Raw genomic sequence first — 56,622 nt, 5'->3', positions numbered from 1 at the left:
TCATCGGCCCGGAAGAGCGGTTCGCCGAGGTCGCGGAGTCGCTGGATGGGCCGACGATACAACGGTTCTCCGAAAAGGCCCGGGAGCACGGCGTCTTCGTCCACACGGGGAGTTTCTTCGAGCGGATTCCGAACAGCGACCGGGTGTACAACACGTCGGCGCTCATCGGCCCGAGCGGCGAGGTGCTCGACACCTACCGGAAGGTCCACCTGTTCGACATCGAACTCGACGGGAGCGTCGAACACCGCGAGTCCGACCACGTCGCGCCCGGCGACCAGACGGTGACGGTTGACACCGACCTCGCGACGTTCGGCCTCTCTATCTGTTACGACCTCCGGTTTCCGGGACTCTACCGGACGATGGCGCAGTCCGGTGCGAACGTCCTTCTCGTCCCCGCGGCGTTCACGATGCACACCGGAAAAGACCACTGGGAACCGCTCCTTCGCGCCCGCGCTATCGAGAATCAGGCGTACGTCATCGCGCCCGGTCAAATTGGTGACAAGCCGTCGTGGGTCGAGACCTACGGCCGCACGCTCGTCGTCGACCCGTGGGGGAACGTGATTTCGAAGGCGCGGGACCGCGAGGAAGTCGTCACGGCGACCATCGACCTGTCGCATCTGGACGATATCCGCCACGACATGCAGACGCTCCAGCACGCGCGTCCGGACGTGTACGAGCGGTCGGACGAGGTGAGTAGGGGAAGCGAATGAGCGACGCGGTAACGAGAGTCTGAAACGTCTTGTTCAGCGAGTTCTTCCGAGTCCACAACAGCCGAAATGACGAGCCAGTAAGTGCGACCCCGGCGAGTATGAAGTCGAGTGTGGCGGACGGAGGAACCATGTCATAATGAGTGAGCATGTTATTGTCGACCTTTTGAGGATTTGTAACAGCGGTTGAAGTGGCTCCACTACGCTCAGGTCGTGTTTCGTGACATCAGTCGAGATAGCTCCATCGAGAACTCCGTTCCTGTGAGGTCAGTCAATCAAATCTTTCGGTGCAACAGCGCCGTGATCGAGCAGTTCCCCGTCGAAGGTGACCATGGTCGCATCAACGTCGTTCGCTAATGCTGGAAGCACACAATCTATTGTATAGAGCAGATTGTCTCGCTGTAATTCATACGCCGCAATCTGGTCGCTGATTTCGGGCGCGTAGATGTCCACACTACCGTAGATATCCGACAACACCGACTCGACGCGGGACTGCTCAACGCGCTTCTTCTTCGTCATTACTGACCGAATTTCCATGAGATTCAGAATGGAGGTACAGAACTCGTGGTTTTCATTGAGTAACTGTGTCGCAATCTCACCACGACCCGGTTCATCAGTCAAGCTAGCAATAAAGACATTGTATCGAGGAAGACCTTCATTCTCGGCTTCGTTCGTCACGTACCGCTTCAACGGAATCAACTTCAACATCTGCAAGTCGACCTGAAAGTAGGTCGCCGAGTCGAGCCTGAGGCTCGTCATCTTCGGGCGATTCGTCGGTCCAATTCGGCGGCGTTGCGTAGCTACCCATTGCCGGTAATTGCAGACGTGCCTGTAAATCGCTTTCTCTATTCAGAATTGCACTCCGCTAAATGCACTAAGACAGGTATCGGTTTGCTGAACACCCTCCACCGGGGTCACACAATTCTGTCAGGTACTAATGAGTTCGACAGCGCCGTCGGGCCGAATACAGACGCACAGACGCCCGGCCCGATCAGCTCCCGCCGAGGACGCGCTTGAACAGCGTGAACGTGAGCAGGGTGAAAAACAGCCCGTTCAACATCCCCTGACTCGCCGCGAGCACGCGCGCCGCCGGCCCGAGCGGGTTGACGTCGCCGTAGCCGACCGTACTAAAGCTGATGTAGCTGTAGTAGACGTTATCGAAGAGAACTTCCATCGTCGTCTTGTCGACGGCGGCGGGGTCGAAGACGCTCCCCGCCTGCGTCAGGAACGGCCCGCCGAGGGCGTAACACAGCCCGAACAGCGCCGGGAGGAGGAACGTGAACGCCGCGATTCGGGGGAGTCGGTTGCCGTAGCCACAGGTGACCTGCATGAGCGTGTTCAGCCCCACACTGGCGACCTTCTTGCCGCGAGCCCACGTGTTCAGCGAATACTCGTTGAGAATAATATCGAAGTTCTTCTCGCGGTTGTAGTAGTAGCGCTTGAACTCGAACTCGCGGCTCGCGGGGGTGTCACCGACGGCGTTGGCGCTGGCCTGCGCTTTGCGGTACGTTTCTTCGATGATATCGGGCGTCAGTTCGACGGCGAACTGGCCGGTCGCGCCGTTACCGACGAAGTCGTGGATGGTCCAGTCGTTGCGTTCGAGATAGCCGTGGTGGTCGCTGAAGTCGAAGCGGTCGAACTCGGTGAGACAGAAGCGGAAGTGGTCCAGAAGCTGGTGTTCGTTACCGTCGCCCTCCAGCGTCAGGTCGCCGATGGTCGCGCGGGTGAGGTCGTACGGCGTCGGCTCGCCGGAACCCTGCGAAATCGTGCCGCCGTCGAGCGTCGCGTCGGTGAAGTCGAGGTAGGTGTCGCGGTCGCCGACGAGCACGCGGAAGCGGGCCGTCTCGAAGTCCGACTGCCGGAAGTCCGCGCGGTCGCGGAACGTCGTCTCCCAGAACGACGCGCTCGTGAAGTTCGCGGCCTCGAACTCCGCGCCGGCTTCGAAAGTCGCCTCGTTGAACGAGGCGTTGGCTTCGAGGTGCTGTAGTTCGCCCTCGAAAAATGTCCCGCGAAAGGACGCCGGACCGTGGAAGGTGGCGGTCTTGAACGTCACGTCCTCTTCGAACCGCGCCTCGCCGAACCGGGCGTTCGATTGGAACTCGACCGCCTCGAAGGAGGCGTCGGAGCCGAACGTCGCCTCCTCGGCGACGACGGCGTCGCGGAACTCGCTCTCGTCGAAGTTCGCTTGCCCGCCGAACGACGCCAAAGAGAGGTCGAACGCGCCGTCGACGCGGAGGCGGTAGCAGTCGGTGCGGGCGGTGAACGTCGCGCGGTCGAAGTTGACTCCGCCCTTGAACACGGCGTCCTTGAAGTCCGAATAGCGGAATCGTGCGAGTTTGTAGTCGGCTTCACCCTCGAACGTCGCACCCTCGAACGTCACGTCGTCGTGGGTCGTCCGGCTCCCGCCGTTGAACTCGACGCCGCGGAACTCGGCCAACTGCATGAACCGGGCGTCGGCGAAGCTCGCGTCGTCGCCGAACCGCGCCTCGTCGAAGTCGGCCATCTCGTCGAAGCGGACGCCGTTGAACCGCGCGTCGCCCTCGAACTCGACGTGTTCGAAGTCCGAGCCGGCGGTGAATCGCGCGCCCTCGAACGTCACGTAGTTGAAGATGGCCTGTCTGAAGCTCGCGTCGTCGCGAAACGTCGCGTCCGCGAAAGTGATGTTGTCGTCGAGGACGTGACTGCTCCCGCTGGTCTCGGCGTCGCGGAAGCGCGCCGTGCCGTGGAACGTCGCGTCCGCGAAGCTCGTGTCGTCCTGGAACGCCGTCTCGTCGCATCGGACCTCGCCGCGGAAGGTCGCCCCGGAGAAGCGAACGTCCTGTTCGAACGTCGCCTCGTCGGCCGTCATCGCGCCGGTCACGGTGACCTCCCGGGCGTCCACGTCGCCGGTGACGACCGCCTCGTCGAGTTTGAGGCGGTCGACCGTCGCCTCGCGGAGAATCAACCCCTGGTCGAGGCGGCCGTGAGTGAGGTCCAAGCCCTCGATATCTGCGTGCTGGAAGTTCAAGACGTGGTTCGTCGCGCCGTTGATGTCCTGATAGGTGAGCGAAAGGTGCGGGAGGTCCGCGCCGACGTACTCGTTGACGCGGGTGTCGGGCGACTGGAGGTTCGCCCGGAGTTCGTCGACGATGTCGTCGCCGGTCACGTCGAGCGAGGCGCGCTCGTCGCGACTCATGTGGAACACGCAGAACTCGCTTTCGGGGTGGGACTCGTGCGGGCACTCCCACGTCGTCTGGAGGTGGGCGTCGGTCTGAACCGACGGGTCGAACGTGTACCGGCACGACGAAGAGGACATCAGCGCCGGCGTGGACTCATTTCTCGACATGGCTGGGGAGAGGCGGGCGGGTACGCTGTGGACAGCGGGTGTGGCGGGAGCCGCGAGTGAGACGGGCGGGTCGGGGTCGGCGAGCGCGCTCGGGCGACGAGGCGACGCTCGAACGCGCGGACAGTCGTATGTGAAACATTGTTTGGTGTGTTGATATATATCTTCGGACCGCCGCCGGCGTCAGTCGAATATCTCGCGGCGCTCGGACGCCGAGAGCTCGGCGTGAATCGCGTTGGGCGAGCAGTGTTCGCACTCGCGGGCGGGGTTGGTGCTCTGCTCGAAGGTCCAAAGCGGCCACCCGAAGAGGAAGAAGGCCTCCATCTGGTGGCGCTCGATGATGGCCTCGGCGGGCTTGCCGCAGTTCGGACACCACTCGTCGCCGTCGGCCGGCTCTTGGAACGTCACCTTCCGGCGGCCGAACCCGGCGTTCGAGTAGGCCTCGCTTCTGGACATCTCGACGAGGTCCTCGGCGGGGTAGGGGTCGGCGTCGACCGCGTTGTCGAAGCCGGTGTCGGTCTCGACGCTCGACGCGAGATACGGCCCGACGCTGACGGTGTTGTCGTAGCCGACGAAGTGAACCGAGACCGCCGCGCCCCGGCCCTCGACCCGCACCTCGTGGCCGTGGCCGACGAGGTAGAGCTCCACGTCGGAGGTGACCTCCGTGAGGTCGATGTCGTGGGCCATGCCGACCGCGTAGACGCCGGTATCGGGGTCGGTTGCGCTCCCCGACTGCTTCCAGCCGAAGGTGGACACGTCGTAGTCGTCGGGGGCGGCGACGGGCGTCGCGTCGCCCGCGTAGACGTTCTCCGCGCCGGGTGCGGAGACCGCGCCGTCGGCGGCGTCCGCGGCGATGAACACGTCTTCGGCGTCGCCGAGACGGACGTCGCCGCCGACCGACTGGACGTAGCCGTCTTCGAGACTGCCACGAATCTCGGTCTCGACGGCCGCGTCGCCGACGGCCGCGTCGTCGGTCACCGACGCGTGAGTGAAGACGTACTCGGCGTTCTGCACGGTGAGGTCGCCGGCGACGCTCGCGCCGCCGACGAACACGTCCGCGGGGTCGCAGAGCTCGACCGGGGGTCGTTCGGAGCCGTTGAGCGTCACGTCGCCGTCGTAGGTGGTGGCGTTTCGGGTCATCGTTGGGTCTGTCGTTCGGGAGTTATCGCTGAGCCGCTCGTCTGGGTGTCATCGTCGTCTCGGTGTACAGCGCGAGGTCGTACTCCGGATAGGTGTGGTACGTCTCGTAGCCGCCGTCGGCGACGCGGATAGTAGTCCACGCCTCCGGGCCGAACCGGTAGGCGACCGTCGCCTCCTCCGGGCCGGGGAAGGCGTCGAGCGGCCGACCCTCCACGACCGTTCGGGCGTCGAGTCGGTCGCTCTCGAAGCTGAACTCGCGTTCCGCGCCGACGGACAGCGGCGTCCGGTGCGTCCGCTCGTGCGGCAACGGCTTGCACGAACACAGCTCGTGGAAGCCGAGCGCCGGCAGGCCGACGTAGTGGGACTCGCCGATGACGGTGAGGACCGCGGGTTCGCCCGCGAGCGTCGCCGGGGCGACCGCCTTCACGTCCACGGTCGTTAGGTCCGGCGCGTCGGCGCTGTAGCCGAAGTACAGCTCCGTCAGTGTCTCGGCCGGCGGCGACGAGTCGGTTTCGGCGGGCGGTTCGGTGGGAGCGGATGGCTGGGAGGGCATGGGTGGTCAGGTATCGACGAGGATGTCGTAGTTCGGGTGGAAGATGGAGTTCTCGCGGACGCCGCGGTAGTGCGGGACCGCGTGCCACTCGACTGCGCCGTAGTGCTCCTCGCGGGCGCGGACGTATCGGGTCGCGCCGTCGCCGGCGAGTCGGGGGCGGTCGCCGGGCGCGAGCACGTAGAACTGCTCGACGCGTTCGGTCTCGCCGTCGTCGTCGAGGTCCTCGCGCACCCAGTAGGAAAGCTCTTGGGTGAAGCCCGCGGCCCCGACGGTGTTGACGAACGCCTTGTGGTGTTCGGGGTAGGCGTCGGGCGAGTAGCCCCACGTCACCGCGACGCCGTCCTCGGAGAGGTGGGTCCGGACGGAGCGGTAGAACTCGGTCGAGTAGAGCGTGAGCAGGTCGTCGTCGGTCGCGCCGGGAATATCGAGCAACACGAGGTCGTACGTCTCGTTCGTCTCTTGGAGGTAGCGGTAGCCGTCGGCGACCGTCGTGTTCAGCCGGTCGTACTCGTAGGCGTCGTCGTGCCAGCGTCCGAAGAACGGGTCCGTCTTCGCGTCGCGCATGAACTCGCCGTCGAGGTCGACGTGGTCGACGGTGACGCCGTACTCCCGCAGGTGGTCGATTGCGATCCAGTCACCGCCGCCGACGACGAGCACCTTCGTCTCGGGGCCGGGTTCGACCAGCGACATCGGCACGTCGACCAGCCCCTGATGGTAGCTGTCGGCCCAACTCTCGCAGAGTTGGACGGCCGCGCCGAGGCGGAGGCACTGCTCGGTCCGCCCGTCGAAGTACGGATTCGGGCCGGTGCCGGTCCACGTGCGGTTGTACCGGATGACGTGCTGGTAGGCGGTCGTCTCCTGCGAGGTGACCGTCGCGCGCATCGCGCCCGGCGAGTACTCGTTTTCTATCTGCTGTTCGAGGTAGAGTTGCGACAGGCGCTCGTCGGCGACGTCGTGTTTGGCGACGACGCCCGCGTAGGTCGCCGTCAGGAGCAGGCAGACGACGAGGAGCGTCTTCGAGACGCGGGCGGCCGAAAGCGAGCGGTCCGGGCGGGCGCTGGCGGGCGCGTTCCCGCCGGAAGCGTCGCTGTCGCTCAACCCGGCGTCGCCGAGGGGCCACCACGACCACTCGCCGAAGTGGGCGACGAAGACGAGCGCGGCGACCCCGTTGAGGAGCGCCAGCACGAATATCGTCGGGATGAGGCCGAGCCCCGGATAGAGGACGCGGGCGTAGACGACGGCACCGACGAGGCCGCCGACGTAATCCATCGTGAGGACGACAGAGAGCCCGCTTCTGCGGCCCTCGGTCCGCTCGACGGTCCAGAAGATGCCGACGGCGGCCACGACGAGGTCGTGAACTCGCGCGCCGGCGTCCCGGAGCCACGAGGGCGTCGTCGACCCGTCATCGTCGTCGAGGTCGTCGAACATGCGGGTCAAAAGCGGGAGTTCGAACCCCGAGAGGAACCCGACGACGACGACCGGCAGGCGGGCGACGGTCCAGACGAGTTCCGCGGGCACCGCCTGCGGGATGCGGACGCTGTTGAGGCCGACGATGAGCAGGAAGCCCGCGGGCGCGGCGGCCGCGAGAAGCACCTCCGTGCGGAAGAAGTTCCCGCCGAGGGTCGCGCCATCGAGGTCGTCAGAGAGCGCCGCGCCGATGCCGAGGCTGAAGAAGTACAGGCCGACCGTGATGACGTACTGGGTGACCGTCCCGCCGTACATCACCGTCAACAGCTCCGAGTAGACGAACTCGTAGGCGAAGCTACAAAAGGACACCACGAAGGTGAGCGTCAGGAGCGTCGCCGTGTCGGTTCGTGTGTCAGACATCGATTGCGGGGGAGTCGGGCGCGGCGGGTGCGGCGGGCGTGGCGGAGTCTCCGTCGCGGCGACCGCGGTCGTTCACCGCGCTCAGATGCGCGGGGAGACTTTCCACTCTTCCTCGATTGAGTACCCCGCGTCGCCGATGCCGTCGGTGACTTCGAGGTCGTAACACTCCCAGCGGAAGTCGTGGTTCACGTCGTCGCCGACGACGTGCGCGCCGACGCGGTACCAGCCGTCTCTGCCGAGCTGGCTCCCGTCGGACATGTCGTACTCGACGGTGCCGTTGGGGTCCTGTATCTCGCGGTCCCACGGCACCGGGCCGGCCTCGGGCGCGTCGTCGCGCATCGCCGCGGTCGACCCGAGGTAGGCGACGCCGAGCGCGGCGACGCCGACGGGGAACCGGCTCACTTTGCCGGCGTTGTTCTCGTACCAGTCGTCGGCGTAGTCGCCGCCGTGGTACCACGCGTGGCCGTGGACCGTTCGCGGGGCGGAGGCGTAGCCGCCCGTGCCGCGGCCGGTCGCGCCGCGGCCGCCACCGCCGCCGCTCTTGCCTTTCGCGCTCGCGACCCCGACGGGGCTGAGCGCGGCCAGAGACTGCGGGTCGAACCCTGACAGCGACGACTGGTCGGCGGCTTCGTAGCGGGACATCACCCACGTCTGGTCGGCGAGGTCGACGACGAGCGAGCCGTCGGACGCCTCGAAGTCGGAGACGACGCTCGACTTTCGCGGGGGAGGGGAGTTCGAGCCGAGACAGCCGGCGAGTCCGCCGGCGGCCCCGAGACCGGTCAGTCGGAGGAACGTGCGACGCTTCATGGGGACTCTCGTCTCTGTCAATCAGAAAACTAGGATAACAGTCTTGTGGTTCGACACGTCTCGCGGGACAGATTCGCAGTTCCTGCTGTGTCTGACGGGGGACCGCCGCGAACACGGCCCTGACGCCCCCGACGACGACCCCGAGCGCATCAATCGACGACTCGTTTGTCACAGAGAGAGTCAGCCACCGGAGGGTCGTTAGTATCTCTGACTATCGGGACCTAGTGGGAAACGGCACGCGACGGGAGTTCTACGTCAATCTTCAGACAGGGGTAGCGATTTGCGGAGTTCGCTCGAGAACCGGTCCACGTCCAACTGTTCCGGCAGGTCGTTCCGCCCGTCGTGTTGCGTGAGCGAACCGGATTCGAACGCGGGGTTGCGCTCTTCGACTGTCTCCAGCGACACCTTCGTCGTGACGGTGAAATGCTCGACCGGCGAGACGAACCCCCAGAGCGCGCCCGCGGTGTTGAGGACGACGAGAATCGGCGTCCACGGGACCGCGAGGAGCGTGAGTTTCGACTCGGACCAGTAGCTCGCGACGCCGACGCCCGTCACGACGAACAGCGTGGCGAACTCGACGAGCGAGCCGACTCGGTAGAGCATCAAGTCCGGGAGCGCACCGGGGACGAGAAACGTGACGACTGTTATCAGCGGTATGAGCGGCGAAAAGCCCCACGCGACGAGGCGGAACTGCAGAAACGTCTGGTAGTGGAGCGGGAGCAGGTCGGAGTCCTGCCGCGTCCCCGAGAACCACCGCCGCCGCTGTTTGAGCATCGTCATCACCGACGGCGGAGCCTGATTGCGGAACTTGCAGTTCAGCACGGTGAAATCGAGGTCGGACGCGCTGGCGGCGCGCCACGCGAAGTCCGTGTCTTCGGTGATGGTCTTCGAGTCCCACGTGATTTCGTTTTCGAGGCTCGTCCGAACCGCGATGCCGCCGCCCCACGCGTACAGCGGGAAGCTGAACCGGCCGAATGCCCGCTGTTCGCGCTGATAGCCGATGCGGAACACCTCCGAGAGGTACGTCACCCACGACCCGGTGTACAGCGGAAGCTCCGTAATCTGGACGATGTCGCTCTCTGGCAACCCCTCGAAGTTCGCCATCAGCGTGTCCTCGTCGAGGTAGAGGACGAACTCCTTGTCGCAGGGAATCTCGCGGCGCGCCCATTCGAGCGCCCGACCCTTGTGGGTCGCCGTACAGGTGAACTCCTCAGGGACGACGTGGACCGACGCACCCTCCACCGAAATCGGCTTCTCGGCGACGACCCGCACGTCCGCGAGGTCGTCAGGGACCGCGTTGACCGTCGACTGGACGATGTCCGCGGCGTCGATTGTGATGATGCGCACTTGGATGTCGTCGTAGCCGTAGACGACGTCGCCGGCGGCGATAGTCTGTCGCCACGCGAGGACGAGCACCTCGACGAACCACGTGAAGACCGATGCCGAGTAGAGCACGAAGACGGTCCAGACGAACATCAGGAGGACGAATACCGCCAGCTCGGACTGGACCTCCAACATATAGGGGAAACGTACATTTTGAGAGTAATGAATATGTGGACTGCGGAATCGACCGCCTCGATGGGGGACGACCGTCGGGTGCCCGACGATGCGGCGCGGTACCGAAATCTGAGAACCAACACAACCCACTTCCCCGGTGTGGACCGACTGAACACGATGGCCGATTCCACGAGCGGCGTCCCGGAGGCGGAACACGACACGTCGCGAGAGCAACACATCCAACTCCTGTTGGAAATCGAGCCCGTGAAGCGCTGTTCGTGCCCGTTAGCCGGCCCCGATTCGGCGGTCGAGAACGTCCACACGCACCTCGACGGCGACACCTGCCACGCCGAGGTGACCGTCGACGACGGGGACGCCTCGAAGGTGGTCCACGCGACGACGCAGGTCGGCGACGACTGTCTCTGCCGGGCGTTCGCCGAGTTCGAGTGCGTGCCCCGAATCCGACGCGCCGACGAGAAGCGCATCGTCGTCGAGACGTATCTCTCGGACCGCGCGACGATTTCGAACCTCGTGGGGCGGCTCGACGAGGTGGCCGAGCGCGTCTGTCTCAGGCGGCTTACCTCCGACGGCCGCGGCGATTCGAGCGAGTCGAAGACGGCGACCATCGACCTCTCGTCGCTCACGGCGAAACAGCGCGAGGCGGCGCTCATCGCCGTCCAGCACGGCTACTACGAGACGCCGCGACGGACGGGGTTGGCGGCGCTCGCGGAGGCGCTCGGCATCTCGAAATCGGCGCTCTCCCAGCGGTTGAACGCGGTGGAAGCCAAGCTCGCGATGGCCGTGTTCGACTCCGAGTGACAGCCGGGTCGACCGAGCGAAAATCGACAGACGGTTGACGTACGAGGCGGTCCGGTGCGTCGGTGAGTACATAAACTGCTTCATTATCCAGCGGGCGGCCTACGGGGGGAGGCCGCCACAGCACATGTGTACCTATGACCGACCCACAACAGCCGCGACTGACTCCGCTCGACGAGTGGGAGTCGGAAGCGGCGACCATCCTCGACGGGGGCGACTACGACGCCGAGTTGGGACTGCGGATGGCCCGCGACGCGATTCGAGTCTCGAACGGCGAGCTCTCCGACGCGGCGTTCCACGAGAGATACCACGAGGCGGTCGTCGCGGAGTTCGGCGAGGACCGCCGTCCGACCGAACCGGAGGGGTTCGATGAGTGACGACGGGAGCGGCTCGAAAGGGGGTGACAGCGACGGCGTGTTCAGACGTGACGTGCTGAAGGCCAGCGGGGCCGCGGCCGTCGCGCTCGGGCTCGGGGGCGGCGGCTACGCCTCCTCGCTGGCCGAGACCGCCACCGAGCCGGCGTCGAGGCAGAACCCCGGCATCGAGAGCTACGTCGGACAGGACGAGATTATCAGGACGGCGTGCGCGCCGAACTGCCGCGGGAAGTGCCCGCTCGAAGCGCACGTCCGCGACGGGCGCGTCAGGAAAATCGAGCCGCAGATACCGGCCGACGAGCGGTACAAGCGCGCCTGTACCCTCGGGCTGTCGCACACCCAACGCATCTACAACGCCACGCGGCTCAAGTACCCGATGAAGCGCGTCGGCTGGGAGCCGGGGAGTCCGAACCCCGAGGGCCGCGGCGACGACGCCGAGTTCGAGCGCGTCGCGTGGGACGAGGCGCTCGACTACATCGCCGCCGAGATGGAGCGCGCCCGCGACGACTACGGCCCCGAGAGCGTCTACTTCGAGACGGGGTCGGGGAACAACGGCATCAGCGGCACCATCCAGAGCCGGCTGTCGTCGCTGTTCGGCGGGACCCAGAAGTCGTGGTCTATCGACATCAACGTCGGCCTCGGCTTCCGTCGGCTCGCCGGGGCCGGCTTCTTCAACGTCCCGACCAACGAGGTCGTCGACTGGCGGAACGCGAACACGGTCATCGTCTGGGGGTCGGACATCTTCGCCAGCAACCTCCAACAGGACGCCTCGAAGCTCCTCGACGCGGTCGAAAACGGCGCGAAGCTCGTCTGCGTCGACCCGGTGTTCACGAACACCGCCGCGAAGGCCGACCTCTGGCTCCCCATCAAGCCGGGCAAGGACACGCTGTTGACCCTGTCGATGATTAAGACGGTCCTCGACGACGGCACCTACGACACCGAGTTCCTCCGGAAGCGGACGCTCGGGCCGGCGCTCGTCCGCGACGACACGGGCGAACTGCTCGACGCGAGCGACGTGTTCGACGACGTGACCGAGGACCTGCCGGTCGCGCTCGACGAATCGACGGGCGAGCCGGTCGCGCTCGAACCCGAGACGTACGGCGAGTACGCGCTGTTCGGCGAGTACACCGTCGCCGGCGTCGCCTGCCACACGGCGCTTTCGCTCCTCGAAGCCCACGTCGCCGACTACGACGCCGACGCCGTCGCGGCCGAGGTCGGCATCAACGCCGAGAACATCCGGACCGCGGTGCGCTGGCTCGCGACGCGCGGCCCCGGCGGCATCGCCTCCGGATACGGCGTCGACCGCTACAAGTACGGTCACACCTTCGGGCAGGCGTACGCCATCCTCCTCGGGCTGACCGGCGACTTCGGTCGCCACGGAAGCATTCAGGGGAGCCACCCGCTCGGCGGGTCGTACGACAACGGGGGGTATGACGCGCCCGAGGACGGACCCGGAACGACGTCGCTCCCGCAGACGGACATCCTCACCGCGATGGAGTCCGGCGACCCCCATCAGCTGAAGGTGATGTACTCCCAGGAGTCGAACTTCATCGCCAACCAGATGCCGGACAGACAGCGCTGGCTCGAGGCGGCGAAGAACCTCGACCTCATCGCCGTCGCCGACATGCACCACACGCCGTCGGTCCAGCACGCGGACATCATCCTGCCCGCGTCCCACTGGTTCGAACGCGAGGACGTCGTGGACACGTGGGGCGGCCACCCGCACATCATGTACCGCCAACCCGCCCACGACCCGCTGTGGGAGTCGAAGTCCGACCACTGGATGCTGGTCAGGCTGGCCGAGCGTCTCGGCTTCGGCGACTACTTCAACCGCGACAAGTCGGCGACGCTTCGAGAACTGCTCTCGCACGACGACGAGGTGGACTACGAGACGCTGAAAGAACAGGGGACTGTGAAGGTGAACACGCCGGTCGTCAAGTTCACGGGGCCGTTCAACACCCCGTCGGGCCGGCTGGAACTGTACGACGAGGACGCGCCGACCGAAGGCGGCGTCACGCTGGAACTGCCGAAGCACATAGAGAGCCGGACGGCCGACGACTGGGACACGGCGGAGGAGTATCCGCTCATGTTCATCCAGAAGCACTCGAAGTGGCGCATCCACTCGCAGTACGAGTACCAAAACTGGCTCCGGGAGATAAACAACGAGCCGCAGTTGGACATCAACCCGAAGGACGCGGCCGCCCGCGGCATCGAAGACGGCGACTACGTCCGCGTCCACAACGACCGCGGTGAGATGGTCGTGAAGGCCAAGGTGAACGACGGCATGCAACCCGGGTTGGTGAACACCGACCAGGGCTGGTGGGGACGCGACTACGTCCGCGGCCACCACAACGACCTGACGCACACCGACGTGTGTGAGGTGACCGGGAACTTCGCGTTCTACGACACCAGAGTCGAGGTCGAACCGGCGCCGAGCGACGTCGACACGAGCAAGTACACGAGCGACCAGCCGACCGGTTCGGGCGCGTCCAGCGCCGGGGCGGGAGCGGGAAGTGACTGACCATGACCAACTACGGCTTAGTAATCGACCAGGAGCGGTGTATCGGCTGTCACGCCTGTGCCGTGACGTGTAAACAGGAGAACAACGTCGGCCTCGGCCAGTACTGGAACCGCGTGCTCACCGAGGGCGGCGACAAGATGGACACGCCGGCCGGGAGGTACCCGGAGAACGGCGAGGACGGCACGCTGGAGATGTCCTACCAGCCGACGGCCTGCCAGCACTGCGACAACGCGCCGTGCGTGAAGGTGTGTCCGGTCAACGCGACCTACACCCGCGAGGACGGCATCGTCGAAATCGACTACGACAAGTGTATCGGCTGTCGCTACTGCATGGCCGCCTGCCCGTACAACGCCCGCGTGTTCAACTGGGACGAACCGCAGACGGTCCCCGAAGACGGGACCGGCGACGTGCCGGCCCGCCCGCAGGGGGTCGTCGAGAAGTGTACGTTCTGTTCCCACCGCGTCGAGGAGGGCCTCGACCCCGCCTGCGTCGTGAACTGCCCGGCGGATGCCCGCATCTTCGGCGACCTCGACAACGAGGAAAGCACCGTCTCGAAGTACATCAGGAAGTACCAGACGACGCAACTGCTCGAAGACCGCGGCACCGACCCGAAGACGTACTACATCCGCGGCGAGATGAGTCCGGGTCGCCCGCAGACCTCCGACAAGATGGAGAGCGAACTCGACGACGTGTCCGTCTGGTCGGAGCCGAAGGACAACGGTCCGGTCGAGGAAAGCGGCGGAAGCGGCGGCGGCGGGTCACACGGCTCGCTGTCGAACGACGCGGTTCCGCACGTCCCCGCGTTCGAGGGGGGTGACGACTGATGTCGAGAGAGACCGCCTCCTCGCGGTTCGTCGTCCCCGAGTTCGGGAGCGCCGGGAAGCTCTGGGTGGGCTTTCTCGCCGCGCTCGTCGTCGTCGGCCTCGCGGCGTGGGCCTACCAGCTCACCACCGGTCTCGTCGTCACGGGGATGCGCAACGTGTTCTCGTGGGGGCTGTACATCATGATGTTCGTCCTGTTCGTCGGGCTGTCGGCCGGCGGGCTCATCATCTCCAGCGCACCGAAGTTCTTCCACTCGCACCGCTACGAGGGCTTCGCCCGCCTCGGGGTGCTGGTGAGCCTCGCGTGCATCACCGTGGCTGGGCTACTCATCCTGCCCGACATCGGTCGGCCCGAGCGCCTCTACCAGTTTTTCACCTCGCCGGACTTTCGGTCGCCGATGGTGTGGGACTTCGGCATCGTCATCCTCTACGGCGCGCTGAACCTCTGGTACCTCTGGCTCCTGACCCGCCGCGACCTCGCGGCCCGCGGGTCGCCGCTGGCGCTCGGCGTCGAGGACACCGAGGCCGGCCGCGAGCGCGACCGGACGCTCATGTTCTGGACCGCCGCCGTCGCACTGCCGACCGCGGTCGCGCTCCACTCGGTCACCGGGTGGATTTTCGCGACGCAAATCGGCCGCGGCGACTGGTTCAGCCCGCTCGTCGCGCCGGTGTTCATCGCCAAGGCGCTCGTCTCCGGCCTCGGCCTGCTGTTGGTCGTCTCCGTCCTCGTCTCGCGGTTCACCCGCTTCAGCGTCGACCGCGAGGAACTGACGAGTCTCGGGAAGGTGCTCGGCATCTTCCTCGCGTTCCACGTCGTCTACCTGCTCGCCGCCGAACGCCTCCCGCACGCGTGGGCCGACCACTTCGGGTTCTGGGCCATCACCGGGAGCTTCCTCATCGGCGAGTCGGCGTACTTCTGGCTCTGGACGGTCGTCGGCGGGGCGGTCCCGCTGGTGATGCTCGCGCTCCCGTCGTTCCGCGAGCGCGTGTCGGTCATCTTCACTGCCAGCGCCCTCGCGGTGTTCGGGACGACGTTCGAGGGGGTCCGACTGGTCTTCACGGGCTACGACGCGGCCAACATCGACGCCGCGCCCGGCATCTCCGTCGGCGGCGAGTACGCCGGGGTGACGACCGACATCTGGGCGACCGCTGGGTCGTACACTCCCACGGTCGTCGAGATTGCTGTCACCGCGGGCGTCATCGCCATCGGCGCGCTCATCGTCACTTTCGGGCTTCGGTACGTCCCGATTCAAGCCGAAAGCGAATCGACCGCGATGGCGACCGACGGCGGCGAGACGCGGGGGGAAGACCGATGAGCGAACCCGCCGCGCGAACCCCAAGCGAGGAGAACGACGCGACCGACGACGCCTTCGAGTCGGCCCGGACAGCGACGTACGCGGTCCTCGCGGCCTGCTGGCGCGAACCGACCGAGCGGCTGGTCGAAGTCGCAAACGACGGCGAACTGTCGGCGCTGTTCGGGCCGCTGGAGTCGCTCGAACTCCACGGACTTCGGAGCGAGTACGCCCGACTGTTCATCGGCCCGGCCGGCCCGCCGTGTCCGCCCTACGAGAGCGTCTACCGCGACAGGGAGGACGACGACGAGTTCGGCGAGGTACTGGGACCGGCGACGACGGCCGTCGAGCGCTGGTACCGGGCGTTCGGCGTCGAGCACCGACCCGAACAGCGCGACCTGCCGGACCACGTGGCGACGGAACTGGAGTTCTGCGCGTACCTCGGCGAACACGGCCTCGACGACCGACTCGACCAGTTCCGCGACGAACACCTCACGCGGTGGGTCGGCGACCTCTGTGACCGGGTCGAAGCCGAGACGCGGTCGCCGTTCTACGCGGCGCTCGCCCGGACGACGCGGGAGGTGGTCGCCGACTGATACACGGCTGAACCGGCCCGTCGGACCGACCACCATCGAACCACCATCGAACCACCGTCGAACCCCGTCGAACCACCATCGAACCACCGTCGAACCACCGTCGAACCACCGTCGAACCACCGTCGAACCACCGTCGAATCACCGTCGAACCACTATCGGATTACCCACCACGCCGCAGACCCAGTTCCTCCGGCTCCTTTTTAAAAGCCTTAATTATCAGCGGTTACATACACCGTTAGAGTCAACCGATATCAAACTAGTGAGTACGCATGCACGCACACCACGACCGGCCGCGACCGGCGACCCCCCTCTCCGAACCGATTCTCGTCCGCGGCGACAGCAGGGTCTCGTTGTCCGGGCCGGAGCTACGCGGGTTGCCCGCCGAGGACCGAACGGTGACGGTCGCGTGCGCGTCGGGGACGCGACACACCGCGACGTGGACCGGGGCTCCGGTCCTCGACCTCTTTGCCGACGCCGGCCTCGACGACGAGACGACGCACCTCGTCGTCGAGAGCGACGACGGCTATCGGGTCTGCATCGACGTGTACGCCGCGTTCGACGCCGTCGTCGCCTACGCCCGCGATGGGACGCCCATCGGCGAGGAACACGACTACGAGACGCGCTTTATCGCGCCCGACGTCGACGGGTCGCGGACGGTGAAAGGCGTCCGCGCCGTCGAGGCGCGCGCGCTCGACCCCGCCACCGACCCCGAATCGCTCGAAGACATCTTCAAGAAGCCCTGAGCAGATGACGCGAGAGAGACAGAACCGACCGAGCCGGACGGACGCGCCAACAGCGCCGAGTCCACGGACCGCGCCGGACGCCACGGCCGTCGTCCTCGCCGGCGGCGAGAGCACCCGTTTCGGACCCGGACACAAGGCCCTCGCGACGCTCGACGGGGAGCCGCTGATTCGGCGCGCCGTCGGGACGCTCCGGACCGTGACCGGGCGCTCGCCGATAGTTGCGGTTCGAACCGCAGACCAGCGCGAGCGCCTCGCCGCGGCCCTGCCTGCGACGTGGGACGTGCGGTTCGTCCGCGACGACCCGAGTCTGTCGGGGCCGCTCGCCGGCGTCGCCGCGGCCGCCGAGACGGCCGCGACCCCGTGGCTGTTCGTCGCCGGCTGTGACATGCCGCTTCTCGAACCGCACGCGGTGGCCGCGCTGTTCGGGCGCGCCACCCACCGAGACGGCGACCGCGGAGACGGCGAACACGGTCGCTCCGTCTCCGCGAAAGACGACCGCGGCCGTCTCAAACCGCCGGCCGTCGTCCCCGTCTCAGAGCGCGGCCACGAACCGCTTCACGCCCTGTACCGTCGTGCCGCGGTCCGAAACAACGTCTCCGAACTCGCTCCCGACGACGGCCTCCGGGCGCTTTTGGACCGACTCGATGGCGTTGAATACGTGGGGTTCGACTCGCTTCCCGAGAGCGTCGACCGGTCGGTGACGAACGTGAACACGCGCACCGAGTTGGCGCGGGTCGCCGCCGGGTGCGAGGTGCGGCGATGAACCTCGACGCGTCCGCGGGCCGGTCGAGCAGGCGGGCGTTCCTCGCGTCCGTCGCCGGGGTCGCGGCGGGCGGTCTCACCGCGACAGCGGGCTGTCTCGGTCGGGCGGGGTCGACACCGACCGTGTCGATTCTCGCCGCCGGAAGCCTCCAGCGGGCGCTCACCACCGAGTTCGAACCGCCGGACGGAACCCGCGTCGAGGTCGAGGCCCACGGCTCAGCGCGCGTTGCCCGGATGGTCGCCGACGGTCAACGCGACCCAGACATCGTCGCGCTCGCGGACCCGACGCTGTTCGACGCGCCGCTTTCGGTCCCGTGGTACGCCACGTTCGCCAACAACGCGCTCGTACTCGCGCACAACCCCCAGACCGACGGCGGAACGCGGGTCGCCGACGCCACGTCGTGGCCCGACGCCCTCCTCGACGACGCGGTCAGTCTCGGCCGAACCGACCCCGACCTCGACCCGCTGGGCTACCGGACGCGGTTCGCGCTCGCGCTCGCGGCCGACTACTACGACCGGCGGGCGCTCACAGACGACCTACTCCGCCGCGACCAGATTTACCCCGAGACGCAACTGCTCGCGCAGTTCGACGCCGGCGGCGTCGACGCGGCGTTCGTCTACCGGAGCATGGCCGTCGAGCGCGACTACCCGTACCTCGAACTCCCGGCCGCAATCAACCTGAGCGACCCCGAGCACGCGTCTGCGTACGAGACGGCTTCCTACACGCTCCCGGACGGCGTCACCGTCCGCGGCGGCCCGATTCGGTACGCCGCGACGCGCCGCACCGACACGGCGGCGGCGGAGTCGGTGTTCGAGGCGCTCGTCGGGACCGCCGGCGACCTCCTCGAACCCTCAGGATTCACCGTTCGCGAGAGCCACCCACACTACTTCGGAGATGTCCCACCGACAGCCTAATCGCCGCGAACGCGGCGTCACGCGACTCCTGCCCGAGACGTGGCGAGGCCTGACGCTACTTCTCGCCGGGATGCTCCTCCTCTACTACCTGCTTCCCATCGGCGCGCTCGTCCTCGCGCAGTCGCCGGCGTCGCTGGCCGCCGACGTGACGAGCGAGATCGTTCTGACGGCCGCCACCAACTCCGTCGTCGCGGCGACGCTCAGCACGCTGGTCGCCGTCGCCTTCGGCGTCCCGCTGGCCTACTGGCTCTCGCGCACGTCGTTCCGCGGCCGGGACGTGATTCTGGCGCTGGTGATGCTCCCGCTCGTGCTCCCGCCGGTCGTCAGCGGGATGTTACTCCTCAGACTCGTCGGCCCCGCGGGACTCGGTCAACTGACGAGCGTCCCGCTCACGCGCTCGCTGGTCGGCGTCGTCCTCGCGCAGACCTACGTCGCCTCGCCGTTTCTGGTCGTGACCGCGAAGACGGCCTTCGACGGCGTGGACAGGCAACTCGAAGCCGCGGCCCGCTCGCTCGGCGAGGACCGAATCGGGAGCGTCCGGCGCGTGACGCTCCCGCTGGCGAAACAGGGCATCCTCGCCGGCGTGACCCTGACGTTCGCGCGGGCGATGGGCGAGTTCGGCGCGACGCTCATGTTGGCGTACTACCCGCGGACGCTCCCGGTGCAAATCTGGGTGTCGTACCTCTCGACCGGCCTCGACGCCGCGTTCCCCGTCGCGCTCGTCCTCGTCGGCATCGCCGTCGGGGCGATTCTGCTGGTCCACGCGCTGGGGACGAACCCGTGGAAGTGAGGGCGGACGAACCCGTGGAAGTGAGGGCGGACGAACCCGTGGAAGTGAGGGCGGACGAACCCGTGGAAGTGAGGGCGGACGGAACCGGTAGACATCGACCAGCTCGAGGAGACGTCGGGCGACGAGAGTAGCTCGGTCCCGACAGCCGAATCGGCACCTACCTTCTTTACGGAGCGTTCCGTGGTCGCGAATAGAGGACTCGATGACATCGAAACAGGGTGGACACACACCGCTTTCTCCTCGCGCGACGCGAGCGTTCGAGCACCTTCGGCCCCTCGTCGCCGACCGCGACGCCGGAATGCCCGTGACCGACGCGCGCCGCCGGGTGTGCTCGGCGGGCGAAGACCCCGAGGCCGTCGACGAACTCCTGAACAAGGGGTATCTCTACGAAGTCGAAGGCGACGTGTACGTGACGTGAAGGCTGTCGCGCCGGCCTGACCGGGACCCGACGGCGGAACGCGGGGCAACTCACCCCGACTCACTTCCGGCTACCCAACGTTTTTGCGTCGATTCGGCGTATTTGCGCGAGCATGACGACACTCGAAGACATCGACTTGGACTTCGTGCCGTTCGGAGAGACGGGCCTCCAGACGAGCGAGCTCCAGTTCGGGACGTGGCGGTTCGGCAAGGAGACCGAACAGGGGAACGTCGAAATCGGCGAGGAGCGCGCGCACGAACTCCTCGACGCCTACGAGGCGGCCGGCGGGCGCTTCATCGACACCGCCGACGTGTACGGCGGCGGCGCGAGCGAGCGCTGGATCGGCGACTGGCTCGAAGACCGAGACCGAGAGCGGTTCACCATCGCGTCCAAAATCTACTGGCAGATTCGAAGCGGCGACCCGAACAGCCGCGGGACGAACCGGAAAAACGTCCGCCACCGCATCGACGCCCTGCTCGACCGCCTCGACACCGACTACGTGGACGTCCTCTACATCCACCGCTGGGACGACGAGACGCCCACGCGTGAGATGATGAAAACGCTCAACGGCCTCGTCGAAGACGGGAAAGTCCACTACCTCGGGGCGTCGACGCTCCGACCGAACGCGTGGAAGGTAGCGAAGGCGAACGAAATCGCCCGCGCTGAGGGCTGGGAGCCGTTCACCGTCGCACAGCCGCGATACAACCTCGTCGACCGCGAAATCGAGGGAGACTACTTGGAGATGACCCGCTCGTACGGCATCGCGGTCTGTCCGTGGAGCCCGCTCGGACAGGGTTTCCTCACCGGGAAGTACACCCGCGAGGACGGCCTCACCGGCGAGTCCCGCGCCGCGGAGTCCAGCCGGTTCGAGGAGTCGTATCTGACGGCGGAGAACTTCGACGTGCACGACGAACTCGACGCCGTCGCCGAGGAGGTCGACGCGACGCCCGCTCAGACGGCGCTCGCGTGGCTCATGCATCGCGACGGGGTCACGGCCCCCATCGTCGGCGCGCGCACGGTCGAACAACTGACCGAGAACCTCGAAGCCGCGACTATCGACTTCACGGACGAGCAGGTCGACCGCCTGACCGAGGCGAAACCCGACCCCTACGCGGGGCTCTAACTTCAGCGTCGAAGGAAACGGTGATACGGCCTCCGGGAGAACACAGCGTTCAATGAGTCGCCCACTCTGGTACCCGACCGTCGACGATGTCGTCGAGATACACGATGACATCGTTTCAGAGTATGCGGAGACGACCCGCGGGGTTCAGAGCGAGGGGATATCGAGTTCGCGCTGGAGTATATCGAAACGGGAAGCTTCGGCGAAGCACCGGAGACACCGGAGACCATACACGAGAAAGCGCACCATCTACTCCGACTCCTCGTCGCCAACCATCCATTCGTCGACGGAAATAAACGAACCGCGCTGAACACGACGGTCGTCTTCTACCTGCTCAATGGGTATCGATTGGAGTACGGCCACGAAGTCAGAGAGATTCTCAAGCAGTTCGGAACCGATGAAGCCGCCACGGACGAAGACGACGTTGTCGATTATCTCCGAACACACACCAAAGAAGTCGACCTCGATGGCGTGATCGAACAGTGGCGAAACGGACTCGTTCGGCACGAACTCGAGCAGTTGGCCGACGACACATCAGACCCGAACCAATAACTCTACGGAAGACACAGGAGGCGTATGGCGACGAAAGACGGCGCGAACAACCAATCCGAACTCGACAGGGTGATGGAAGACATCCGGCGAGAACTCGTTCTCCGCGTCGCGAAGGCCGACCGCGACGAACACCGGGACGTGTACGACGCACTCCAACACGAGTGAACACGGGGTTCCCGTGTGACCGCCGGGTTGGGTGACTAGTAGGATTTCTGGGAATTCTTGAGTCAATATCCGGAAGGAATTCGGGGCGGACCGTACTCCGTTACACGCCCTCGCGAATCGTCTTGTAGAGGTGCGCGAGCGTCTTCATCCCCGCCGCGTTCCGTTCGAGGCTGTAGAAGGGGTGGAGTTCGGGGTTGAACTTCGCCTTGTATCGGTTGATTCGGCGGTTGTTCGCGCCGACGAGGTCGTAGGTCGTCCGCCCGCGGTCCATCGCGTCGCGCATGATGCGCCAGTCGAGCAGGTCGTTGACGGCGAGGTCCGTCTCCACGTCGGTCCGCACGCCGCCCTGCCACCGCGAGACCGTCTCCTTGTAGTCGATGACGAGAATTCCCCCGACGAACTCACCGTCAGTTCGGAGGACGTAGGGTCGAATCTGTCCCTCGGGGAGAGTGGCGTAGAGGTCCGTGACGAACGTCGGGGTCGACCGATACGAGATGCCCTGCGCCTCGTAGCGCGAGGCGACCTGTTCGACGATTTGCTCGATGTCTTCGGGGCCGCCCTCCTCGATGGTGTACGCGTCGTCGGGCGCGTTCCGGATGTTCGACCGGGCGTCGCTACTGAAGCTCATGAACACGTCGTCGACGCCGGGCGAGAGGTCGACGTGGTAGGTGTACTGCGGGGTTATCGCGTAATCGTTCCACGAGAAGGCTCTGAGGTCGTCGTACCGACCGTCGAGGCGAATGTGAGTGTAGCGCGGTCGAATCTCCTCGCGGACCCAGTCGAGGCAGTCGTCGATGAACTCGTGGTGTCGGCCCTCGCGCTTTCGCTGTTTCATGTGGTCCATGTTCAAGAGGACCGGACCGAGGTACGCGACTCGAAGCTCCGGCGGCGGTGAGAACACCGTCGCTATCGGTCCTTTGTTGATGCGAAACAGCGGGAACAGCCCGACGACTTCCTCGCCTTTGCGACCGACGAGCGGAACCAACTCCGCGCCGGCGTGCGCCGCCTGAATCTCCAGCGCGTCGTACTGATGGAACGCGTTTCCGTGCGGTGACTGTTCGACGAACGCGTCCCAGCCGTGGACGTCGTCTCCAGTCGCCCGCCGAACCTCGATACTCATGAGTGGGGTGCCTGAACTGTCGCGTCTGACCGCTTTGTTATGCACCCATTATACGGGTGATTGCACCCGATTTGAACGCGTCACAACCGCGTCACGGCGGGCGTTAATGGAATATTTCTGATAAGAATTCGAAGAGGGCGCGAGCGTTCACGAGTCGAGAGTCGGCGGGCCGGGAGGAAACCGTCGGAGCGGGGACTACCCTCGCGTTTGTAAATCTGGGTCGGAGCCACCGTTTTACCCCGAGAGAGCCATATCTAACCATGACCGGCCTCTCCGAACGCGCCGCGGCGCTCGTCACGAGCGAACCGCTCATGGCGCACCTCGCGACCAGCGTCGACGACCGCCCTCACGTCGCCCCCGTCTGGTTCGACTACGCGGCCGACCGCGGGGTAATCGAGGTACTCACTTCGGGTCGAAAGCTCGAAAACATCCGCGAGAACCCGCGCGTCGCGCTCTCCATTCAGAAAGACGAGCGGGGACAGGCACAGTGGAAAGTGACGGTTCTCGGGACGGCCACCGTCGTCACCGACGAGGACGCCCGGCAGGATGCGACCCGGCGAATCAACCGGAAGTACGGGGCCGAAGAATCCGCGTGGCCCGAAAACGAACTCGTCCGAATCTCGGTGGGGACCGCGACGGTCAGCGAGTACTGAGGCGGGACAGTCGAGATGCTGAAGCGGGCAGTCGGAATGCCGAGGCAAACAGTCAGGACCTCGCGTCAGTCGGACGATGGCGCGTCGGTTCGGCCGTCGTCGAACCGCCGAATCTCCCGCGAGAGTCGACCGAGGTCGAACTCGGCGTCCGCGAGTCGGGCGGCGACGAGCGATGCGGTCGTCGACACCACGAACGCCCCGCCGAAGGAAGTGAGATACAGCGGGTCGGCCGCGGGGAGCAGGCCGCCGACGACCGGAATCGACGTGATGACGCCGCGGAGGTCGGGGAAGAACGCGAGGCCGACGGCGAGCCCGGTGAGACTGCTCACGAGCGCGCCGAGACCGGTGATTCGCGTCGAGTACAGCCCGTAGACGAGCGGGAAAGCGACGGCCGCACCGAGCAGGTCGGCGAAGAAAAACAGCCGGAGAACGCTCTGGGCCCGGAGGCTGACGTAAATCGCGGCAATCGCGACCGCAACGGTGAGCGCTCTCGACCCGAGCGCGAGGCGGCGGTCGCTCGGCTCCGCGAGCAGGCGGGCGAGGTCCGCGGTCACGAGACTCGAAAGCGCGTTGAACAGCGTGTCGATGGAGCTCATCACGAGCAGGAGCGCGAGGAGGACCGCCGCGAGGACGAGCCACTCGGGGAACGCCTCGCCGAGGAGGACGAAGAAGGCGGCGTCGGCGTTGTAGCCCGCGCTCGCGGGGTCGGTGACCACGGCGGCGTTGCCGACCGCGACGACGCCGAAGAAGGCGGTGACGAACACGATGGCTCCGTTGGCGAGCGCCGCGGTCCGAAAGCTCCGTCCGACCGTCTCCGAGGAGTCGGCCGCGTAGATGCGTTGCCACCACGTTTGGTTGATGAGTTCCGCGCCGAGGATGGCGAACGCGAGCGCGAGACCGAACTGGAGACCGGCGACCGCGCCGAGGTCGAGAAGTCCGGGATTCGTGGCCGTGATACCATCGATGGCGGCGGCGGGACCGCCGAGCGCGACGAGCGCGCCAACGAACGCGAGCAAGAGGAGCGGAATGACGACGACTGCTTGGACCGCGTCGGTCGCGATGCTGGCTCGGAGGCCGCCGTAACCCGTGTACAGCAGGACGAAGCCGCCGACGAGGAGCGCGGTCTGCCACTGCGGGACGCCCGCGACGAGCGAGAGCGCGCCCGCGATGCCGGTCAGTTCGGCGGCGAGGAAGATGAACATGTAGAGCGCGCTCACGAGGAGGACGAAGGCGTACATCGCGGTCCCGTAGCGGGCGTGGGCGTACTCGGTCAGCGAGTGGCCCTCGGGGATGAGTTCCCGGATTCGCGGGCCGAGGCGGGCGTAGACGAGCATCGGGACGGCCTCGCCGACCGCGTAGCCGACGACGGCCGCGATACCGAAACTCGCGCCCGCTTCGGGGGCCGAAAACAGCACCCAAACGCCCATGACGGACGCGACGAGCGTCGCCGTCGTTCGCCGACTTCCCGTGGAGTCGCGGGCGCTAATGAGGTCCTCGACGGAGCCGACGCGACCCCGGGAGAACCACACGCCGACGCCCGTAAACGCGACGAGCGTCGCGACGGTCAGCCCGAGGGCGACCGTCGAACTCACCATCGGCCGTCACCCGGTTGGGAAGAACCTCGACCCAGTTCGTACGCCTCGTCGAAGAACGCGACCTCCAGTTCGACCGTGCGGCGGAACAGCTGTTCGAGCCGTCGTTGCCGACGCGGTGAGGCGGCCGCGCCCTCGCGGTCGAGTTCGGTCCGGAGCCACTCGACGAACGCCGCGAAGTCGTCGACTGCGTGGAGGTCGATCCACTCGGAGAGGTAGAACCGCGAGGGCGATTCGTTGGGGGAACCACTGGCATCGGCCGCGTCGGTCGCCCACGACAGGTAGACCCACTCGGCGGGGACGAGCACCGCCAGCGCCTCCGCGTACCCGCCCTGCCCCGCGGCGCGTTCGAGGAGGTCTATAAAGGCGCGCGTCGCCGGCGTCGTCTTCGGGTCCGAGTAGACGGACTCGGGCACGTCGAGCGCGTCGAACGCCCGCAGGAAGTAGTCGTCCTCGTCGTCGGTCAGGACGCCGAGGAACGAGACGAGTTCCGACTTGGACTCCATGGTCGGCGCGGTGCCGACGGCGTGACCGAAGACGCCAACGAGCGTCTCCACGAAGGCGTAGTCCTGCACGAGATACTGCCTGAACACGTCGTCTGCGAGTTCGTCGGCGGCGAGTTCCCGCGTCAATCGGTGAGCGGTCGCATGGTTCCACGAGTCGCCCGCGCGCTCGCGGAGCCAGTCGGTAAAGCGCGGGTCCGACCGCGGCGCGGCGAACTCGTCGTACGTTTCGGGGGCCGACGGGTCCATGTCGGGCGAATCGGACGAACCGTTCGAATCGGCCGAATCTGCCGAACTAGTGGATTCGGCCGAATCCGCGCCGGTCATAGCGGCCACTCCTCTCGCCGCCACGCGGCGTCCCAAAACAGGTACTCGTACTGTGCCGACGTGCGGAACAGGTCCCGGTAGCGCTCGCGGTCCGACTCAGTGGCGCTCGCGGCCACGTCGTCCATGAGCGACTTACACCAGTCGGTGAGTTCGGTGAACTCGTCGCCGGCGTACATCTCGACCCACGCGGCGTACTGGTCGTGGTCCGGAACTCCCTCGTCGGCGAGTCGGCGTGCCGTCTCGTTGAACCCCCACATACAGGGAAGGAGGGCGGCGACGATGTCGCCGAACGAGCCGAGGGTCGCGGTGCGAACGAGGAAGTCAGTATAGGCGCGGGTCGTCGGCGACGGCGTCGTCGCCTCGAGGTCAGCGATGTCGATGCCGAACTCGGCGGCGTAGCTCCGGTGGAGGTCCATCTCCTCGTTGACGGTCGATTCGAGGAGACTCGCGAACGTCCCCATCGAGTCGAGCGTCGGGGCCTTCGCGGCACCGAGCGCGAAGAGGCGACTGTACTCGACGAGGTAGACGTAGTCCTGCCGTACCCAGTAGCGGAACGGCTCCTCGTCGAGGCTCCCCTCCCCGAGTCGGGCGACCATCGGATGGTCGAGGATGGCCGACCAGAACTCGTCGGCCTCGCCGTGAATCGTGTCTGTGAACGCCATAGCGAGTAATCGGAGAAGACGCTGAAAAAGATTATGAAGGGATGGTATTCATTGGTTGTCGAACGAGATAGCGGGTGTCTCGGGCTATCGTATCGGGGGTAGTCGGCGGGTTCGCCGCCTGTTTCGACTGTCGTCAAGTCTGGGTCGTTGCCCAGTTTCGACTGTTTGCCGACGCTAGTCCCGAATGTTTCCGTCCACTGGACGCAAACCGAATAGGAGTTGGCCGTCTGGCGGGTGAGTGGTTAGTCAGTAGTCAAACCGACGGCCGGTAGTCGCCCGGTTTCCCAGTTGTCCGGTGGTTAACGCGGGTAAACGACCCCAGTAGTTTAAGACAGACGAGTGTCAACGAGTTCACAATATGTCGCACGTGAACGCTGTCGGGTCCATCGAGATTCAGAACGTCGTCGCTTCGACGGAAGTCCCGGTCGAACTCGACCTCGAACGACTCTCACTCGATATGGACGGGACCGACTACGACCCCGAGAACTTCCCCGGACTCGTATATCGAACCCGTGACCCGAAGTCGGCGTGTCTCGTCTTCCGGTCTGGGAAAATCGTCTGTACCGGCGCGGACAGCGTGGACGACGTGAGCACGGCCATCGAAACGCTGTTCGGCGAGTTCATCGACCTCGGGGTTCCGACTCCCGACGAGTCGGATATCACGGTTCAAAACATCGTGTCGAGCGCCGACCTCGGCGCGGTGCTCAATCTGAACGCGCTGGCTATCGGCCTCGGCCTCGAAGCCGTCGAGTACGAACCCGAGCAGTTCCCCGGACTCGTCTATCGTCTCGACGAACCGAGCGTCGTCGTCCTCATGTTCGGAAGCGGGAAAATCGTGATTACGGGGGCGAAGCGGGTCGCCGACGCTGAAGCGGCCCTCGAAACCGTCGACGAGGACGTCCGCGAACTCGGATTACTCGGGTGAGCGCTCGGCGGGTATTCGGTGGACGTTGAGACACGGGGTGACGTGCTGACGTGTTGTCGTGACTCGGGAGGCGGTGGACCGGAAGCCGGTAGATTGGTCTCAGGTTCGTTGTTTGGTGCTGTTTGGTGCTGTTTGGTGTTGTTGTGTTGTTGTGTTGCTGTGTGAATTAATGTTGTTACGTTATTGTATTGTTTGCTGTTGTTGTGTTGTTTTATTGTTATGTTGAGTAGTGAACTAGTCGTCTAGCTACTAGTGAGAGTTTGGTGTGTCAGTCGGGAGAGTAGTACCGCGTCGTTTGATGTACGTCGCGAAGCCATCGCTGTTCTTCGAGAAGTGGGTGTTGTTCACGATTTGTCCGTCTGCACTTGGGAACCCACACACACCCCCCTCGCGTTTGTAACGGCTACGCCAGACCCTAGGAGAATTCAACACACCCCCCTCGCGTTTGTAAATCTAGGAGCAAAAACAACCGGGAAAGCTCCTGCTCGACGACCCACCCCCACACCGATTCGCGTTACATTCGCGAGGGTGGTGTGTCTGCGCGGTCGCTTCCGACGGTCGACGTTACAAACGCGACGGTACTCCCCCCCGCTCGATTACAAACGCGAGGGGGGTCTATCGGAGACCGAGTTACAAACGCGAGTGTACCCCTTCCACTGTGTCCTCCTCGTGGCTGTCTCGCCCGTTACAAACGCGAGGGTGGTGTCTGACGGTCTTACTTGCGCGATACTACTCGTTGATCGTCGAATCCAAAACCGGGACTGAAATACCGCTCAAACTCCTGTATTTGTCGCTGTTACAAACGCGAGCCCACCCCTTTACCTTTATTAGGGGTGAGTATGAATACCGAACTCATATGACATCGGACGAGAGCGAGGGTGGGACTCGCGACCCGCTGTTTCGCTACGACCAACCCATCTTCGCGAACGAGGATATTCTCAAAATCTCTCATCTTCCCGGTCCCGACAAGATCGTCGGCCGCGACGAGCACATGTCGAAAGTCGCACAGGCTCTCAATCCCGCCATCTTCGGGCGCGAGCCGACCCACCTGTTCATCTTCGGGAAGACGGGGTCGGGCAAGACGCTCACCGCCCGGCTCGTGAGCGAACGACTCCAACACGAGGCGGTCCGCGAGGACGTCGACGTCCGCATCGCCGTCATCGACTGTGGCGAACAGCACACCGAGGCGTCGGTCATCAAGACGCTCGCTTCGCAGGTCAACGACCCGTCGAAAAGCGGGATGACGATTCCCGAGCGCGGGCTATCGACCGGCGACTACTACAACCGGCTGTGGCAGGTGCTCGACACCTGTTCCGACGTGACCATCGTCATCCTCGACGAGATAGACATGCTCCGCGACGACGAGGTGCTTCGGAAACTCTCGCGCGCGGGCGAGAATCAAAAGATAGTGGACTCGCGCATCGGCATCATCGGCATCTCGAACAAAATCGACTACCCCGAGGAACTCACGGAGCGCGTCAAGTCGAGTTTCGCCCACGACGAACTCGTCTTTCCGTCGTACGACGCGAACCAACTCCGCGAAATCCTCGAAAACCGGAAAGACGCGTTCAAGCCGGGCGTCCTCACCGACGACGTGATTCCCCTCGCGAGCGCGCTCGCCGCCCAGGAACACGGCGACGCCCGGAAGGCAATCGACATCCTCCGCAACGCCGGTCGCATCGCCCGAAACGAGAGCGCGGAGACCGTCACCGACGACCACGTGCGGGCCGCCAAAGAAAAGAGTGAGGCCGACCGCTTCAGCGAACTCCTCGAAGGGACCGCCACGCAGTCGAAAGCCGTCCTCTACTCGCTCGTTCTTCAGACCGGCGGCCGAAAGACCGCCGAGATTACGACGAACAAGATCTATCGACAGTATCTCACGGTCGCCGACGACCTCGACATGGACCAGCTTTCGGAGCGCCGCGTACAGGAACTTCTGCAAGAACTCGACTTCCTCAACGTCATCCAGTCGGAAGTCCGAGGTCGCGGTCGCGGGCAGGGCGTCCACGGGACCCATCGCCTTCTCGAAGACCCGGACATCGTCAAGCGGGTACTCCTCCGGGACAGCCGTATCTCGACGCTCGAATAGCGACGCGCGGCACGCGACGCCTGCGTCCGCACAGACTCTCCCGACACTGTCGACCGCGTCGAAAAAAAGCTACCGCACGAATCCTTAACACACGTCCGTCTCTGTCGATAGACGACCGAAACCATGGACGAAGAGTTACTCTCGTTGCTCACGAGTCTCGTCGAAATCGAGACCGAGAACCCGCCGGGAGACGAGGCGGCGGCGGCGAACTTCGTATCCGACTGGCTCGAATCCCGAGGCGTCTCGGCGACGCTCGTCGAGGAACCGTTCCCCGACCGGCCGCAGGTCGCGGCGCGCGTCGGCGACGGCGAGCCCTCGGTCGTCCTCAATGGCCACCTCGACGTGGTCCCGGCGGGCGACCGAGACCAGTGGACCCAGCCACCGTACGACCCAACCGTCAGAGACGGCAGACTGTACGGTCGCGGGAGCGCGGACATGAAGTGCGGCGTCGCCCTCGCGATGCTCGCGACGGTCGAGTTCGCCGATGCGTTCGATTCCGGAGTCCTTGATGGCTCGCTCGTGTTCCACGCCGCGGTCGGCGAGGAGACGGCCGAACCGGGGACGAAGACGCTCCTCGAACGCGGCTACGACGGTGAGTACGGCGTCGTGCTCGAACCGACGGCGCTGCGGACCGCGACGAGCGCGAAGGGCCTCGGCTGGTACGAAATCTCGGTCGGCGGCGACCCATCGCACGCGAGTCGGCCCGACGAGGGGGACAACGCGATTGGGAACGCCTGGCCCGTTCTCGACGCGCTCGAAGCGTACGACGAGGAGATTCGGGTGCGCTCCGACTCGCTCGTCGGTCACCCGACGGCGACGGTCACGCGGTTCGAGGCGGGGACGAAAGAGAACGTCGTTCCGGAGAGCGCGACCATAACGGTCGACAGGCGGTTCGTCCCTTCGGAGTCCGTCGAGTCGGTTGACGCCGAAATCGACGCATTACTCTCCGATGTCGCGGCCGAGCACGACTTGCGCGTTGAGTGGACGCGAACGCGGGTCTACGAGTCCGCGGCGGTTCCGACTGACAGCGACATCGCGGCGCGCTTTCGGGACGCGGCCGCCGAGCGGGCGGATATCAACCCCGAGCCGTGGGGGATTCGGGCGGCGACCGACGTTCGAAATCTCGTCAACGACGCCGGGATGGACGCGATTACGTGGGGGCCGGGGTCGATGGCGCAGGCCCACGCCTACGACGAGTACATCGAACTGTCGGAGGTCGAAGCGGGGTACGACATCCTCCGCACGGCGCTCCGCGGGCTGTTCGAGGGTAGCGTAGGCTGACACCGACTGTCGAACGACGGGCTGAAAAAACGCCGACGGCGAGTTCGGCTATTCGACGAGTTCTTCGAACCGCTCGACCGCGGCACTCGCGACCGCCATGTCTTCGGACACTTCGCCGCCGCTGACGCCGACGGTTCCAACGATTTCCCCGTCGACTTCGAGGGGATAGCCGCCGCCGAAGACGACGAGTCGGTTCTCGTCTGTCGTCTGGAGACCCCAGAGCGACTCCCCAGGGGTGGTCGGTTCGGCGAGTTCGTGCGTGGGCGTCTGGAGCGCGGCCGCCGTGTACGCCTTGTTCCGGGAGATGTCGACGCTCGCCAGCCACGCGTCGTCCATTCGGTGCTGTGCGATGAGGTTACCCTCCGGGTTCGCGACCGTAATCACCATTCGCAGTCCCATCGACTCGGCCTCGGCTTCCGCCGCTTCGATGAGTACCTTCGCCGTCTCGAGATTGATTGCATCGGACATATCGCTTCGTCGAAACCGGTCTCGACGACCCTACTTATACGTGCGCCGCGGGTCTCGGACGACCTGACGATTTCACTTCTCTCTCCCGATTTCGGGCGTCTGTGTGACCCTCGAACGGCTCGAACGAGAGAACAACAAATATACGAATTTTTATAACTCGTGTCGGCCTCCGAAATCGAATCGAAGACGCATCGAGAGACGTTCGGCTCGAGGCGAACCGACCCGGTGGCCGGTCAGTCGTATAGCGGGTACTCGTCGGTCAGTTCGTCGACCTTCTGGTCGACGAACCCCTTGACCGACTCGTCGTGCGGCGCGTCGACGATTTCGTAGATAAGGTCCGCGACGGTCCGGCAGGCCTCCTCGTCGAAACCGCGGGTCGTCAACGCGGGCGTGCCGGCGCGAATCCCGCTCGGGTTGAACGCCGAGCGACTCTCGCCGGGGACCGTGTTGGCGTTGAGGACGATACCGACCTCTTCGAGCGCCGCCTCCACGTCCTTGCCCGTCGTGTCCGGGTGCGACGGCCGGAGGTCGACAAGGACTAAGTGCGTGTCAGTTCCCCCGGAAACGAGTTCGAGGCCGCGTTCCTGTAGCCGCTCGCCGAGGGCGGCGGCGTTATCGACGACCTGCGAGGCGTATTCCTCGAACTCGGGGGAAAGCGCCTCGCCGAAGCCGACGGCTTTCCCGGCGACGTTGTGCAGTATCGGTCCGCCTTGGAGGCCGGGGAAGACCGCGGAATCGACGTCGTCGGCGTGTTCCTCGTCGCACATAATGATGCCGCCGCGACCCGACCGAATCGTCTTGTGGGTCGAGCCGGTGACGAAGTCCGCGGTGCCGACGGGAGACGAGTGTTCGCCCGCGGCGACGAGCCCCGTGATGTGGGCGATGTCGGCGAGGTGGTACGCGTCGACCGCCTCGGCCGCGGCCTGCACGCGCTCCCACTCGACCTCCCGCGGGTACGCGGAGTAGCCCGAAATGATGATGTCCGGGTCGAACTCCTCGGCCTTCTCGGCGAGTTGCTCGTAGTCGACGTAGCCGGTCTCCGCGTCGACCTCGTACTGTTCGACCTCGTACGTCTTCCCCGCGACGTTCACCGGGTGGCCGTGGCTCAGGTGGCCGCCGTGGGTCAAATCCAGCGAGAGAATCTTGTCGCCGGGTTCGAGAACGGTGAGGAACACACCCATGTTCGCCTGCGACCCCGAGTGCGGTTGGACGTTGACGTGGTCGGCGCCCCAGAGTTCCTTCGCGCGGTCGATGGCGAGCTGTTCGACCTCGTCGGCGTGCTCACAGCCGCCGTAGTACCGGCTTCCTGGGTAGCCCTCGGCGTAGTTGTTCGTCAGTTCCGAGCTTTGGGCCTCCATGACCGCCTCGCTGACGTGGTTCTCGCTCGCTATCATCGCGAGCGTGTTGTTCTGTCGCTCGCGTTCGCCCGCCAGCGCGTCGGCGACGGCCGGGTCAGTCTCTCGAACGGTGTCGTAAGGCATCGTGGGTGCATCTCGATTCTGCGGTATAACGCTTCGCCGACCCCGGAGACGAGGGCGGAACGTCGCACCAGAATCACAACATGACAGTACACGTACGTTCTGTGTTCGGGTCGATGAGCGTGGTGAATGCCGCTTGGATATCTCCGAAAGATACCCTGAAATGGGTTCGCTAACGAACGAAATCGGCGTATTATGTGTTCAGTTTCCACCGAGACGAGCACCTGCCGGCGATAGTTCTATATTTGAACTTCGTCACGTTTCTCACATACCGTGCTAAGAACTATCACAGACTACGGAACGTCCCGGAACCGAGGGGATACGCATCCGTCCCGGCGAGCCGTTCGGTCAACCGCCGAGGTGAGCCGCCAATGAGTGAGGCCGAGTCTCTCCCGGTACAGTACAGTGACATTGACCGCGCGCGCGAGCGACTCGAAAACGACCGCGTCGTCAAGCGGACGCCGATAGAGCGGAGCACTTCGCTCGGCGACCTCGTCGGCGCGGACGTCTACCTGAAGATGGAACACCTCCAGTGGACGGGGTCGTTCAAGACGCGGGGCGCGTACAACAAGATTCGACAGGATACCGACCGCGGAATCGACGAGTTCGTGGCCGCGAGCGCCGGCAACCACGCGCAGGGCGTCGCGCTCGCGGCAACCGAGTGCGGCGCGGACTCCACGGTCGTGATGCCGGAGAACGCTCCGCAGACAAAAATCGACGCGACGCGCGACTACGGCGCGGAAGTCGAACTCGTCGGCGAAGACTTCCAGGAGACGATGGCGTACGCCCAGTCGCTCGCCGAGGAATCGGACGCCAAGTTCGTCCACGCGTACGACGACTGCGACATTGTCGCCGGACAGGGAACGCTCGGTGTCGAGATGTACCGCGACCTCCCTGAGATGGACACCGTGGTCGTCCCCATCGGAGGCGGCGGCCTCATTTCGGGCATCGCCACCGCCATCAAGCATCACGACCCCGAGATTCGCGTCGTTGGCGTGCAGGCCGCGGGCGCGGAGACGGTCCACGAGAGCCTCGACAAAGGGGTTCCCGTGACGCTCGACGACACGAACACCATCGCGGACGGCATCGCCACCGGCGGCATCTCCGAACTGACGCTCCAAACCATCGAAGAACACGTCGACGAGGTCGTCACGGTCTCCGACGGGGAAATCGCGGAGGCGATTCTCCTGTTGCTCGAACGCGCCAAGCAGGTCGTCGAGGGTGCCGGTGCCGCCTCCGTCGCCGCCGTGTTGAGCGACGACCTCGATGTCGAGGGTGAGACCGTCATGCCGCTTCTCTGCGGGGGCAATCTGGACATGACGATGCTCCAGACGGTGCTCGTCCACGCGCTGACCAGCCGTCGCCAGACACTCCGCCTGCGGGTTCGCATCCGAGACGAACCCGGCGAGATGGCGCGGCTCTCCCGGCTCATCGCCGACCGCGACGCGAACATTCACGACGTTCGCCACGTCCGTGCCGTCGATGCCCTCGACGTCGGCGAGGCCCACCTCCTGTTCCGCATCGAGACGAAAGGGGCCGAACACGCGGCGGCCGTCGTGGACACGGTAGAGGACGCGGGCTACGTGGTCGACGACGTTTCGGAGCCGAGCTAGCATCAGTTCCCTCAGTCTCGACAGTTCTCGACGCCGAATCACGGACTATTAAAAATTTGACATGGAATGTGAGACGCGCCGGTACACGGCTTGAAGAACGAACTCGCTGGTGCCCTCTCCGTGAAGCGACTCACCGACACCGACGAAGCGTCCGCTACGTTTCTCCGGCTGACTGTCTGATGCGCGCCACGACGTCTTCCCGACTCACGTCCGGGTCGCCGTCGGTGGTGAGTCGACCCATCACGAATTCGAGCAGGTCGAGGTCTTGGAGCAGGTCGAGCGCGTCCATGCGTTCGAGGTCGAGCGCCTTGCCGAACTCATAGACGGTCTTGGCGTCGTTGACGGCGTCGGCGAGTTGGCCGATTGTGACGGACTCGGGGAGGCCGATGCCGTCGGCGAGCGTCTCGGGCGACCCGTCACCGTCCGTCGCGGGCGTCGGTGGTCCCTCGACGCCCACTGGTTCGCCGGTGAGCGACGTTTCGTACGATGACGGCTCGTGGACGCCTTGGTCGATCATGTACCTGCGGACCGTCTCGTCCGTCACGTCCATCTCGAAGGCGTCGGCCATTCGCTCGAACGTTTCGTACCGCGCGTACACGGCTTCGAGGTACCTCGTATCTTCGAACGCCGGCACGTTCGGGTTCCGAACGGCCTCGGGTAGTTCGGTATCAGCATCGTCGTCGGCTGTTTCGGTTGAACTCGTCGTTGGCGTATCGGTCGCGACCGTGATGACGACCGCCGGGTCGCCGTCGAGCGAGACGTCCGCGGCGTCGACGGCGACGTGCTCGCGGTCGCTCGGCAGGACATCGTCGACACCGAGCGTGAGCCCAATGGACCCGTCGGATTCGAGCGACGCCCCTCGGATTCGAACGGGGACGTCACCGTTGGCGTCCGACGAGAGCGCGAACGCGACGTCCGCGGACGCGCCCGATTCCGTGACCGTCACGGACGACTCGCGGACGCTCGCGGCGCCTGTCCGCTCGCACTCTTCGAGGAATTCGCCCAGTCGCCGAAGTGATGTGCCCACGCTCATTGTCCGTCTCGACAGATGTGCTGGGACCCCCTGAAAAGCGGTGTGGAATACTGAGTTGGTTTATATGGTCCCTCAGAATATGCGGCGAAAGCTATAAACGAGAATCTAACAGTCAAACTACTATCCCGTGCTCATTAGAAACGCTTCTGTCGCGAACGTCGAAACGAGTTCGCGATCTTCAACCGAATCGGCAGTCCAGTTTCCCCGGTGTCGAATCTCTGTATCCACGAGGTGAAGACATAATGAGTCTGATAACCGTTGCCGACATCGCGCACGACGACCTCGCGCTGACGCCGACGATTCAGTCGGAGGCCGCGAGCGAGATAGACGTCATCTCTCAATCCGCGACCGACCCCGAGACCGGCCTGTTTTTTTTCATCGTGAAGGGCGCGGACGTTTCGGCGTTCGAAACGGCGCTGGAGGTCGACCACACGGTCAGCGACTGGCGGCCCGTCTCCACGCGGGAGGGGTCTGCGGTGTATCGCATCGGACACACGCCGGACACGATTCTCCTCTCGCCTATCATCACGGAACTCGGCGGGCTCATGCTCGACGCGTGCAGCAACGATACGGCTGGCTGGCGGGTCCGGCTCCAGCTCTCGGACCGCGAGGCGCTCTCGGAGCTGTGGGAGTACTGCGAGTCGAACGACATCACCTTCGAGCTGAACCGGATGTTCCGACAGGACGGCTGGATGAACGGCGAGCCGAGCAAGCTGACCGACGCCCAGCGCGACGCGCTGGTCGCCGCCTACGAACACGGCTACTTCGAGGAGCCGAGAGAGGCGGCGCTAGACGACCTCTCGGAAGTACTCGACATCTCGCCGACGGCCGTCAGCGGACGCATCAGGCGGGGGACCGCGGAGCTGGTTGAGTCGATTCTCCTCGACGAGTGACCGAATAACCCCCCACAGAAAGGGTGGAAGTCAGACCGCGAGGACGTAGTCGTCCCGCGGTTCGTAGATTTCGCCGCTCATCCGCAGGTCGCGGACGGCGTCGAGCGTTTCGCCGATGGCGACGCCGTTGTCCGCGAGCGCCGCGGCAAGTCGACCGAGTGCGACGCCGTCGGGGTGGGTCTCGCCGAGTTCGGTGAGCGCCGTTTTCACCTCGTTGCTCTCGACGTCGGCGTCGAACGCGACGCGCTCCCACTCGACGTCGTGGCCGGTGACGTTCGCGTGTCGCCGGCACAGGTCGACGGCGTCGTTCGGCTCCGTGACGGAGACGTAGAGGTCGCACGCCGGGCAGGTGACGATGCCGGCGCGTGGTTTTTCGGCTAGTTTGGCACTCTCGTCGTCAGGCATTGTACGCGTCCTGTGCGAGTCGGTGCAGTTTGTGGACGGTGTGTTCGTTCGGACCAAGCTGTGCCTGCCCGAGCGCGCCGGACGTGAGCCCCTCGTACTGCCGCTCGACGAGTTCGAAGTCCTCCTCCTGGAGCTGTCGGCTCGTCTGGACGAACTTCTCTTCTTCTTCCGACAGGTCGGCGTCGCGGAAGTAGTAGTCCGCGACGAGCTGGAAGCGCCCCTCGTCGATGGGGTCGATGATGTACGTGCCGTAGCCGTCGGCGGTGCCGTACATATTGACCGTGAAGTTCGGCCAGAAGTAGTAGAACTTGGCCTCGTGTTCGGGGTGGATGCGCATCTCGTCGTCGACGTCCTCTTTGTGCTTGTAGTGGAGCACCCAGTGGTAGTCGTTGACTTCGAGTTCGGACTCCATGAGTTCGAGCCCCTGCACCCAGTCTTGGTGGTTCGCTTGACAGTGGTCGCACTCCGAGTAGTTCCCGCTGAACGTCTTCCAGTTGCACTCGACTTCGGAGACGTAGCGCCGGGCGTGTTCGTACTCCCCGAGCGGTAGGTCTTCGAGTTCCGTCTTCATCGACCCGGCCTGTTCGGCAAGCGAGAGGCTCGGTTCGTCCTCGAAGTTGACGAACACGAGCGGCCCGATGGCGTCGGTGTTGACCTCCATGAGACCGTTTTCTTCGGGGTCGAGTTCGGTGACGGCGTCGTCGTCGAGGTCGGGATTCAGACTCGCCTCCTCGAAGCTCTTGGGGGTGCTCTGGAGCGACCCGTCGAGTTCGTACGCCCAGAGGTGGTACGGGCAGGTGATTCGACTCAGGCTCCCGGGGTCGGTCATCGGCGTGTCGTCGAGCATCTTCGACCCGCGGTGGGCACAGACGTTGTAGAACGCCCGCACGTCGCCCTCGCCGTCGCGGGTGACGATTATTTGCTTGTCACCGATGGTTCGCGTGAAGTAGTCGCCCGCGTCCGGGATGTGGGTCTCGTGGCCCGCGTAGACCCAGTACTGACCGAACACTTTCTCTTTTTCCATCTCGTGGACCTCCGGGTCGGTGAAGTACCTCGCCGGCAACGCGTTCGTTTCCGCGGTGATATCGGCACTCACCGCACCGATTTCATCACGATTGTTGTTCCACCGTGTCATGGGAGGAAGAAACACACATCTGTGGAAAAGGATTCGTCGAAAATAGTGGACCCGTATAAGTGGCGGTGGATATCCGCGAGCGATCGTCGTTCGGCCGCTAGCGCCGCTCTCAGTGGGCCGAGAGTCATTCCCCGCAAAAAGGGGCTCCGTAATACAGGTCAAGAGTGAAAGGGGGACGTTCCGAACCGCCGGGTACAATGAGTGTCCGCGACAACCGATACGACGTCGCCGTCGTCGGGGTCGGCGGGATGGGAAGCGCGACTGCGTACCACCTCGCCGACCGCGGCCTCGACGTTGTTGGTCTCGAACGCTATGACATCCCTCACTCGCAGGGGTCGTCTCACGGCATCACGCGCATCATCCGCCGCGCCTATTACGAACACCCTTCGTACGTCCCGCTCATCGAACGGGCATACGACCTCTGGGACGACCTCGCCGACGAGACCGGTCGCGATATCATCCACCGAATCGGCTCCATCGACGCCGGCCCGGTCGACAACGACGTGTTCGCGGGTTCGAAACGCTCCTGTGAGGAACACGACATCCCCCACGAGGTGCTGACCGGGGCGGAGGTCAATAAACGATTCCCCGGCTACGAACTCCCCGATGACTACCGCGCGGTCTATCAGGAAGACGGTGGGTTCATCGTCCCCGAGCAGGCGATTATCGGCTATACCGAAGCGGCACAGGCTCGGGGTGCCGAAATCCGCGCCCGCGAACAGGTCGAAGACTGGGCGGAGACCAACGACGGCGGCGTGCGCGTCCGTACCGACCGTGGCGTCTACGTCGCGGACGCGCTCGTGCTCGCCGCGGGCGCATGGAACTACAAACTCGCCGACGCGCTCGACGGTCTCGCCATCCCCGAGCGACAGGCGCTCGCCTGGTTCCAACCCGAGTCGCCGGCGACGTTCGCGCCCGAGGAGTTCCCCGTCTGGAACCTCAGCGTCCCCGAGGGCCGGTTCTACGGATTTCCGGTCCACGACGTGCCGGGGTTCAAACTTGGCAAGTACCACCACCGCGACGAGGAGGTCGACCCCGACGACTTCGACCGCGAGCCGAACCGCGCGGATGAGGCGATACTCCGGGACGTCACGGAGAAGTACTTCCCGGAGGCCGCGGGGCCGACGATGTCGCTCGCGACGTGCATGTTCACGAACTCGCCGGACGAACACTTCATCCTCGACACACTGCCGGACCACCCGCAGGTCGCCGTCGGCGCGGGCTTTTCGGGACACGGTTTCAAGTTTGCCAGCGTCATCGGCGAAACCCTCGCCGACCTCGCCGTCGACGGCGAGAGCGACCTGCCGCTCGATATGTTCTCGCTCGACCGGTTCGAGTGACGACGGGCAGTCGCGGTTTCCGCTCGTCAACCACTTTGACGATATAACTTCCGTCATTTTCTTCATTTGCGTATAAATACCACTATTATCGAAGCCAACCTGTTATGATGTGTAACACCAATGGGTTGGTTGAATCGTGAGGAGTGTGGACTCATGTCATAGTCAGAGCGGACGCGTCGAATCCGACGCGGGCCGTCTCTCGACGGTGACAGTGGGTGGCCCCAAAGCGGGGACAACGATATGATCGAACACGAATTCACATGGCGGTCGTCAATGGAGGCTGTATCGAATGGCGAATAGCAACGATTCGACCGGTCGGTCGACGAGCGAGTTACAGAAAGACCTGTTTTATCCCGATACGGAGCGCGAACCCGGTGACGGAAACATCCAGGGGTTGGGGTTCGACATCCATCCCGTCGTCTTCCCGGCCGCGCTCTTGATAATCGGCGTCTTCGTCGCGGCGACGCTCATTCTCGGCGAACAGGCGGCGAGCGTCTATTCGGGTATCAGGGGCTTTTTCGAGGGTAACTTCGGGTGGTTCTTCCTCCTGTCGGTGAACTTCTTTATCGTGGTCTTGGCGTACTTCGCGCTGAGTAAGTACGGAAAGATAACTCTCGGCGGTGTCGAGGCCGAAAAAGAGTTCAGCGACTTCTCGTGGATGGCGATGCTGTTCAGCGCGGGCATGGGTATCGGGCTCATGTTCTACAGCGTCTCGGAGCCGCTGTACTACTTCAGTAACGTCCCCGGCTTCTTCGACGCCGAGGCGGGGTCCGGTGGCGCGGGCATCGCCGCGATGACGCAGACGTTCTTCCATTGGGGGTTCCACCCGTGGGCCATCTACGGCCTCGTCGGCTTGGGACTCGCGTTCTTTTCGTTCAATCGGGGGCTTCCGCTCACGTTCCGGTCGATTTTCTGGCCGCTCCTCGGCGAGCGAATCTACGGCTGGCCGGGCCACCTCATCGACCTCATGGCGGTGTTCGCGACGCTGTTCGGTCTCGCCACCTCGCTCGGCCTCGGGGTCGCACAGATAAACACTGGGCTGTCGTATATCCTCGGCGAGAGTATGCTCGGCGTCCTGAGCGTTCCGAACAACACCGGGATGCAAATCGCGCTCATCGCCGTGATTACCCTCATCGCCACCACCTCGGTCGCGGCCGGCCTCGACGACGGTATCCGGCGTCTGAGCACGGTGAACGTCTTTCTGATGTTCGTCTTGTTGGCGTTCGTACTCGTGGCCGGCACGACGATGAGCATCTTCGGCGCGTGGGTGCAGGGCCTCGGGAACTACTTCAGCGACTTCCTCTCGCTCGCGTTCTTCACCGGGACGCTCGGCGACGGCGCGTCCACTGTCAACGCCTGGACGGTGTTCTACTGGGCGTGGTGGATTGCCTGGTCGCCGTTCGTCGGGATGTTCGTCGCGCGTATCTCGAAGGGGCGGACGGTCCGTGAATTCGTCCTCGGCGTGTTCGTCCTGCCGTCGCTGTTCTCGACAGTCTGGCTCTCGGCGTTCGGCGGGAGCGCGCTGTTCAACTCGCTTCAGGGTAACGGCGCGGTCCTCGCGACCTACAACGAGGCCGGTCAGACCGTCGCCATGTTCGCGCTCCTCGAACAGTTCCCGTTCAGCGCCGTCTCGGGACTGCTCGCCGTGACGCTCATCGTCACGTTCTTCGTGACCTCCTCCGATTCGGGGTCGCTCGTCGTCGACCACCTCACGTCGGGCGGCAAGCACAACGTGCCGCGGACCCAACGCATCTTCTGGGCGGTCACCGAGGGTCTCGTCGCGGCGCTTCTCCTCTACGGCGGCGGCCTCGGCGCGCTCCAGACAGCGGCCATCGCGACGGGATTCCCGTTCGCCGTCGTCCTCGTCGTCATGTGCTATACGGTCTATCTCGGCCTCGACAAGGAGTACGAACTCCTGCAGTCCGAGGAGTTTTCCGAGCGAATCGAGGACTTGGCGGACGAGGACATAGACATCGACGTCGGTCGGTCTCGCACATCGGTCGTGACCAACGTCCGACAGAATCCCGGCACGACGGACGACTGACCGCGGAGTCACCGAACCGATGACTCGACGCTATCAATGAACGCGCTCGCTGTCGTTTCGGCGGCGTTCGCGGTCTTCCTTTTCGTCGTCGCGCTGTTCGCGATGACTGCCGGTGAGCTCCGGGGCGCGGGCCTCGCGTTCCTGAGTGCCAGTCTCGTCATCTATCTCAGAGAGAAGTACCTCGTCGGCAAGTGACCTCGTCGGCGACCGTTATTCGTCGGCGCGCGACTCTTGCCGGTGCACAATTCTTGCCGAGACGGACGTTCGTCCGCGACGAGACCCGGTCCTCGTCACCCCCCGGTACCTATACACCTTAGATAGTGGACCCGGAGAGATATCCGAAGGCCGCAGTCACTATCGTTTGGTACATGAACACATGGTCTACGTTTCCCGAACGCGCCGGAACGGTCGTCGTCGGGGCCGGCTGTGTCGGTTGTAGCACGGCGTATCACCTCGCCGAGTCGGGTCGCGAAGACGTCGTCGTCCTCGACCGGGGTCCGCTGTTCGAGACCGGTGGATCGACCTCTCACGCCCCCGGACTCGTGTTCCAGACGGCCGGGAACAAGCTGATGACGGCGATGGCGTCGTACACGCGCGACCTCTACGATGGGTTCGGCGACTTCCGGACGTGCGGCGGCATCGAAGTCGCCTACTCCGAAGCGCGCTGGGACTTCCTCAAACGCAAGCGCGAGTGGGGACAGTCCTACGGCATCGACGAGGGCGAATTGCTCACGCCCGAGGAGGTCGAAGCGCGCGTCCCGCAGATAAACCCGGACGTCATCTACGGCGGGTACTACGTCCCCTCGGACGGGAAGGCTGACGCCGTCAGCGCCGCCGAGTCGATGGCGGAAGAGGCGCGCGAGGCCGGCGTCGAGTTCTACGGCCACACTGAGGTCACGGACATCGACGTTACCGACGGAAGCATCGACGCAGTCGACACCGAACACGGCCGCATCGAGGCCGACGAGGTGCTCGTCGCCACGAATATCTGGGGGCCGCTGTTCGGCGAGATGGTCGGCACGGACATCCCGCTCGTTCCCTGCGCACACCAGTATCTCGTCTCCGACGAACTGGACGAACTCGAAGGCGCAGAGCGCGAAATCGAACAGCCGCTCCTCCGGCATCAGGACCACTCGCTGTACTACCGCCAGCACGGCGAGCGCTACGGTATCGGCTCGTACAACCACGAGTCACTGCTGGTCGACCCGGCGGATATCTACGGTCCCGACAAGCTCGACGACCTCGGACTCGAATACCCGTCGCTCCGCGAGTTCACGGAGGAGAACTTCTACGAGAACACCCACCCGGACCACGACCGGTCGGCGTTCGACGCCGCGAGCGAACTCGTCCCCGGCTTCGAGGACTGCGAGTGGACCTCCGCTATCAACGGCATGTTCTCGTTCACGCCCGACGGCATGCCCATCCTCGGACCGGACGAGGACACCGAGGGACTCTGGTGGGCGCTCGCCATCTGGGTCACGCAGTCCGGCGGCGCGGGCGACATCGTCGCCAGCTGGATGGAAGACGGAACGCCGCGACTCGACGGCTCCCGCGTCAACGCTTCCGGCGCGCACGTCTCCCGGTTCCAGTCGCACACGGGCAGTCGAGAGTACACCTACGGGCGCGGCGCACAGCAGTACCGCGAGGTGTACCAGCTCATCCACCCGCGCGAGCAACCGAGCGGACAGCGCGCGCTCCGCCGGAGCCCGTTTTACGACCGGCAGGCCGACCTCGGCGCGGAGTTCTACGACAGCGACGGCTGGGAGGTCCCGCAGTGGTACGAGTCCAACGAGACGCTCCTCGAAACGTACGACGTGCCGGACCGCCCCGACTGGCTCTCGCAGAACTGGTCGAAGGTCCAGGGCGCGGAACACCAGCACCTCCGCGAGAAGGTCGGCATGGTCGACATGACGACGTTCACGCCCATCGAAGTGACGGGGCCGGGCGCGTTGGAGTTCCTGCAAGAGCTCCTGACGAACGATATGGATGTCTCGCCGGGCCGGATGCGTTACTCCGCGATGCTCAACGAGGACGGCGGCGTACTCGCCGACCTGACGGTCGCCCGTCTCGGTGACGAGCGGTTCGTGCTGTTCACCGGCGGCGGAAGCTCGGCGACGCTCCACTCGCGGTGGGTCACAGAGCACGCACCCGACGATGGCTCCGTCGACGTGACCGCACACGTCTCCAATCGGACTGGCATCGGCGTCTTCGGACCCGACTCCCGGAAGGTGCTTTCGGGCCTCGTCGAGGCCGACCTCTCGAACGACGAGTTCCCCTTTTACTCCGCACAGGAGACCTACCTTGGAAGCATCCCCGTGACCATGCTGCGACTTTCGTACGCCGGCGAACTCGGCTGGGAGATTTACACCCCGACCGAGTACGGGAGCCAGCTCTGGGACGCGATTCGCGAGGCCGGCGAGGAGTACGACATCGCCCCGGTCGGCTGGGCCGCGCTCGACTCGACGAGCATGGAGAAGGGATTCCGCCTCTGGGGGACGGACCTCACGCCCGAACACAATCCGTACGAGGGCGGCATCGGCTTCGCGGTCGACCTCGACACCGACTTCGTCGGGAAGGCGGCGCTCGTGGAGGACAAAAACGACGGTCCAAGCGACCGAATCGTCCCGATAACGCTCGACGAGGAGGAGGCCGTCGTCGACGCGGGCCACCCGGTAGTCGCCGACGGCGAGGTCGTCGGCTACTGCTGTCGGGCGGACTACGGCTACACCATCGACGCCGGCATCGCGTACGCCTACCTCCCCGAGCAGTACGCCAACTCGGGGCAGGACGTCGAAATCCGGTACGAGGGTGACGCCCATCCCGCAACGGTCCGGTCGGGGCCACTTTTCGACCCCGACCGCGACAAGATGATTCGGTGAGCGCCGACTTGCGGCGCGCCACCGTCTCCGCTCGATTTATCCGCGCTGGTGGAACCTCGGAGACTCAGCTAAAAAACAGCGAGGGTCCTCCGAGTCGCCCGGCCCGCGGTCGGTTATCGCCGTCACTCGTCTTCGACGGCTTTCAGGTCGAGCGGCGGGGCAAACGACTCGTACGTCTCGTCGCTCGACACAACCGTGTCGCCATCGGACTCGACGAGATGGAGCGCGTCGAAGGGCGTGAACCCGTGGTCTTCGACGTAGGTCGCGGCCGTGAGAACCCGTTCGCCGTACCGCTCTCTGACCTCTTTGGGGAGCGTGAGGCGTCCGCGACCGTCGAGCGTCGCTTCCGATATACTTCCTAATACGATGGGTAGAAAAAAGAATTTTCTCACATCTCGATTTGATACCTACTCAGATAGAGCCCCTTCGTTCCCGAACGCGCCGTTGTCGTGTCGCACGTATTCCGCCCGGCTCTAAGAGAGTTGACAGAGATAGATTATCCGAATTATTCGGAACTCTCGTCGTCGAGGCCGCGCTGTTCGAGGACGCGTTCGACGATTGCTTCGGGGTGTTCGGTCGCCACGGCGAGCGCGGCGTTGTGGAGTTCGCTCTTCGTGACGCCCTTGAGCCCGTGGTCGCGGGTCAGTTCGCGCTCCACGTCGTAGGTGATGATATCGTCGAACTCGTCGGCGACCGCTTCGAGCACGTAGAGCGCCTTGTGGACGGTCTCGTCGAACTCGAACGCGGGGCGCTCTCGGGGGTCGACGGGTTCGGCGGACGCCGATTCCGACCCGTCTTCCGATTCGACCGCGCCGTCGGTCTCGACGTCTTCGGACGCTGGTTCGGGTTCCGGTTCGGACTCCGACGCGGACTCCCCGCCCCCCATCGCGGCGTCGAGGTCGCCGAAGGGGTCTTCGCTCATCGGGCCACCTCGCCTTCTTCGACGATTTGCGCGAGTTCGTCGTAGCACGCCAACTGGTCGCAGGTGCTGTCGTAGTCCCGAAGCGGCATGTGCTCACGAATCGACGCGTCGATGGCCGACCGATGCCGAATCCCCGGCTTCGGCAGGTCGCCGTCCCACTCGCCGTCGTCGATGGCCTCGAACACGTCCGGGTCGGTGTACGCGAAGTTCGGGAGCTTCGACGCGATGTTCGGCTTCGAGACGAGCGCCTCCACGAGCTGTCTCGTTGGGCGGTCGTGGTCGATTCGGTCCCGGAGGTCGGTCGGCACGACCGCGAGAATTTCGAGGTCGAAGTGCTCCCGTGCGGGCGTGATGAGCCGCTTGACGGTCTTTTCGAGCCCCGAGAGCGCGCCCGATTCGGGTCGCATCGGCAAGACGAGGTTCTGCGTGGCGTACAGCGCGTTGTCGTTGAGTTTCCCGCGCGCCGCGGGGCAGTCCACGACGACGTAGTCGTAGTCGTCGCCGAGAAGCGGGTCGATGACGCGCTGTTTGAGCCGCGCCGACCCCATCATCACGCCCCCGAGGTCCGACTCGACCTGCTCGATGCGGTCGTTCGACGGGAGGAGGTCGATTTCGAACCCGGTCTCCAAGATGAGCTCCCGCGGCTCCAACTCAGCGTCGTCGAGGAGCACGTCACCGAGATGTGCCTCCGAGTAGAACTCCTCGCCGAACCCGAGGCCCGTCGTGGTGTGTCCGTTCGGGTCGAGGTCGACGAGCAGTACGTCGCTTCCCCGGTGTGCGAGCTCGCGGGCGAGGTTGATGGAGGTCGTCGACTTGCCGATACCGCCTTTGAGGAGACAGACGCTGACTGCACGTGACATGATGGGGATATCCGTGATAGCGAGATTCTCGGCGCAGTTGAAATAATTATGGTTACCTCCGCTCTTTGGGAAACTCGAATAATCCAAATAACTCAGATAATCTACAGTCGGCGAGTTGCATCGACCCGATTCGCGTTTTTCCCCGACTGGCGGCCCGAATTGTCGCCGGCAGTAGCTATTTGGGGCCGTTGTGTGCAGGTACATTCGTGACAAATTGGTTGCCCGACCGAGGTCTGCGCACCCCCGAACTCTCGTCGCAGACGGTGACGCTCCCGGTCGCCGCCGCCCTGCTCCTCGCGGTCGTCGGCCTCCACCCCGTCTCCGTTCTTCCGGTCCGGTCGCAGTACGCGCTTTCGGTTTTCGTCGTCGCGCTCCTGCTCTGGCTGACCAAACCGGTTCCGTACGCGATTTCGAGTCTGGCCTGCGTCTCCCTGTTGTACGCCCTCGGCGTCGTCGACTCCTTCGAGGCCGCGGTCAGCGGCTTCACCTCCTCGCTCGTGTACTTCCTCCTCGTGTTGTTACTCCTCGGCAACGCGGTCCGGTCGGTGGGGTTGGACACCCGGTTAGCCAACCGACTGCTGTCCCCGGACAGCACTCCTCGCGGGACGTTTCGCTCCATCGCGCGAAACGTCCTCGTGCTGGCGCTGTTCATGCCGTCGGCGATGGCCCGCGCCGTCGCGTTCATCCCCATCGTCGAGGAGGTGACAGCGGAGTTCGACCTCTCGGCGGGAAGCGGGTTCGAGCGCGCGACGTATCTCCTCTTGGGCCACGTCAACCCCATCGCGTCGATGGCGCTCATGACCGGCGGCGGGATGGCGCTCGTCACCTCGGGCATCCTCGCGACGAGCGTTCGACCGCTCTCGTGGGTCGAGTGGGCGGTCTTGATGGTCCCGCCGACGGTGGCGCTCTACGCGCTGACCGCCGCGGCCGCCGGGCTCCTCAACGGCGTCGACGCCGAATCGACGGTCGACCCCGGCGCGTCGGGGATTGCGGATGCATCTACCGACGGCGAGTTGACTCGCGAACAGGGACTCGTCGCGGCAGTGATGGCCGGGACCGTCCTCGCGTGGGTCGTCGGGTCGTTCGCCGGGCTTCCCGAGATTCTCCCGGCGGTCGCCGCGGTCACCGTCCTCGCGCTTCCGGGCGTCGACGTTATCGACGCCGACGACGTCAAGGGACTCAGTTGGGGCGTCCTCTTTCTCATCGGCGCGACGCTGTCGATTCTGGACGCGCTCGAAGCGACGCGAACCATCGCGCTCGTCGTCGACCTCCTCGCGCGGTTCGTCCCGTTCGAGGCGTTCAGCCACTGGCAACTCGTCGGACTGCTCCTCGGGTTCGCGGTCGCCGTCCGCGTGCTCTTTTCGACCGGGTCGGCCGCCATCGTGGTGATTCTCCCCATCGTGCTACGGTTCGCGGAGACGTTCGGCGTGACGCGGCTTTACCTCGGCCTCGCGGTCCTCCTCGTCGTGGGGTCGACGACGATTCTCCCGTTCAACACGACCGCCGTCCTCGTCTCGCTGGACCGCGGACCGCTGACCAACCGGGACGTGACGCTGTTCGGACTCGTGACGATGGGCCTATCGCTCGTCGTCGTGGCCCTCTCGTGGCTCTTCTACTGGCCGCTCGTCGCCTGAGTCGGCGACCGGTCTCTCGTCCCGTCCGCGCGAACCCGGCTTTCGGCGTCGCCGCCCGTTGCGACAACCACCGGGCTATTTGTAGGTGAACAGTATCTGCCCGGTACGGGTGAGTCCGCATCTTACGTGTTGAGTTTACGACGGCTCCGACGGGCGTCATGTCGAAGATAGACCGCCGTCTGCGAGACGCCCGGAGCATCGAGTTGGACAACGCCTTTTACGTCGAAGACGGGACGTGGATCGAGTCGCTCACCATCGCCTCGAACGGCCCCTTCGATGTGGAGTCGCTCCTCGCCAACATCTCGGGCGTGACCGTCTTCTACGACGAGGAGATTCCGACCGCCTCGACCGACGTGCAGATACGCCGAGTGACGATTCTCGCCAACGAGTCGTACCCGTTCATCCTCGGTCTGGTGCTCAGACAGGAGACGATTCCGAACCGCATCGTGCTCCAAGACGGCGTCTTCGAGGTCGTCGCCACCGCGCAGGACTGGGACCACTTCAGGGAACTCGCCGACGAGATTCAAGAGACGCTCGGGGAGTTCGAACTCCGCTCGGTCACGCAGGACGAAGCCCCCGGCGAACCGCTCGACAGCGGCCGGTTAAAGGAGGTGTTAATCTCCAAGCTGACCGACGACCAACTGGCGGTTCTGGAGACGGCGTTCAATCACGGTTACTTCCACATCCCGCGAGAGACGTCGGAGACCGAACTCGCCGACGAACTGGGTATCGCCCAGTCCACGCTGAGCGAACGACTCCGAACCGCGGAGCGAAATCTGCTCGAACTCATCTACGGTCCGCGACAGAAGTAGCGCTACACCTGTTGGAGAATATTGCCGGTCATCGACGGGCGAGTATTTAAAGAACGATAGCTATCGGGACGTATCGGGAACAGCACCATGGAAGATACTCCATAACAAGCGGCCGCAATGTCGGAGAAAAATCGTGATAGTTCGGGTGTCGAACGCGGAACTGGCCTTACGCGACGCGACTACGTGGCGGCGACGGCGACCGCCCTCGGCGTGACCGGACTCGCGGGGTGTACCGGTGGCGGCGGCAACGGGAGCGGTGGAAGCGAGGGCGGGTCGAGTCTCACTCCCGACGTTCCTTCCGGGACCTCGGAGACGGTCGAGACGAAGTACTGGCGCGAGTGGGAGACCATCGACGCCGACGAGCCGCCGCTCGACTACAGCGCGACCGCGGGTGCGGTGTTGGACCCCGTCCCGCTCGAGTTTTCGAGCGAGGACGACCCGTGGATGCGGGAACACGCGCTCATGGTCCAACGGGGGCTGGACGCGCTCGGTATCGAGACGCAACTCAACGACCGACCGCTGAACCAACTGTACGCCCAGAGTTGGGATACGAAGGGGCTCGAGGCCATCCTCTCGATGAGCACGCACGGCCCGGACCCGCAACGCGGACTGGACCCGAACCCGCTTTTGATGCGGCGGACCGAGACGAGTCTCTCGAACTACGATAACTACTACCACCCCGACCTGCAGGAGGTGTTGACCCAACAGAGTCGGGCGACCGACCGCACCGAGCGCGAGGAACTCGTCGCCGAGGCCCAGCGCATCTTCAGCGAGGACGTGGGCGCGCTCATCACGCTGTTCCCCGACGTCATCACCGCGGTCAACACGGAGCGCTGGAGCGGCTACGTCCAGACGCCGGGTAACGGGCCGACGAAGGACTCGTTCGTCTGGTCGGAGGTGAACCTCCAACCCCAGACCGACGATGGAACCTACATCAAGGGCGTGACCACCTCGATGAACTCGCTGAACCTCCCGTGGGCCGCCGGGGGCGCGGAGGCGAAGCGACTGACGTTCATCTACGACGGCCTCTTCGACGCCACGCCGGACCTCGAAGTCGTCCCCGCGCTGGCGACCGGCGGCGGGTTCGTCGACGACACCACCGTCGAACTCAGCCTCCGCGAGGGCGTCGAGTGGCACGACGGCGAGCCGTTCACCGCCGAGGACGTGAAGTTCACCGTCGAGCTGTACAAGGAACACTCCTCGACCAGTCAGACGCCGTTCTACGAGCCAATCGAGTCGGTCGAGGTGCTCGGCGACCACGAGGTCCGGTTCAATCTGACGGGCCCCGACGCGGCGTTCATGACCCAGCGCGTCGTTCGCAGTGTCATCATCCCCAAGCACAAGTGGGAAGACGTGGAGAACCCGTCCCAACACAACCCCGAGTCGCCCGTCGGCACCGGGCCGTTCTCGTACGAAAACTGGGAGCAGGGAACCCGCTTCGAAGTGTCCAAAAACGAGGGCCACTGGATGTTCGACGACGACTGGCGGGCCGACGTGCTCGGCGACCAAGCCACGACCGGCGAGGGCGTCGACCGCGTCATCTGGATCAACGTCGGCAACATCGACTCGATGATCGGCTCGCTACAGGGCGGCGAAATCGACGCTATCGGCACGACGCTCTCGAACTCGCAGGCCGACCGCGCCGCGAGCACCGCCGGCGTCGAGAAGATGACCTCGGGCAACTTCGCACCGCTCGACACGAAGCTGATGTTCTCCTGTCCGCTCGTTCGCGACAAGGAGTTCCGCGTCGCCCTCGCGAAGTCGGTCGACACCGAGGGCTTCGCCGCCGACGTGTTGCAGGACCGCGCGACCGTCCCGAACGGGGAGAACCCGATTTCGGACCTCACGCCGTGGCACACGTCGGACACGACGCACTACGAGTTCGATATCGACGGGGCGAAATCGAACCTCGAACGGGCCGGCTACACGTGGGACGACGACGGAAACCTCCGGTTCCCCAACGGGGACGCGTGGGCCGCCTTCGTCGAGCGCATCCAGCCCGGGAACATGCACCAACGCCGTGACGAACTCGGACAGGCGGACTTCTCGTGAGGTGACGAGCATGTCGCACACCACTCAGTCGCGCCGCCGGGGAGCCCGACCATGAGCGAGTTCCAGCGCTTCCTCGCGAAGCGGCTCGCCATCTCTATCGGGCTCACTCTCGTGGCCGTCTCGGTCATCTTCGTCGTCCTGCGGTTGCTTCCCGGGAGTCCGTTCGAGTCGCTCGTCACCGCGGGCAACCTGAGCCAGCAACAAATCACCGAGATTCGGGCGATGTACGGCCTCGACCAGCCGATGTGGCGGCAGTACCTCAGCTACCTCCAGAGCATCCTGCTGTTCCAGTTCGGCTACTCCATCCTGCGGAGCCAGCCCGTCTGGGGGGTGTTGGCCCCGCGGCTCGTCAACACGCTCATCCTGCTCGTCCCCGCGTTAGTGACGACGGCGGTCCTGAGCTCTCTCCTCGGGATGTACGTCGGTTGGAACCGCGGGAGCAAACTGGAGAAACTCAGCATTATCGCCACGACGTTCCTCCGGTCGACGCCGGTGTTCATCACGGGCATCCTCTTCGTCATCATCTTCGCGTACAACCTCGAACTGGTGCCCGCCTTCGGGATGCGCTCTATCAGCGCCTCGCCGGAGGGCTCCGTCGAGACGTTCGCCTCACTCGACTTCCTGCACCACTACATCCTGCCGTTTACCGTGTCGGTGCTGTACTACAGCGGCGACTTCCTGCTGTTGGCGCGCAACGGCGTCGTCGAAAAGCGGGGCTCTGAGTTCCTCAAACTCCACCGCGCGAAGGGGCTCTCGGAGATGCAACAGCTCGCGCGGGCGGGTCGGAACTCCATGCTTCCGATTCTGACCTACTTCGCGCTCCGTCTCGGGATGATATTCCAGGGGCTCATCCTGCTCGAAGTCGTCTTCGGCTGGCCCGGCATCGGTCGCGAACTCGTGCTCGCCATCCAACAGCAGGACTACCCGCTGGTGCAGGCGGCCGTGTTCATCATGGCGCTCGCGGTCATCGTGGCGAACCTCGTCGCCGACGTGCTGTACGCCTACTTCGACCCGACCGTCTCGACCAGCGGAGGTGGTGTCGCGTGAGCACCGAGACGAAGCCCGAAGCCGAACTGAAAAAGCGCGTCGAGGGGGTCGCGGAGACGCTCCGAGACCAGTTCACGTTCCTGCGGCGCGACCGCCTCGCGTTCGCCGGCGTCGTCATCGTCGCCGCGTTCGTCTTCCTCGGTCTCCTCGGCCCCGCGCTCGCTCCGCACGACCCGATAGAGTACACCGTCCGCGACGACGCCGGGTCGATGTTACGGCTGTCCGAACCGACCGGTACGGCCCTGTTCGGGACGACTGCCTACGGGAAAGACGTCCTGAGCCAGTTCCTCGCCGGCGCGCAACCGACGTTCATCGTCGGCCTGTTCGGCGGCATCGGAACCGGCGCGCTCGGCTTTCTCGTGGGGCTCGTCAGCGGCTACTACGGCGGTTGGGTCGACGAGGTCCTCATGCGCCTCACGGACCTCACGTTCTCCCTGCCGTTCACGCCGATGGCGCTGTTGCTCTTGACGTTCGTGACGCCGAGCGTCTGGCTCATGACGGGCATCATCGTCGCGTTCCTCTGGAAGATGCCCGCGCGCGTCGTCCGCTCCGAGGTCCTCTCCGTCAGAGAGCGGACCTTCGTGAAGTCGGCGCGCGCCAGCGGCGCGAGCGACCTGCGGACGATGCTCTACCACGTCGCGCCGAACGTGCTCCCCATCGGCTTTCTCTACACGGCCTACGGCATCGCGTGGGCCATCGCCGCGCAGGCCAGCCTGGCGTTCCTCGGGTTCGGCGACCCGACCGTCACGAGTTGGGGCCGGATGCTCCGACAGGTGTTCGAATCGGGCAACATGCGCGTCGCTTGGTGGTGGGTGCTCCCGCCCGCGCTCGGTATCGCGGCCATCACCACCTCGGTGTTCCTCATCGGCCGCGCCTACGAAGAAGTCATCAACCCGGAGATTCAGACCGAACAATGAGCCTCCTCGACATCACAGACCTCACGGTCACGTACTCGACCGACAGCGGAACCGTCCACGCCGTCAACGACGTGTCGTTCAGCATCGACGAGGGCGTCAACTACGGCCTCGCCGGCGAGTCCGGCTCGGGGAAATCGACGCTTGCCGAGGCGGTTCTCGGTCTCCTTCCCAACAACGGCTCCGTCGAATCCGGTAGCATCGAATTCAAGGGCCGCGACTTGACCGGCCTCAGCGAGCGCGAGCGCCGCGACGTGCTCTGGGAGGACATCGCCTACATCCCCCAGAGCGCGATGGACTCGCTCGACCCGGTGATGTCAACCGGGGCGCAGATTCGGCAGGCGATTCAGACCCATCGGAACGTCACCGACGAGAAGGCCCGTGCGCGGGTCCGAGAGCTGTTCGAAATCGTCGGGCTCGACCCCGACCGCATCGACGACTACCCCCACGAGTTCTCGGGGGGGATGCGCCAGCGCGTGACCATCGCCATGGCGCTGGCGCTCGAACCCGACCTCATCATCGCCGACGAGCCGACCACGGGGCTCGACGTCATCGTTCAGGACAAGATTATCGACAAGATTCTGGAGATACAGGACCGAATGGACAGCTCGTTGCTTCTCATCACCCACGAAATCGGCGTCATCGCCGAGACGTGCGACGAGCTTTCGATACTCTACGGCGGGAAAGCCATGGAGCAGGGAAGCGTCGACAACGTCCTCGTGAACCCTACGAACCCGTACACGATGGGGCTGAAGAACTCTTTCCCCGAGATTGAGGAGGGCGACCAGGACCCCGTCTCGATTCCGGGGTCGCCGCCGAACCTGAGTGAGGAACCCAGCGCGTGCGTCTTCAAGGACCGGTGCCCGTTCGCCACCGAGGAATGCGAGGCGTCCCACCCGGACCTCGTCGACCTGCCGAACCGCAACCACCGCTCGGCGTGCCACCACGTCACCAGAGCCGCCCAGATGCGGCGCGACGCAACCGACCCGGAGACGTGGGGAATCCCCGACAGCCACGACGAATCGGGCCGCGGCGAGGTGCTCCTCGAAACCGACGGTCTCGAAAAGTACTACGAGCAGAGCCAGCCGCTCTTGGAGAAACTCAGGGGTAACGACCCGAACTACGTCCGCGCCGTCGACGGCGTCTCCCTGCGCGTCCGGCGGTCCGAAATCCTCGGTATCGCCGGCGAGTCGGGCTGTGGGAAGTCGACGCTGGGCGAGACCATCGCGCTCTTGAAACAGCCGACCGGCGGCGAGTTCGTCTTCGACGGCGAGCCCTACGAGCACTACGCGGACGGGAACATGCGCGAGTTCCGGCGGAAGGTTCAGATAATCTTCCAAGACCCCTTCGACTCGCTCAACCCGAGACAGACGGTTCGGCAGTTGGTCGGCGAACCGCTCACCATCCACGACTACCGGACCGACGAGCGCGAACGGGCCGTCGTCGAGACGCTGGAGAAAGTCGGGCTCACACCCGCGCGGAAGTTCCTCGACCAGTACCCACACCAGCTCTCGGGGGGCCAACGCCAGCGCGTCGCGGTGGCGAAGGCGCTCGTCCTCGACCCCGATTTCCTCATCTGCGACGAGCCGGCGTCGATGCTCGACGTGTCGCTGAAGGTGAACCTGCTGAACCTCCTGCGAGAACTCGCGGACACAGAGGACATCGGTATCGTCTACATCTCTCACGACCTCGCCAGTCTGGTGCAGGTGTCGGACCGGCTCGCGATTATGTACCTCGGGCGGGTCATCGAGGAGGGCGGCGTCGAGTCCATCGCGGCCGAGCCGAAACACCCGTACACCACTTCGCTCCTCGCGGCCGCCCCCGAGAAGGACCCGACGGTCGACCGCGACCGCGTCCTGCTCGACGGTGAGCCTCCGGACCCGGTCAGCCTCCCGTCCGGTTGCGTCTTCGCCCCGCGGTGCCCGAAAGCGGAAGACGCGTGCCGGGAGAGCGAACCCGGACTCGATACCGTCCGTGACGGCGAACACCGCGCGGCGTGCTACTTCCCGGACGGCGAGACCGCCGACGCGGACGGCATCGCCGACGACCGCTCGGGCTCTACGTACGGAGACCTCGAGTTCTCGTCGCCGGCCAGCGGCGATTCGGCCAGCGACTGACGCCGCCCTTCGACTCCTCGCTTCGTCTCTTTGGCGGCCTTTCGGTCGCTCCGCGCCTCGATTCGGATTCGAGGCTCGACTCGACGCATTAGTATTGTGCAAAATAGTAACTTCTAATGGGGAAAATATCTAAACAGATTATAAATTATTAGATGCGAATACCATATAAAATTACCTAAAAAGAACTTTAGACCATATCATTTGCTATTTATCTGGTGAATATGCAAAATTATCTGTTTACTATCTATCTGAGATGGGTTCAAAAGCGAATTATCTGGTGTAGCTGTCGTTCAGCGGTTGAATAGCTGTTTCCGTCTGTATACACTATTGTGTTATATTCAATTTACCACTTCTGGTTTGAACTGCTGTCGGCCGAAACTCCTCTTACGCCAACTCCGAGATATCGAACACAGGCTTGCACGTCCCGCCCTCGATGAACGTCTCGAAGGCCTCGTCGGCCTCGAACAGCGAAAACCGGGTGTCGACGAACGTCTCGCAGTCCACGTCGCCGTCGCGGATCAGGCGGAAGGAGCGCTCGAAGTCCTCGTACATCGAGGCGTACGAACACTGCAGGTCGATTTCGGCCCGGACGAGCGGGGAGTAGGGCATCGAGGTCTCGCCGGTTTGCCCGACGAGGACGATTTGGCCGCCCTTGCGCACCTCGTCGACGGCCGTCGTGAGCCCCGAGGGGTGGCCGGTCGTGTCGAACACCACGTCGTAGCCGACGCCGCCGGTATGTCGTTCGCGGCGCGCCTCGGTGTCGTCGTCGGCGACGTTGACCGTCTCGAAGCCGAGTTCCTCCGCGAGCGGGAGCCGGTAGTCGGCGTCCTGTCCCACGCCGGAGACGACGACGGTGCCGCCCTGCGCGGCCGCGATTTGGGCCGTGAGTAGGCCGATTGGACCGGGCCCCTCGACCAGCACGCGGTCGCCCGCGCCGACCCGGGAGTTCTCGATAACGGCACGCGCGGCGATGCTCGTCGGTTCGGCGACCGCGGCGTGCCGCTGTTCCACGTCGTCGGGAATCGGGTGGAGGGCGCGCTCCGGGACGGCGATGAACCGCTCGTAAGCGCCGTCGTGGTCGACGCCGGTGATGACAGCGTCCTGACAGACGTTCTCCTCGCCGATGCGACACTGGTAACACTCGCCGCAACCCCGAATCGGCCGTTCGACCACGCGGTCGCCGACGCCGAACTCCGTCACGGCGTCGCCGACTTCGACCACGCGACCGGCGTACTCGTGGCCGATGACCGTCGGGAGTTCCATCCGCTCGAAGGCGGATTCGAACTCGTAGATACCCGCGTCGCTCCCGCAGAGACCGGCGTAGTCGACCTCCACCAGCACCTCTCCCGCGTCCGGTTCCGGTTTCTGTCGCTCGATGAACTCCATAGCGCCGGAGCTACGCTCTACTTTGGCAAGTCCTCGCATGACAGGACGTGTGAGGCGGGCCCGTAAAAACGTACTGCATGCGGCACTTCCGCCGCGCGTTCCGCAACTATCATGTCGGTACCGTGTGGACTGCAACCATGGCTACATACGAGCACACGCCAGTCTCCGTCAGCGACAAGCGCGTCATCGTCGTCGGCGGAACGAGCGGTATCGGACAGGCAATCGCTCTCGGCTTCGCGAGCGAGGGCGCGGACGTCCTCGCAACCAGCCGGCGCGAGTCGGCGGTCGACGGGACGGCCGACGCAATCGAGGAACTGGGCGCGAACGCGGTTCGGGAGACCTGCGACGTGACCGACCCGGACTCGCTCGAGCGCGTCCGCGAGCGCGCTGTCGAGGAGTTCGGCGGCATCGACGTGGTCGTCGCCTCGCAGGGCGCGATATCCCGGGAGACGGTCCGCGACATCGACGACGACGCGTGGGACCGCGTCACCGACATCGCGCTCGGGGGGGTCCGCCGCGTGACACAGGAGCTGTCCCCGGCGGTCGCCAATGGCGGGTCGATTATCAACATCTCCTCGCTGGCCGCGCGGCTCTCGATGGCGAACCTCCCGGCCTACTCGGCGGCGAAGGGTGGCGTCGAGGCGTTCACCCGCGCGTCAGCGAAGGAGCTCGCCCCCGAGATACGCGTCAACGCCATCGC

At 64.9% G+C, this 56,622-nt stretch carries 52 protein-coding genes (2 of these 52 cut by a window edge); 32 read left to right on the top strand and 20 right to left on the bottom strand.

What is annotated here, in order from left to right; all coding sequences use genetic code 11:
• Positions 1-710, top strand: the 3' portion of a protein-coding gene (locus ACFQI8_RS12280; protein ID WP_390245161.1) for a carbon-nitrogen hydrolase family protein. The gene continues 139 nt to the left of window position 1, outside the view; the window shows 710 of its 849 coding nt (coding positions 140-849); its start codon lies off the left edge, out of view; its stop codon occupies positions 708-710.
• A 264-nt stretch (positions 711-974) separates the two neighbouring features.
• On the opposite strand, the gene ACFQI8_RS12275 is transcribed toward ACFQI8_RS12280, so the two are convergent.
• The 7 genes from ACFQI8_RS12275 to ACFQI8_RS12245 form a co-directional block, all read right to left on the bottom strand.
• Positions 975-1,466: a type II toxin-antitoxin system VapC family toxin gene (locus ACFQI8_RS12275; protein WP_390245159.1), complete on the bottom strand. Its 492-nt coding sequence runs from the start codon at positions 1,464-1,466 to the stop codon at positions 975-977.
• Positions 1,467-1,698: 232 nt separating this feature from the next.
• Positions 1,699-4,002 carry a pentapeptide repeat-containing protein gene (locus tag ACFQI8_RS12270; RefSeq protein ID WP_390245157.1) on the bottom strand — a complete coding sequence of 768 codons (2,304 nt, stop codon included), beginning with the start codon at positions 4,000-4,002 and terminating at the stop codon, positions 1,699-1,701.
• A gap of 210 nt (positions 4,003-4,212) precedes the next feature.
• The gene (locus ACFQI8_RS12265) at positions 4,213-5,169 is read right to left on the bottom strand and encodes a DUF8108 domain-containing protein (RefSeq protein WP_390245155.1); all 957 of its coding nucleotides are present in this window, start codon (positions 5,167-5,169) and stop codon (positions 4,213-4,215) included.
• Between the two features lie 22 nt (positions 5,170-5,191).
• Entirely contained in the window at positions 5,192-5,722 is a 531-nt protein-coding gene (locus tag ACFQI8_RS12260; protein WP_390245153.1) for a hypothetical protein, read from the bottom strand.
• 6 nt (positions 5,723-5,728) lie between these two features.
• Positions 5,729-7,549 carry a spermidine synthase gene (locus ACFQI8_RS12255; RefSeq protein WP_390245151.1) on the bottom strand — a complete coding sequence of 607 codons (1,821 nt, stop codon included), beginning with the start codon at positions 7,547-7,549 and terminating at the stop codon, positions 5,729-5,731.
• Between the two features lie 81 nt (positions 7,550-7,630).
• Positions 7,631-8,356 carry a hypothetical protein gene (locus ACFQI8_RS12250; protein ID WP_390245149.1) on the bottom strand — a complete coding sequence of 242 codons (726 nt, stop codon included), beginning with the start codon at positions 8,354-8,356 and terminating at the stop codon, positions 7,631-7,633.
• A 255-nt stretch (positions 8,357-8,611) separates the two neighbouring features.
• Complete coding sequence (locus ACFQI8_RS12245) at positions 8,612-9,874, bottom strand: glycosyltransferase family 2 protein (RefSeq protein WP_390245147.1); 1,263 nt, start codon at positions 9,872-9,874, stop codon at positions 8,612-8,614.
• Between the two features lie 156 nt (positions 9,875-10,030).
• Here ACFQI8_RS12245 and ACFQI8_RS12240 point away from each other — a divergent pair, with 156 nt between their 5' ends.
• From ACFQI8_RS12240 to ACFQI8_RS12175, 14 genes are all read left to right on the top strand, one after another.
• Entirely contained in the window at positions 10,031-10,672 is a 642-nt protein-coding gene (locus ACFQI8_RS12240; RefSeq protein WP_390245145.1) for a helix-turn-helix domain-containing protein, read from the top strand.
• A gap of 134 nt (positions 10,673-10,806) precedes the next feature.
• Positions 10,807-11,046, top strand: a complete 240-nt coding sequence (locus ACFQI8_RS12235; protein WP_390245143.1) for a 4Fe-4S ferredoxin N-terminal domain-containing protein — start codon at positions 10,807-10,809, stop codon at positions 11,044-11,046.
• Positions 11,039-13,564: a molybdopterin-dependent oxidoreductase gene (locus ACFQI8_RS12230; RefSeq protein WP_390245141.1), complete on the top strand. Its 2,526-nt coding sequence runs from the start codon at positions 11,039-11,041 to the stop codon at positions 13,562-13,564. The genes ACFQI8_RS12235 and ACFQI8_RS12230 overlap by 8 nt, the downstream gene beginning before the upstream one ends.
• Before the next feature lie 2 nt (positions 13,565-13,566).
• Positions 13,567-14,388, top strand: a complete 822-nt coding sequence (gene dsrO, locus ACFQI8_RS12225) for a sulfate reduction electron transfer complex DsrMKJOP subunit DsrO (RefSeq protein ID WP_390245139.1) — start codon at positions 13,567-13,569, stop codon at positions 14,386-14,388.
• A complete protein-coding gene (nrfD, locus tag ACFQI8_RS12220; protein WP_390245137.1) occupies positions 14,388-15,701 on the top strand; it encodes an NrfD/PsrC family molybdoenzyme membrane anchor subunit in 1,314 nt (437 codons plus the stop codon). The genes dsrO and nrfD overlap by 1 nt, the downstream gene beginning before the upstream one ends.
• Positions 15,698-16,273 (top strand): TorD/DmsD family molecular chaperone, encoded by a 576-nt coding sequence (locus ACFQI8_RS12215; RefSeq protein ID WP_390245135.1) that lies wholly within the window; start codon positions 15,698-15,700, stop codon positions 16,271-16,273. The genes nrfD and ACFQI8_RS12215 overlap by 4 nt, the downstream gene beginning before the upstream one ends.
• A 269-nt stretch (positions 16,274-16,542) precedes the next feature.
• Positions 16,543-17,016, top strand: coding sequence for a molybdopterin-dependent oxidoreductase (locus ACFQI8_RS12210; protein WP_390245133.1), 474 nt, complete (start codon positions 16,543-16,545; stop codon positions 17,014-17,016).
• A gap of 4 nt (positions 17,017-17,020) precedes the next feature.
• Complete coding sequence (gene mobA, locus ACFQI8_RS12205) at positions 17,021-17,779, top strand: molybdenum cofactor guanylyltransferase (RefSeq protein WP_390245131.1); 759 nt, start codon at positions 17,021-17,023, stop codon at positions 17,777-17,779.
• Positions 17,776-18,693, top strand: a complete 918-nt coding sequence (locus tag ACFQI8_RS12200; protein WP_390245129.1) for an extracellular solute-binding protein — start codon at positions 17,776-17,778, stop codon at positions 18,691-18,693. The genes mobA and ACFQI8_RS12200 overlap by 4 nt, the downstream gene beginning before the upstream one ends.
• Positions 18,674-19,483: a molybdate ABC transporter permease subunit gene (locus ACFQI8_RS12195; protein WP_390245127.1), complete on the top strand. Its 810-nt coding sequence runs from the start codon at positions 18,674-18,676 to the stop codon at positions 19,481-19,483. The genes ACFQI8_RS12200 and ACFQI8_RS12195 overlap by 20 nt, the downstream gene beginning before the upstream one ends.
• 202 nt (positions 19,484-19,685) lie before the next feature.
• On the top strand, positions 19,686-19,901 hold the full coding sequence (locus tag ACFQI8_RS12190; protein WP_390245125.1) for a hypothetical protein: 216 nt from the start codon (positions 19,686-19,688) through the stop codon (positions 19,899-19,901).
• A gap of 112 nt (positions 19,902-20,013) precedes the next feature.
• Entirely contained in the window at positions 20,014-21,024 is a 1,011-nt protein-coding gene (locus tag ACFQI8_RS12185; protein WP_390245123.1) for an aldo/keto reductase, read from the top strand.
• A 159-nt stretch (positions 21,025-21,183) separates the two neighbouring features.
• Positions 21,184-21,573, top strand: a complete 390-nt coding sequence (locus ACFQI8_RS12180) for a type II toxin-antitoxin system death-on-curing family toxin (protein WP_390245328.1) — start codon at positions 21,184-21,186, stop codon at positions 21,571-21,573.
• Between the two features lie 24 nt (positions 21,574-21,597).
• Positions 21,598-21,738 carry a hypothetical protein gene (locus ACFQI8_RS12175; protein WP_390245121.1) on the top strand — a complete coding sequence of 47 codons (141 nt, stop codon included), beginning with the start codon at positions 21,598-21,600 and terminating at the stop codon, positions 21,736-21,738.
• 100 nt (positions 21,739-21,838) lie between these two features.
• Here ACFQI8_RS12175 and ACFQI8_RS12170 read toward each other — a convergent pair whose 3' ends face one another.
• Positions 21,839-22,858, bottom strand: a complete 1,020-nt coding sequence (locus ACFQI8_RS12170) for a lipid II:glycine glycyltransferase FemX (protein WP_390245119.1) — start codon at positions 22,856-22,858, stop codon at positions 21,839-21,841.
• A 260-nt stretch (positions 22,859-23,118) separates the two neighbouring features.
• Here ACFQI8_RS12170 and ACFQI8_RS12165 point away from each other — a divergent pair, with 260 nt between their 5' ends.
• Positions 23,119-23,511 carry a pyridoxamine 5'-phosphate oxidase family protein gene (locus tag ACFQI8_RS12165; protein WP_390245117.1) on the top strand — a complete coding sequence of 131 codons (393 nt, stop codon included), beginning with the start codon at positions 23,119-23,121 and terminating at the stop codon, positions 23,509-23,511.
• Positions 23,512-23,576: 65 nt separating this feature from the next.
• On the opposite strand, the gene ACFQI8_RS12160 is transcribed toward ACFQI8_RS12165, so the two are convergent.
• From ACFQI8_RS12160 to tenA, 3 genes are all read right to left on the bottom strand, one after another.
• Positions 23,577-25,106, bottom strand: a complete 1,530-nt coding sequence (locus ACFQI8_RS12160; RefSeq protein ID WP_390245115.1) for a sodium:solute symporter family transporter — start codon at positions 25,104-25,106, stop codon at positions 23,577-23,579.
• The gene (locus ACFQI8_RS12155; RefSeq protein ID WP_390245113.1) at positions 25,100-25,855 is read right to left on the bottom strand and encodes a TenA family protein; all 756 of its coding nucleotides are present in this window, start codon (positions 25,853-25,855) and stop codon (positions 25,100-25,102) included. The genes ACFQI8_RS12160 and ACFQI8_RS12155 overlap by 7 nt, the downstream gene beginning before the upstream one ends.
• Positions 25,856-25,929: 74 nt before the next feature.
• Positions 25,930-26,595: a thiaminase II gene (tenA, locus tag ACFQI8_RS12150; RefSeq protein ID WP_390245111.1), complete on the bottom strand. Its 666-nt coding sequence runs from the start codon at positions 26,593-26,595 to the stop codon at positions 25,930-25,932.
• A 358-nt stretch (positions 26,596-26,953) separates the two neighbouring features.
• Between tenA and ACFQI8_RS12145 the strand changes: the two genes are divergently transcribed.
• The 3 genes from ACFQI8_RS12145 to ACFQI8_RS12135 all read left to right on the top strand — a co-directional run bounded on the left by ACFQI8_RS12145 (position 26,954) and on the right by ACFQI8_RS12135 (position 30,890).
• Positions 26,954-27,520, top strand: coding sequence for a TATA-box-binding protein (locus tag ACFQI8_RS12145; protein WP_390245109.1), 567 nt, complete (start codon positions 26,954-26,956; stop codon positions 27,518-27,520).
• Between the two features lie 856 nt (positions 27,521-28,376).
• Entirely contained in the window at positions 28,377-29,609 is a 1,233-nt protein-coding gene (locus tag ACFQI8_RS12140; protein ID WP_004041152.1) for a Cdc6/Cdc18 family protein, read from the top strand.
• 123 nt (positions 29,610-29,732) lie between these two features.
• On the top strand, positions 29,733-30,890 hold the full coding sequence (locus tag ACFQI8_RS12135; RefSeq protein WP_390245106.1) for a M20 family metallopeptidase: 1,158 nt from the start codon (positions 29,733-29,735) through the stop codon (positions 30,888-30,890).
• Positions 30,891-30,938: 48 nt separating this feature from the next.
• On the opposite strand, the gene ACFQI8_RS12130 is transcribed toward ACFQI8_RS12135, so the two are convergent.
• Positions 30,939-31,358 (bottom strand): GlcG/HbpS family heme-binding protein, encoded by a 420-nt coding sequence (locus tag ACFQI8_RS12130; RefSeq protein WP_007274164.1) that lies wholly within the window; start codon positions 31,356-31,358, stop codon positions 30,939-30,941.
• Positions 31,359-31,591: 233 nt separating this feature from the next.
• A complete protein-coding gene (glyA, locus tag ACFQI8_RS12125; protein WP_390245103.1) occupies positions 31,592-32,839 on the bottom strand; it encodes a serine hydroxymethyltransferase in 1,248 nt (415 codons plus the stop codon).
• Positions 32,840-33,207: 368 nt separating this feature from the next.
• On the opposite strand from glyA, the gene ilvA reads away from it, so the two are divergent.
• The gene (gene ilvA, locus ACFQI8_RS12120; RefSeq protein ID WP_390245101.1) at positions 33,208-34,449 is read left to right on the top strand and encodes a threonine ammonia-lyase; all 1,242 of its coding nucleotides are present in this window, start codon (positions 33,208-33,210) and stop codon (positions 34,447-34,449) included.
• A 154-nt stretch (positions 34,450-34,603) separates the two neighbouring features.
• On the opposite strand, the gene ACFQI8_RS12115 is transcribed toward ilvA, so the two are convergent.
• Positions 34,604-35,482 (bottom strand): DUF8073 domain-containing protein, encoded by an 879-nt coding sequence (locus tag ACFQI8_RS12115; protein ID WP_390245099.1) that lies wholly within the window; start codon positions 35,480-35,482, stop codon positions 34,604-34,606.
• A gap of 242 nt (positions 35,483-35,724) precedes the next feature.
• Between ACFQI8_RS12115 and ACFQI8_RS12110 the strand changes: the two genes are divergently transcribed.
• Positions 35,725-36,375 (top strand): helix-turn-helix domain-containing protein, encoded by a 651-nt coding sequence (locus ACFQI8_RS12110; protein WP_390245097.1) that lies wholly within the window; start codon positions 35,725-35,727, stop codon positions 36,373-36,375.
• 30 nt (positions 36,376-36,405) lie between these two features.
• Here the strand turns inward: ACFQI8_RS12110 and ACFQI8_RS12105 are convergent, their stop codons facing one another.
• Positions 36,406-36,780, bottom strand: coding sequence for a hypothetical protein (locus ACFQI8_RS12105; protein ID WP_390245095.1), 375 nt, complete (start codon positions 36,778-36,780; stop codon positions 36,406-36,408).
• Positions 36,773-37,915 carry an aromatic ring-hydroxylating oxygenase subunit alpha gene (locus ACFQI8_RS12100; protein ID WP_390245093.1) on the bottom strand — a complete coding sequence of 381 codons (1,143 nt, stop codon included), beginning with the start codon at positions 37,913-37,915 and terminating at the stop codon, positions 36,773-36,775. Before ACFQI8_RS12100 ends, ACFQI8_RS12105 begins: the two co-directional genes overlap by 8 nt.
• Positions 37,916-38,112: 197 nt before the next feature.
• Here ACFQI8_RS12100 and solA point away from each other — a divergent pair, with 197 nt between their 5' ends.
• The 4 genes from solA to ACFQI8_RS12080 all read left to right on the top strand — a co-directional run bounded on the left by solA (position 38,113) and on the right by ACFQI8_RS12080 (position 44,178).
• Positions 38,113-39,255, top strand: coding sequence for an N-methyl-L-tryptophan oxidase (gene solA / locus ACFQI8_RS12095; protein ID WP_390245091.1), 1,143 nt, complete (start codon positions 38,113-38,115; stop codon positions 39,253-39,255).
• A 289-nt stretch (positions 39,256-39,544) separates the two neighbouring features.
• Complete coding sequence (locus tag ACFQI8_RS12090) at positions 39,545-41,299, top strand: BCCT family transporter (RefSeq protein WP_390245089.1); 1,755 nt, start codon at positions 39,545-39,547, stop codon at positions 41,297-41,299.
• Between the two features lie 36 nt (positions 41,300-41,335).
• Positions 41,336-41,494: a hypothetical protein gene (locus ACFQI8_RS12085; RefSeq protein WP_390245087.1), complete on the top strand. Its 159-nt coding sequence runs from the start codon at positions 41,336-41,338 to the stop codon at positions 41,492-41,494.
• 173 nt (positions 41,495-41,667) lie between these two features.
• Positions 41,668-44,178, top strand: coding sequence for a GcvT family protein (locus ACFQI8_RS12080; RefSeq protein ID WP_390245085.1), 2,511 nt, complete (start codon positions 41,668-41,670; stop codon positions 44,176-44,178).
• Positions 44,179-44,300: 122 nt separating this feature from the next.
• Here the strand turns inward: ACFQI8_RS12080 and ACFQI8_RS12075 are convergent, their stop codons facing one another.
• From ACFQI8_RS12075 to ACFQI8_RS12065, 3 genes are all read right to left on the bottom strand, one after another.
• The gene (locus tag ACFQI8_RS12075) at positions 44,301-44,531 is read right to left on the bottom strand and encodes an AbrB/MazE/SpoVT family DNA-binding domain-containing protein (RefSeq protein WP_390245326.1); all 231 of its coding nucleotides are present in this window, start codon (positions 44,529-44,531) and stop codon (positions 44,301-44,303) included.
• 152 nt (positions 44,532-44,683) lie between these two features.
• A complete protein-coding gene (locus ACFQI8_RS12070) occupies positions 44,684-45,100 on the bottom strand; it encodes a DUF7970 domain-containing protein (protein ID WP_390245083.1) in 417 nt (138 codons plus the stop codon).
• Entirely contained in the window at positions 45,097-45,960 is an 864-nt protein-coding gene (locus ACFQI8_RS12065) for a ParA family protein (RefSeq protein ID WP_390245081.1), read from the bottom strand. The genes ACFQI8_RS12070 and ACFQI8_RS12065 overlap by 4 nt, the downstream gene beginning before the upstream one ends.
• A 263-nt stretch (positions 45,961-46,223) precedes the next feature.
• Here ACFQI8_RS12065 and ACFQI8_RS12060 point away from each other — a divergent pair, with 263 nt between their 5' ends.
• From ACFQI8_RS12060 to ACFQI8_RS12035, 6 genes are all read left to right on the top strand, one after another.
• Positions 46,224-47,594: an SLC13 family permease gene (locus ACFQI8_RS12060; RefSeq protein ID WP_390245324.1), complete on the top strand. Its 1,371-nt coding sequence runs from the start codon at positions 46,224-46,226 to the stop codon at positions 47,592-47,594.
• Between the two features lie 158 nt (positions 47,595-47,752).
• Positions 47,753-48,406, top strand: coding sequence for a helix-turn-helix domain-containing protein (locus ACFQI8_RS12055; RefSeq protein WP_390245079.1), 654 nt, complete (start codon positions 47,753-47,755; stop codon positions 48,404-48,406).
• A gap of 183 nt (positions 48,407-48,589) precedes the next feature.
• Positions 48,590-50,458 (top strand): ABC transporter substrate-binding protein, encoded by a 1,869-nt coding sequence (locus tag ACFQI8_RS12050; RefSeq protein ID WP_390245077.1) that lies wholly within the window; start codon positions 48,590-48,592, stop codon positions 50,456-50,458.
• Between the two features lie 51 nt (positions 50,459-50,509).
• Positions 50,510-51,505: an ABC transporter permease gene (locus ACFQI8_RS12045; protein ID WP_390245075.1), complete on the top strand. Its 996-nt coding sequence runs from the start codon at positions 50,510-50,512 to the stop codon at positions 51,503-51,505.
• Complete coding sequence (locus tag ACFQI8_RS12040) at positions 51,502-52,422, top strand: ABC transporter permease (protein WP_390245074.1); 921 nt, start codon at positions 51,502-51,504, stop codon at positions 52,420-52,422. Before ACFQI8_RS12045 ends, ACFQI8_RS12040 begins: the two co-directional genes overlap by 4 nt.
• Complete coding sequence (locus ACFQI8_RS12035; RefSeq protein WP_390245072.1) at positions 52,419-54,536, top strand: dipeptide ABC transporter ATP-binding protein; 2,118 nt, start codon at positions 52,419-52,421, stop codon at positions 54,534-54,536. The genes ACFQI8_RS12040 and ACFQI8_RS12035 overlap by 4 nt, the downstream gene beginning before the upstream one ends.
• Before the next feature lie 384 nt (positions 54,537-54,920).
• Here the strand turns inward: ACFQI8_RS12035 and ACFQI8_RS12030 are convergent, their stop codons facing one another.
• Positions 54,921-55,961, bottom strand: coding sequence for a zinc-dependent alcohol dehydrogenase (locus ACFQI8_RS12030; RefSeq protein ID WP_390245070.1), 1,041 nt, complete (start codon positions 55,959-55,961; stop codon positions 54,921-54,923).
• A 98-nt stretch (positions 55,962-56,059) separates the two neighbouring features.
• Between ACFQI8_RS12030 and ACFQI8_RS12025 the strand changes: the two genes are divergently transcribed.
• Positions 56,060-56,622 carry the 5' portion of an SDR family NAD(P)-dependent oxidoreductase gene (locus tag ACFQI8_RS12025; RefSeq protein WP_390245068.1) on the top strand. 211 nt of this gene lie beyond the right edge of the window, so 563 of the gene's 774 nt are visible here — the first part of the coding sequence; it begins with the start codon at positions 56,060-56,062; its stop codon lies off the right edge, out of view.

Source organism: Haloferax chudinovii (assembly GCF_042663345.1).
GTDB classification, from domain to species: domain Archaea; phylum Halobacteriota; class Halobacteria; order Halobacteriales; family Haloferacaceae; genus Haloferax; species Haloferax chudinovii.
This window is presented reverse-complemented; position numbering and strand designations above follow the sequence as displayed.

What these genes read in the sequence shown, in the direction of transcription:
- ACFQI8_RS12200 (WP_390245129.1), top strand. Translation starts at nt 17,776, where the DNA reads ATGAACCTCGACGCGTCCGCGGGCCGGTCGAGCAGGCGGGCGTTCCTC.
- ACFQI8_RS12185 (WP_390245123.1), top strand. Translation starts at nt 20,014, where the DNA reads ATGACGACACTCGAAGACATCGACTTGGACTTCGTGCCGTTCGGAGAG.
- dsrO (WP_390245139.1), top strand. Translation starts at nt 13,567, where the DNA reads ATGACCAACTACGGCTTAGTAATCGACCAGGAGCGGTGTATCGGCTGT.
- nrfD (WP_390245137.1), top strand. Translation starts at nt 14,388, where the DNA reads ATGTCGAGAGAGACCGCCTCCTCGCGGTTCGTCGTCCCCGAGTTCGGG.
- ACFQI8_RS12250 (WP_390245149.1), bottom strand. Translation starts at nt 8,356, where the DNA reads ATGAAGCGTCGCACGTTCCTCCGACTGACCGGTCTCGGGGCCGCCGGC.
- ACFQI8_RS12265 (WP_390245155.1), bottom strand. Translation starts at nt 5,169, where the DNA reads ATGACCCGAAACGCCACCACCTACGACGGCGACGTGACGCTCAACGGC.
- ACFQI8_RS12080 (WP_390245085.1), top strand. Translation starts at nt 41,668, where the DNA reads ATGAACACATGGTCTACGTTTCCCGAACGCGCCGGAACGGTCGTCGTC.
- ACFQI8_RS12155 (WP_390245113.1), bottom strand. Translation starts at nt 25,855, where the DNA reads ATGGACCCGTCGGCCCCCGAAACGTACGACGAGTTCGCCGCGCCGCGG.
- ACFQI8_RS12230 (WP_390245141.1), top strand. Translation starts at nt 11,039, where the DNA reads ATGAGTGACGACGGGAGCGGCTCGAAAGGGGGTGACAGCGACGGCGTG.
- ilvA (WP_390245101.1), top strand. Translation starts at nt 33,208, where the DNA reads ATGAGTGAGGCCGAGTCTCTCCCGGTACAGTACAGTGACATTGACCGC.
- ACFQI8_RS12090 (WP_390245089.1), top strand. Translation starts at nt 39,545, where the DNA reads ATGGCGAATAGCAACGATTCGACCGGTCGGTCGACGAGCGAGTTACAG.
- ACFQI8_RS12270 (WP_390245157.1), bottom strand. Translation starts at nt 4,002, where the DNA reads ATGTCCTCTTCGTCGTGCCGGTACACGTTCGACCCGTCGGTTCAGACC.
- ACFQI8_RS12260 (WP_390245153.1), bottom strand. Translation starts at nt 5,722, where the DNA reads ATGCCCTCCCAGCCATCCGCTCCCACCGAACCGCCCGCCGAAACCGAC.
- ACFQI8_RS12140 (WP_004041152.1), top strand. Translation starts at nt 28,377, where the DNA reads ATGACATCGGACGAGAGCGAGGGTGGGACTCGCGACCCGCTGTTTCGC.
- ACFQI8_RS12235 (WP_390245143.1), top strand. Translation starts at nt 10,807, where the DNA reads ATGACCGACCCACAACAGCCGCGACTGACTCCGCTCGACGAGTGGGAG.
- ACFQI8_RS12045 (WP_390245075.1), top strand. Translation starts at nt 50,510, where the DNA reads ATGAGCGAGTTCCAGCGCTTCCTCGCGAAGCGGCTCGCCATCTCTATC.
- ACFQI8_RS12175 (WP_390245121.1), top strand. Translation starts at nt 21,598, where the DNA reads ATGGCGACGAAAGACGGCGCGAACAACCAATCCGAACTCGACAGGGTG.
- ACFQI8_RS12110 (WP_390245097.1), top strand. Translation starts at nt 35,725, where the DNA reads ATGAGTCTGATAACCGTTGCCGACATCGCGCACGACGACCTCGCGCTG.
- ACFQI8_RS12145 (WP_390245109.1), top strand. Translation starts at nt 26,954, where the DNA reads ATGTCGCACGTGAACGCTGTCGGGTCCATCGAGATTCAGAACGTCGTC.
- ACFQI8_RS12035 (WP_390245072.1), top strand. Translation starts at nt 52,419, where the DNA reads ATGAGCCTCCTCGACATCACAGACCTCACGGTCACGTACTCGACCGAC.
- ACFQI8_RS12065 (WP_390245081.1), bottom strand. Translation starts at nt 45,960, where the DNA reads ATGTCACGTGCAGTCAGCGTCTGTCTCCTCAAAGGCGGTATCGGCAAG.
- ACFQI8_RS12210 (WP_390245133.1), top strand. Translation starts at nt 16,543, where the DNA reads ATGCACGCACACCACGACCGGCCGCGACCGGCGACCCCCCTCTCCGAA.
- ACFQI8_RS12170 (WP_390245119.1), bottom strand. Translation starts at nt 22,858, where the DNA reads ATGAGTATCGAGGTTCGGCGGGCGACTGGAGACGACGTCCACGGCTGG.
- ACFQI8_RS12190 (WP_390245125.1), top strand. Translation starts at nt 19,686, where the DNA reads ATGACATCGAAACAGGGTGGACACACACCGCTTTCTCCTCGCGCGACG.
- ACFQI8_RS12100 (WP_390245093.1), bottom strand. Translation starts at nt 37,915, where the DNA reads ATGACACGGTGGAACAACAATCGTGATGAAATCGGTGCGGTGAGTGCC.
- ACFQI8_RS12165 (WP_390245117.1), top strand. Translation starts at nt 23,119, where the DNA reads ATGACCGGCCTCTCCGAACGCGCCGCGGCGCTCGTCACGAGCGAACCG.
- ACFQI8_RS12130 (WP_007274164.1), bottom strand. Translation starts at nt 31,358, where the DNA reads ATGTCCGATGCAATCAATCTCGAGACGGCGAAGGTACTCATCGAAGCG.
- ACFQI8_RS12255 (WP_390245151.1), bottom strand. Translation starts at nt 7,549, where the DNA reads ATGTCTGACACACGAACCGACACGGCGACGCTCCTGACGCTCACCTTC.
- solA (WP_390245091.1), top strand. Translation starts at nt 38,113, where the DNA reads ATGAGTGTCCGCGACAACCGATACGACGTCGCCGTCGTCGGGGTCGGC.
- tenA (WP_390245111.1), bottom strand. Translation starts at nt 26,595, where the DNA reads ATGGCGTTCACAGACACGATTCACGGCGAGGCCGACGAGTTCTGGTCG.
- ACFQI8_RS12240 (WP_390245145.1), top strand. Translation starts at nt 10,031, where the DNA reads ATGGCCGATTCCACGAGCGGCGTCCCGGAGGCGGAACACGACACGTCG.
- ACFQI8_RS12115 (WP_390245099.1), bottom strand. Translation starts at nt 35,482, where the DNA reads ATGAGCGTGGGCACATCACTTCGGCGACTGGGCGAATTCCTCGAAGAG.
- ACFQI8_RS12085 (WP_390245087.1), top strand. Translation starts at nt 41,336, where the DNA reads ATGAACGCGCTCGCTGTCGTTTCGGCGGCGTTCGCGGTCTTCCTTTTC.
- mobA (WP_390245131.1), top strand. Translation starts at nt 17,021, where the DNA reads ATGACGCGAGAGAGACAGAACCGACCGAGCCGGACGGACGCGCCAACA.
- ACFQI8_RS12160 (WP_390245115.1), bottom strand. Translation starts at nt 25,106, where the DNA reads ATGGTGAGTTCGACGGTCGCCCTCGGGCTGACCGTCGCGACGCTCGTC.
- ACFQI8_RS12215 (WP_390245135.1), top strand. Translation starts at nt 15,698, where the DNA reads ATGAGCGAACCCGCCGCGCGAACCCCAAGCGAGGAGAACGACGCGACC.
- ACFQI8_RS12275 (WP_390245159.1), bottom strand. Translation starts at nt 1,466, where the DNA reads ATGACGAGCCTCAGGCTCGACTCGGCGACCTACTTTCAGGTCGACTTG.
- ACFQI8_RS12105 (WP_390245095.1), bottom strand. Translation starts at nt 36,780, where the DNA reads ATGCCTGACGACGAGAGTGCCAAACTAGCCGAAAAACCACGCGCCGGC.
- glyA (WP_390245103.1), bottom strand. Translation starts at nt 32,839, where the DNA reads ATGCCTTACGACACCGTTCGAGAGACTGACCCGGCCGTCGCCGACGCG.
- ACFQI8_RS12135 (WP_390245106.1), top strand. Translation starts at nt 29,733, where the DNA reads ATGGACGAAGAGTTACTCTCGTTGCTCACGAGTCTCGTCGAAATCGAG.
- ACFQI8_RS12070 (WP_390245083.1), bottom strand. Translation starts at nt 45,100, where the DNA reads ATGAGCGAAGACCCCTTCGGCGACCTCGACGCCGCGATGGGGGGCGGG.
- ACFQI8_RS12195 (WP_390245127.1), top strand. Translation starts at nt 18,674, where the DNA reads ATGTCCCACCGACAGCCTAATCGCCGCGAACGCGGCGTCACGCGACTC.
- ACFQI8_RS12245 (WP_390245147.1), bottom strand. Translation starts at nt 9,874, where the DNA reads ATGTTGGAGGTCCAGTCCGAGCTGGCGGTATTCGTCCTCCTGATGTTC.
- ACFQI8_RS12030 (WP_390245070.1), bottom strand. Translation starts at nt 55,961, where the DNA reads ATGCGAGGACTTGCCAAAGTAGAGCGTAGCTCCGGCGCTATGGAGTTC.
- ACFQI8_RS12055 (WP_390245079.1), top strand. Translation starts at nt 47,753, where the DNA reads ATGTCGAAGATAGACCGCCGTCTGCGAGACGCCCGGAGCATCGAGTTG.